Here is a 53,400-nt window from a genome sequence, read left to right as displayed (position 1 = left end):
CACCTTCGCCGGCGTCGCCATCATCCAGGTGCTGAACACGCTGCTGTTCATGATCTGGATCCCGGTCGCCGCCTTCCAGAACGTCGACCGCAGGCTGGAGGAGGCGGCCCGGGACGTCGGCGCCGGGCCGTTCCGCACCTTCTGGCACGTCACCCTGCCGCAGGCCGGCCCGGCCATCGCCGCCGCCCTGCTGCTGAGCTTCGTCGGCACCTTCTACGAGACCGAGGGCGCCTGGCTGATCGGCGCGCCGACGGTGCGGACCATGCCGATCCTGATGATCTCGCTGATCAACAACCAGCTGGTGATCCAGTACGGTGCGGTGCTGTCCGTGCTGCTGTGGGTCCCGTCCTTCGTCGCGCTGCTGTTCGCGCGCAACATCCTCAGCGCCCGCACCATTGCGCGCGGGCTCGGAGCCTAGGGAACGCATGGCCACGCTCGAGCTCGACCGTTTGACCAAGCGCTTCGGCGAGACCGCCGCGGTCGACCGCGTGTCGCTGGCGATCGGCGACGGCGAGCTGGTCTGCCTGCTCGGCCCGTCCGGCTGCGGCAAGTCGACCGTGCTGCGCATGATCGGCGGCTTCGAGACGCCGAGCGACGGCCGGGTCGCGATCGACGGCGCCGATATCGGCGCGCTGCCGCCGAACCGCCGCCCGACCGGCATGGTGTTCCAGAGCCACGCGCTGTGGCCGCACATGACCGTGTCGCGCAACATCGCCTTCGGCCTGCGGCTGCGGCCGCTGTCGCGCGGCGAGGTCGACCGCCGGGTCGACGGCGTGCTGGATCTGGTCGGCCTGTCCGGCTACGGCAACCGCTATCCCGGCCAGCTGTCCGGCGGCCAGCAGCAGCGCGTCGCCATCGCCCGTTGCGTCGTGCTGGAGCCGAAGATCCTCTTGATGGACGAGCCCTTCTCCGCCCTCGACGCCCATCTGCGGGTGCGGCTGCGCGAGGAGGTGCGGGCGATCCAGCGCCGCCTGGGCCTGACCACCGTCTTCGTCACCCACGACCAGGAGGAGGCGATGACGCTGGCCGACCGCATCGTGGTGATGAAGGACGGGCGGATCGAGCAGGTCGGCCGGCCCGGCGAGATCTATGCCCGGCCCGAGACCGAGTTCGTCGCCGGCTTCATCGGCACCATGACCCTGGCCGAGGCGCGGGTGGAGGCCGGGCGGCTGCGCTGGCACGGTCTGACGATCCCCTGCGACCTGCCGGACGGCCCCGCCACTTTGGCGCTGCGGCCGGAGGATCTGGTCTCCGTGCCCGCCGGCACGTCGGACGCCGTCTCCGGCCGGGTCGCCCGGCTGGTCGATCTCGGCGCCGTGCGGATAGCGGATGTCGACATCGGCAACGGCGCTGCGCTCAAGCTGCAGCTCGGCCGGGCCGGCATCGCCGAGGGCGCCGCGGTGACGCTGCGTCCGACCCGCTGCGCCGTGTTCCGCCCGGGCGAGCCGGCCCGCCACCTGACCCTGGCCGAGCCCGCCGCCCGCACGCAGGAGCAGGCGCATGCCTGACGGTATCGGGATCCTTTCCGGCGGCCACCGCACCCGGYTGAAATGGCACCGGCTGCAGCGCCGGCCCGAGGACATCCCGTTCACCCCGGCCCGGCTGCGCGAGGGCATGGCGCTGGGCGCGTCGATGGAGGTGGATCTGCGCCGCCGCGCCGATGGCGGCTTCGCCTGCCTGCACGACGAGACGCTGGACCGCGAGACCACCGGCCGCGGCCCGGTMGCGGCGGCCGGCTTCGCCGACCTCCGGGCCTTGCGGATGCGCGGCAAGGACGGGACGCCGACCGAGGAGCGGCTGCTGCTGCTCGAAGACCTGACCGAACTGGCCGCGGCCGGGGCCGATCCCGCGACCCTGGTTCAGCTCGACCTCAAGGAGGCCGATTCGGCGCTGGACGACCGCAGCGTCGACGCCTTCCGGACGGCGCTGGCGCCGGTGGCCGGCCGCTTCATCCTGAGCGGCGGCGACTGGGCGGCGGTGCGCCGCCTGGGCGCGGACGTGCTGCGTCTCGGTTTCGATCCCTGCGACAACGGCACGCTGGAAACGCTGGCCACCGCGGCGGACGCAGAGCGCTTCATCGCCGCGGCGTTGGGTCGCGCCCCGGAGGCGGCGATGATCTACCTGTCCTGGCCGATCGTGCTGCGCACCGACGCGCTGGGGGTCGACCTGATCGCCGCCTGTCATGCCGCCGGCAAAACAGTGGACGCCTGGACCCTGAACCCAGACCATCCCGGCGCCGCGGCCGCGCTGGCCCGGCTGGTGGCCCTGCGCGCCGACCAGATCACCACCGATGCGCCGGGCGCGCTGGAGGCGCTGTTCGCGGCGACACGGCGACACTAGGGCGGAACCCATCGCGCCCCCTCGCATTGCAGTGCACAGGGGACACCCGCACGGGACCGCCGAATGATCGATGCCATCGTCCGCTGGCTGGACTGGTTCCAGGCCCAGTTGCCCTGGATGCCGCCCTGGGCGATCAGCGCCGGCCTGCTGGCCCTGGCCGTGGTGGCCGCCAGGGCTGCCCACAAGATCCTGTTCCGGACTGCGACCCGGATCGTCGCCGGCAAGGACCTGTTCTGGCGCTCGCTGGTGTCCCGCACCCATGGGCCGACGCGGCTGGCCGCGATGATCGTGGCGATCTCCGCCGCGGCCACCGTGGCGCCGCTGACCGACGCCGAGACCGGCGTCGTGCGCCAAGTCCTGCTGCTGGGCTTCATCGCCCTGCTGGGCTGGGTGGCGCTGACCGCGCTGCACATCTGGATGACGGTCTATCTGCGCCGCTTCACGCTGGATGCCGAGGACAACCTGCTGGCGCGCAAGCACGTCACCCAGACCCGGATCCTGCGCCGGGTGGTGGCGACGCTGATCGTCATGGTCACCCTGTCCGCCGCGCTGATGACCTTCGAAGAGGTGCGGCAATACGGCATCAGCCTGCTGGCCTCGGCCGGCGCCGCCGGCCTGGTCATCGGCCTGGCGCTGCAGCCGATGCTGAAGAACATGATCGCCGGCATCCAGTTGGCCGTAACCCAGCCGATCCGGATCGACGACGCCGTGCTGGTCGAGAACGAATGGGGCAATATCGAAGAGATCACCGCGACCTATGTCGTGGTCCGGCTGTGGGACTGGCGCCGGCTGGTGCTGCCGCTGAGCTACTTCATCGAGCACCCGTTCCAGAACTGGACGCGCGAGGGCTCCGCTTTGATCGGCAGCGTCTTCCTCTATGTCGACCACACCGCGCCGGTGGAGGAGATGCGGCGCAAGCTGGACGAGATCGCCAAGGCGTCGCCGCTGTGGGACGGCCAGGTCACCGTGCTGCAGGTCACCGATTTCCACGAGCAGGTGATGGAGATCCGCATGCTGGTCAGCGCCCGCAACTCCGGCCGCGCCTTCGACCTGCGCTGCGAGGTGCGGGAGAAGATGATCGCCTGGCTGCAGCAGGCGCACCCGCGCGCCCTGCCCCGCTGGCGCGGCGAGGTGCAGCCGCCGGAGGTCGAGGCTCAGGAGATCGTCCGCCGCCGGGCCGTCGGCGGCCGCGGTTGAGTCAGTCTTCGCTGAGCAGGCCGACCAGCCAGGGATGCAGGCCGGGATTGGCGCCGAGCACCGCCCCGGTCGCCGGGATCGGGCTGCCGTCGAAGCCGGTGGCGACGCCGCCGGCCTCGCGCAGCACCAGCACCGCCGCGGCATAGTCGAGCGGCGACAGCCCGTCCTCGAAGAAGGCGTCGTGCCGGCCGGCCGCGACATAGCACAGGCTGAGCGCGGCGGAGCCGAGGCGCCGCACCCCGGCGGCGCGGTCGATCACCCGGCGCAGCGCCCGGTGATAGGCCTCGACCTCGATGCTGCGGACCTGGCCTGGAACGGGCAGGCTGGCGCCGACCAGCGCCTCCTCTGGCGCCACCGCACGGTCGATCCGCAGTCGGCGGCCGTTGAGGAAGGCGCCGAAGCCGCGCTCGGCGACGAAGGCCTCGCCCAGGCTGGGGTCCAGCACCACGCCGGCCACGGTCTCGCCGGCCTCGACCAGGGCGATGGCGATGCCGAAGAACGGCATGCCCCAGGCGAAGTTGGTGGTGCCGTCGATCGGGTCGACCAGGAAGGTGCCGGCCCCGTCGCGCCGGATCGCCGTGCCTTCCTCGCCGGTGATGGCGTGATCCGGGAAGGCGGCGGACAGTGCCGCAACCACGGCCGCCTCGGAGTCCCGGTCGGCGGCGGTGACGAAGTCCCGCGCGCCTTTGCGTTCCAGCGCCGCGCCCTCCCAGCGCCCGGCATGGGCCCGGAGGGCCCGGATCGCCTCGGCCCCGGCCAGCGCCGCCTCCAGCATGCGCCGGCTGCGGTCGGTCGGCGCCAGGGCGGCAAGGTCGATGGTCGGGGCGGGCGGTCGAAGCATGGTCGGCCTCAGTGCGGAACGGAGGTCCTTATCCCACGCGGCCTGCAGGTGGCCAAGGCACCGATTCCCACTTGATTTGTTCCACATCTGTTCCCATGATGAGTTATCGCCTCCCTCGAGGATCGAGCATGGCGGCCCGCGACAGCCTCATCGAGTTCCTGCGCGACCAGATCGCTCCGCTCGGCCCGATCGCGACCCGGCGAATGTTCGGCGTGACCGGCTTGTTCTGCGAGGGGGTGATGTTCGGCATGATTGCGGAGGACGCCCTCTATCTCCGGGTCGACGATCACAACCGCGCAGCCTTCCAGGAGGCCGAGGCCTTCCCACCCCTGAGCTACGAGAAGCAGGGCCGCACCATCGATCTCTCCTTCTGGCGCGTGCCGGACCGGCTGTTCGACGAGCCGGACGAGCTGATCGACTGGGCTCGAGCCGGGCTGGCGGCCGCGCATCGGGTTGCGGCCGCGGGATCTCGCGCCCGGTGACCGGCGATGCAGCTTTCCCTCGCCCTCGACGACCGCCCGCTGCTGCCCCGGGTGCGGGACCGGCTGCTGGCCCGGCTCGGACCGCGGCGCGACGGCCGGCGCCGCGACCCGGTCAGCCAGCTGGTCCGCAGCATGCTCGGCTCCAAGACCCGGGACGAGGTCACTCGGCGCGTCTTCAGGGAGCTGCGCCAGCGCTATCCATGCTGGGACGGGCTGGGCGAGGCATCGCCGCGCGCGATCCTGCGCGTCATCTGGCCGGTGAACCTGGCGGGACCGAAGGCTGAGCAACTGCCCCAGGCCCTGCGCATGATCGTCGCCTGCACCGGCCGCCTCTGCCTCGACCATCTGGCCGATCTGGACGAGGAGGCGGCCATGCAATGGCTCCGCCGCCTGCCCGGCGTCGGCTCGAAGATCGCGGCCGAGGTGCTGAACTTCAGCACGCTGCGCAAGCGTGCCTTGGTCGTCGACACGCAAACACTGCGGCTCGGCGGCCGGCTGGGGCTGCTGCCGCTCGAGACGGATTACGACGCCGGCCATGAGCAGTTGATGCGCCAGCTGCCGGATGCGTGGGACGCCGAGGATCTGGCCGAGCTCCACCGGCTGATGAAGCTGCTGGGCCAGACCATCTGCACCGCCCATGCCCCTTCCTGCAGCGCCTGCCCGCTGCGCGACCTCTGCCCACGCCGCGGGGTATGAACCGTCAGCCCGCCTTCACCGCCGGCTTCAGCAGGTCGCCATGCACCGCTTTCAGCYTTTCGACCTTCGGGGTCGAGACTGCGCGGATATAGGGCTGGTTCGGATTCCGGGCGGCGTAGTCGTGATGGTACTGCTCGGCTTCGTAGAAAGCCTCGAGCGGCATCACTTCGGTCACGACCGGCGTGTCGAACAGCCGGTCCCGCTGGATCTGGGCGATATAGGCCTCGGCCACCCGCTTCTGCTCGTCGTCGGCGTAAAAGATCGCCGAGCGGTACTGACGGCCGACATCGTTGCCCTGGCGGTCCTTCTGAGTCGGGTCGTGGGCGATCGAGAAGAACAGCTTGAGGATCTGGCCCAGGCTGATCTTGCCGGAATCATAAGCCACCTCGATCACCTCGGCATGGTCGGTGGTGCCGGTGCAGACGGTGCGGTAGTCGGCCGTCTCCCGGGTGCCGCCGGCATAGCCGGGCCGCACCGACAGCACTCCGTCGAGCTGGCTGTAGACCGCCTCGGTGCACCAGAAGCAGCCGCCGCCCAGCACGATCGAGCGACGGCCCTGCTCGGTTGCGTCCAGCTCGGGGGCGGGAAAGGTCCAGGGATCGATCTTCAGGGCCATGGGATGTCTCCGGCGGCCGGGCGCGGCCGCAAGCGCGATGCAGTCTCCAAAGTGAGATCGCCGCTCCGGCAGGACAAGTCCCCGAGGCCTTCAGCCGGCGAAGGGAAGGCCTGAGGCACGCCAGGCCCAGCGCCTGCCGTCATGGCTCAGCTCGACGACGCTCAGCGGGGCGATATCGATGCGCCAGAAGGAAGAGGCCGGCGCCGCCAGCACATGCAGGACCGCCGCCCGGATCATCGATGCATGGGTGACGGCGATGCCGTGACCGCCCTCGCCGGCCCTGGCGTCGAGCCAGGACGCGGCCCGGCACAGCACTGCCGACAGCGGCTCGCCGCCATGCGGGGCCGCATCCGGATCGGCCAGCCAAGCGATGACTCCCTCCGGCTCCTCGGCCTGGATCTCCTCCAGCCGCCGCCCGGCCCAGCGCCCGTGATCGACATCGCGCAGCGCCGGCTCCTCGACCGCATCGAGCCCGAGCGCAGCCACGGTCTGCCGCGCCCGCAGCGCCGGGCTGGTCCAGGCCCGGTCGGCCCGCCGGATCATCGGCTGCAGCGCCGTCGCCCGAGCCAAAGCACGCTCTTCCAGCGGCTCGTCGGCGGGAAACGCGCCCGACCGGGTGGCGGCGGTGGCGCCATGGCAGATCAGCGTCAGGCGGGTCGGCATCGGCGGGACCGTTCGGCGGCGGTGGTGCTGGCCGTCAGCAAAGCACAGCCCACCGCCCGCCGGCAGCGGCTTCGATTGACAGACGCCGGGCCGCGACCCATGCTGCAGCCGGTCGCCATGGATGCGGAAGCCGGTGGAAGTCCGGCACGGTCGCGCCACTGTGACCGGGACGGCGTCGCCGACGCGGTTCCGGAAGTCAGACCTCGCCATGGCCCGGTGCATATCAGCGGGACGCGTTTATCCCAGGGGAGCCCTATCATGTCCGTCACCACCGCCACGGCCCGTCCGATCTCCATTCCCGTCGGTCCGATCCCGGTCGGTGAGGTGCTGCCCTGGGCGGTGTTCGCCGGGCTGCTCCTGCTGCTGGCGGTGTATTTCGTCGGAGCCGAGCAGGGTGCGACCTCGCTCCTCTCCGGCAGCTATGTCCACGAATTCGTGCATGACGGCCGCCATCTGCTCGGCTTCCCCTGCCACTGAGGCCAACCGCCATGGTTGGAAGCCTGTTGCTGCGCGGCATGCTGGTGGGCGTGCTGGCGGGGCTGCTTGCCTTCGGCTTCGCCCGGATCTTCGGCGAACCGCAGGTGGACCGGGCCATTGCCCTGGAAGGGACGCTGGGCCATTCGCATGAGCACGGCGACCACGCCGCGGCCGCCCCGGCCGGCGGCGAGGCGGAGGAGCCGGAGCTGGTCAGCCGCGACACCCAGGCCGGGCTCGGCCTGCTGACCGGCGCGGTCGTCTACGGCGCCGCCATCGGCGGGCTGTTCGCACTGGTCTTCGCCTTCACCTATGGCCGGGTCGGCCGGCTCGACCCCCGCGCCACCGCGGCGCTGCTGGCGCTCGCCGCCTTCGTAGCACTGGTGGTGGTGCCCAGCCTGAAATACCCGGCCAATCCGCCTGCGGTCGGCAATCCGGACACGATCGGCGAGCGCACGACGCTGTTCTTCGTCATGCTGGCGATCTCGGTCGCGGCCCTGGTGCTGGCCGTGAACCTCGCCCTCGGTCTGGCCCGGCGCCGTGGCGGCTGGAGCGCTGGCCTGATCGCAGGCGCCGTCTACATCGCCATCATCGCGGTCGCGCAGGTCGCGTTGCCGGTGGTGAACGAGGTGCCGGACGGCTTCCCGGCCGACCTGCTGTGGCAGTTCCGGATCGCCTCGCTCGGCATGCACGCCGTGCTGTGGACCACCATCGGCCTGGGCTTCGGCGTCCTGGCCGAACGGTCCTTCGCCCGCCGCACCAGCGGGCGGTTCGCGCTGTCCCGCTGACCCTCTACGCCGGCAGCAGATCCGCGAAGCGTCCCAGCCGCGCCGAAGCCTCGACCGGCACGGCCGGGCCGGTGCCCCAGTCGACGATCCGGCAGGGCACCCCGGCCGCCCGGGCGCAGGCCAGGTCGATGCCGGTGTCGCCGACATAGACCGTCTGGCCCGGCGCCACGTCCAGCAGGTCCAGCGTGTGCAGCAGCGGCCGCGGGTCCGGCTTGACGAACGGCGTGGTGTCGGCCCCGACCACCGCAGACAGATGCTGCAGCAGCCCGAGCCGGTCGAGCACCAGCTCGGCCAGTGCCTGCGGCTTGTTGGTGCAGACCCCGAGCCGGATGCCCGCGGCCTTCAGCGCCGGCAGCGCCGTCGCCGCATCGGCGTAGAGCCGGGAGTCCGCCACCGGCCGGGCGGCGTAGTAATCGAGATAGATCCGGGTGTCGCGGTCGACATCCTCGGCCGGCAGGCCGAGCGCGCGATGCAGCTTGGCCACCAGCGCCCGCGCCCCCTCACCCACCAGGGTCTCGATGAAGGCGACCGGCTGCGCCGGCGCGCCGCGATCGGCCAGCATGCGGTTGACCGCATGGGCGATGTCCGGCGCGCTGTCCACCAGGGTGCCGTCGAGATCGAAGATGGCGGCCTTCATGCCGGGTCTGCCTGTTGTGGGTCCGGCCCTAGCCGGTGATGAACCGGTAGCGGCCGGTGACCGGAAAGTCGAGCAGCCGATCCTCCAGCCGCGCGCCGCCGCCGATGTTGTGGACCATCAGCGGCGCCCCGCCGACGCCGATCTGGCCGGTGACGATGGCGATGTGCGGCAGATTGCCCGGCAGCATCTGGGTCACCAGGTCGCCCTCGGCGAAGTCCCCTGGCGATTCGGCGGGCAGCGCCCGGCCGCGGCGGCGGAAGAAGGCCTGCAGGTTCGGCACCCGCCGGTGGTCGATGTTCGGGTCCGGCCGCGACAGCCTCCAGGCGCGGGGATAGCGCGTGAAGTTGCCTCGCATGTCCTCATGCACCAGGCGCTGCAGGTCGATGCCGAAGGCGTCGCGGTAGGCGCGGATCACCACATCGGTGCAGACGCCGCGATCGCGCGGAACGTCGCCGCCGGGATAGGCCAGCCGGGCATAGGCGGGATCGTAGGTCACCGTGACGCCGATCTGGGCCTCCGCGGCCGCCACCAGTTGCCGTGGCCAGTCCGGCGCTTCGGCCCCGGCGATGCGGCCGGCGACCGGCAGAAGACCGAGCGAGAGGAAGACGCGACGCCGAATCATCCCGCTATCGGACCAGGACCCGGTGGCCGGATTGCGGCAGACGGTTCAGCCGATACGGCGAAACGGATAGGCGTCGCGGATGCGGGAATTCACGAACCGGCCCTTCGACGGCGCCCGCAGCAGCTGCCGGAAGATTCGGTCCGGCACCCGGGCGTAGCGATAGACGATGCCGTCGGCATATTCGATGTCGAGTGCCTTGGTCCGCGGATCATAGCCGACGGAGTTCACGGCGCTGGAGTGGATCGGGATGCGCGGCATGGGACAGCCTCCTATTCTCCCGAATGGCGGCATATCTTGCTGGGTTCCGCCACGCGGTCGGTCCTGGCAAATCCGCCTCTATCCGAACCGCCTCCTGGTGCCCTAATATCGTCGTACAATTTGCCTTTGGTGTGGGGCGCCGACGCAAAGCGCGGCGTTTGGAGGAAAGAAGACGATGGCCGGCCAAGACCGATCGAGACCGCTGCGGTCCCAGCAGTGGTTCGACAACCCCGACGATCCGGGGATGACTGCCCTGTATATCGAGCGCTACCTGAATTTCGGGATCACGCGCGAGGAGCTCCAGTCCGGCAAGCCGATGATCGGCATCGCCCAGACCGGGTCGGACCTGTCGCCCTGCAACCGGCATCATATCGAGCTGGCGAAGCGGGTCAGCGCCGGCATCCGCGCGGCCGGCGGCGTGCCGTTCGAGTTTCCCTGCCATCCGATCCAGGAAACCGGCAAGCGCCCGTCGGCCACGCTGGACCGCAACCTGACCTATCTGTCGCTGGTCGAGGTGCTGTACGGCTATCCGCTGGACGGCGTCGTGCTGACCGTCGGCTGCGACAAGACCACCCCGGCGCTGCTGATGGCGGCCGCCACCGTCAACATCCCGGCCATCGCCCTGTCGGTTGGGCCGATGCTGAACGGCTGGCACAAGGGCGAGCGGGTCGGGTCCGGCACCATCGTCTGGCGGTCGCGCGAGCGCCTGGCGACCGGCGAGATCGGCTATGACGAGTTCATGGACATCGTCGCTGCCTCGGCCCCGTCGGTCGGCTACTGCAACACCATGGGCACGGCCTCGACGATGAACTCGCTGGCCGAGGCGCTGGGCATGCAGCTGCCGGGGGCGGCCGCGATCCCGGCGCCGTACCGCGAGCGTGGTCAGATCGCCTATGTGACCGGCCAACGCATCGTCGAGATGGTGAGGCAGGACATCAAGCCGTCCGACATCATGACCCGCGAGGCGTTCGAGAACGCGATCGTGATCAACTCCGCCATCGGCGGGTCGACCAACGCACCGATCCACCTGAACGCCATCGCCGGCCATCTCGGCGTGCCGCTCGACAATGACGATTGGGAGAAGATCGGCCACGACATCCCGCTGCTGGTCAACCTGCAGCCGGCCGGGGAGTATCTCGGCGAGGACTTCCACCAGGCGGGCGGCGTGCCGGCGGTGGTGGCGGAGTTGCTGAAGGCCGGCCTGCTGCCGCATCCGGGCGCGGTCACGGTCAATGGCCGCGCCATCGGCGACAACTGCCGGGACGTGGAGAACCTGAACCCCGAGGTGATCCGCCCGGCCGACCGGCCGCTGAAGGCCCATTCGGGCTTCCTGAACCTCAAGGGCAACCTGTTCGACAGCGCGATCATGAAGACCAGCGTGATCTCGCCGGAATTCCGCGACCGCTACTTGTCGAACCCGCAGGACCCGGAGGCCTTCGTCGGCAAGGCCGTGGTCTTCGACGGACCCGAGGACTACCACCACCGGATCGACGACCCGGCGCTCGAGATTGACGCGTTCTCGATCCTGGTGATCCGCGGCACCGGACCGATCGGCTATCCCGGCGCCGCCGAGGTGGTGAACATGCAGCCGCCGGCGCGCCTGATCCAGCAGGGCGTCCACGCCCTGCCCTGCATCGGCGACGGCCGCCAGTCCGGCACCTCGGGCTCGCCCTCGATCCTGAACGCCTCGCCCGAGGCAGCGGCCGGCGGCGGCCTGGCCCTGCTGAAGACCGGGGACAAGGTGCGGGTCGACCTGCGCCAGCGCACCGTGAACGTCCTGGTCTCCGATGAGGAGCTGGCGCGGCGGCGGACCGCGCTTGAGGCCCAGGGCGGCTACAAATACCCGGCCAGCCAGACCCCGTGGCAGGAGATCCAGCGTGGCATGACCGACCAGCTGGCCGGAGGCATGGCGCTCAAGCCGGCACTGAAGTACCAGCGCGTCGCCCAGACCATGGGCGTGCCGCGCAACAACCACTGAAGTACGAAGCCAATTCCTTCACTGTCATTGCCGGGCTTGACCCGGCAATCCAGAAGATGTCGACATCCTCTGGATGCCCGGGTCAAGCCCGGGCATGACAGTTTTTGGTTCCGTTACTGCTCCGAGTGACCTCGATGCGGGCGATCCTTCAGATCGTCCGCACCAGGTCGTGGAACAGCCCGCCCATCCGCTCGGCCGTGCCCTTTGCGACCTCGAGGATGTGCTCGTGGTCGAGGTCGGCGCCCGGCAGGCCGGCGGCGAGGTTGGTGACCAAAGACAGGCCCAGCACCTCGGCGCCGAGATGGCGGGCGGCGATCGCCTCCAGCACCGTCGACATGCCGACCATGTCGCCGCCCCAGCGGCCGACCATCTGGATCTCGGCCGGCGTCTCGAACATCGGGCCGGGGAAGCCGACATAGACGCCTTCGGTCAGCGTCGGGTCCAGCGCCTGCGCCGCCTGCCGCAGCCGCGGCGAATAGCAGCCGGTCAGGTCGACGAAGCGCGGTCCCAGCTTCTCCGGGTTCGGCCCGAACAGCGGCGACACGCCGGTGAAGTTGATGTGGTCGCGGAGCAGCACCGGCTCGCCGGGCTTCATGCCCGGCCGCAGCCCGCCGCAGGCATTGGTCAGGACGATGATCTTCGTCCCCGCCAGCACCATGCTGCGCACGCCATGCACCACCTTGGCCGGCGGGTGGCCCTCATAGAGATGCACCCGCCCGGCCATCACCAGGATGCGCCTGTCACCGGCCTTGACGCTGCGGAACACGCCCTTGTGGCCGAGCACGGTGGTCGGCGGGAAGCCCGGGATCTCGGTGAACGGCACCTCGGCCACGGTCTCGCCGATCTTGTCCACCGCGGGGCCCCAGCCTGAGCCGAGCACGATCGCGGCGTGATGGTCGGCGCCGAGCTTTTGCTTCAGCGCCGCGGCGGCGGCTTCCGCCAGGACATAGGGGTCTTCCATCGTTTCCTCGCTTTCAGGCCATGGCCCCGCGCCGGCGCCGCCCGCGGGCGACCACCAGCGCGACCAGGGTGATGACATAGGGTGCCATATCGGTGAGCTGGTTCGGCAGCCCCCTGCCCTGCAGCCGCAGGCCGGCGGCGTCGGCGAAGCCGAACAGCAGGCAGGCCAGGGCGACGCCGACTGGATGGCCGCGGCCGAGCATCACCGCCACGACCGCGATCCAGCCGCGCCCGGCGCTCATATCCTCGGCGAACAGGGTGACGCTGCCGAGCGACAGCTGCGCCCCGGCCAGGCCGCACAGGGCGCCGCCGGCCAGCACCGCGGCGATGCGGGTGCGAGCAACGTCGGCGCCCAGCGTCTCCGCCGCATCCGGCCGCTCACCGACGCCGCGCAGGCGCAGGCCCCAGACCGTGCGGAACAGGAACACGGCGATCACCGCCACCAGGATCCAGGCCGCCCAGGTCAGCACGCTGTGGCTGCCGAAGACGCGGGTGAACCAGGGCACCGCCGCGATCCGCGGCAGCGCCACGCGCGGCAGGTCCTGCATGGTCGGGTCGGTGAAGGTACCGGAGACGCCGAACAGAATGCGCAGCAGGAAGGCGGTCAGGCCGGAGGCCAGCAGGTTGAGACCGATGCCGATGACGATCGGGTCGCCGCGGAACCAGGTCGATCCCAGCGCGAGGATGGYCGAGAATGCCATGGTGCCGATGAGGGCGACGGCGACGCCGCCGGCGACGCTGCCGGTGTACCAAGTGCCGACGATGGCGGCGAAGGCGCCGATCAGCATCTGGCCTTCCAGCGCGATGTTGAACACGCCGGCGCGGTCGCACAGCACCCCGGCCAGGGCGGCCAGCAGGATCGGCGTCACCGCCTGGATGGTCTGGGCAAACAGCACCGCGTTGAACAGCGACAGCCAGTCCATGCCGGTCATCGCCTCCGCAGGCCGGGGCGGCCCAGGCCGTGTCGCATGGCCAGCAGCAGGATGATCACGGCCTGCAGCACCAGGGTCAGCACCCGCGGCACCTCGGTCGCCCGCTCCATGGCGAAGCCGCCGGTCTGCAGCGCGGCGAAGAACAGCCCGGCGCAGACGGCGCCGATCGGCTCGCCCATCGCCAGCAGCGCCGCCATCAGCCCGGACCAGGTGTAGGACGGCGACAGCAGCGCGTGGTCGGTGAAGCGGAACTGGTCGCCCAGCACCAGCATGGCGCCGACCAGCCCGGCCACGGCGCCGCTGGCGAACAGGGTCCGCACGGTCTGGCGGCCGAGATCGACCCCGCCATAGGCGACGAAGCGCGGGTTCAGGCCGCGCAGCCGCAGCTCGTAGCCGGCGGTGCCGCGCCGGTCGGTGAACACCACGGCAGCGATCACCAGCAGCAGCAGGACCAGGCCCCAGGTGATCGGCGTGCCCGGCACCAGCACCGGCAGCCGCGCCGCCTCCTCGACCCGGTAGGTCTCGGGCATGCCGGTCGATGGATCGCGCAGCGGGAAGCGTGCCAGATAGGAGCTGACGCCCTGGGCCGGGTAGCTGAGCAGCAGGGTCGAGATCAAGAGCGGCACGCCGAACCGCACCTCGCCCCAGGCGGCCAGCGCCGCATAGGCGCCGGAGACGGCCATCGCCGCCAGGATCGCGGCGACCAGCCGGACCTCGCCGGGGGCCGGCAGGTACAGCGCCACCACCGCCGCCACCAGCCCGCCCAGCACCAGCTGCCCGTCGCCGCCGAGATTGACCATGCCGCCGCGCAGCGGGATCGCCGCCACCAGGGTCATGCCGACCAGCGGCACCGCCCGGGCAATCGTCTCCGCCAGGTTCGGCCCGACCACGGCGCCGGCCAGGATCTCGCCGTAGACGGCAATGGGGTCGTGCCCGGCGGCCAGGGCGATCAGCGCCCCGATGACGAGCCCGCCGAGGATCGCCCACAGCACGGAAGAGGTGGCGGCGCCACGCAGGGCAGTGGCGGCGGTCATGGGATGCCCCGATGCGAGGGAGCCGATCCCAAGACCCTTTCGCGTTGCCTCTCCCGCCTGGCGGGAGAGGTCGGACGTCCGCCAGGACGTCCGGGTGAGGGTTGGCCCGAGCCTCGACAAAGAGCCCTCACCCGGAGCCGCTTCGCGTCTCCGACCTCTCCCGCAAGCGGGAGAGGCAACGCAAAAACCTGATGCCCATCGGAGAGGCCCCTCATGCCGCCTCCCCCACAACCCCGGCCATCAGCAGGCCGAGGCTGGTTTCGGTGGCGTCGGCGCCCGCCACCTCGGCGATCACCCGGCCTTCATACATCACCAGCACCCGGTCGGAGAGGGCGAGGATCTCGCCCAGCTCGGCCGAGACCAGCAGCACGGCGCGGCCGCGGTCGCGCTCCGCCACCAGCTGCCCGTGGATGAATTCGATAGCGCCGACATCGACGCCGCGGGTCGGCTGCTCGGCGATCAGCACCGGCGCCTGATGGTCCAGCTCGCGCGCCACCACCACCTTCTGGAGATTGCCGCCGGACAGGGTGCCCACCGCCGTTCCCTCACCCGGGATCTTGATGCCGAAGCGGGCGATCAGGCCGCGAGCCCGGTCGCGCATCGTCGCGCGATCCAGCACGCCGCGGCGGGACAGCGGCGGCCGGCGGTGGAAGCCCATGGATAGATTATCGGTGGCGCTGGCGCGCAACGCCGTGCCGGTGTGGGCGCGATCCTCGGGGACATAGGCGATGCCGGCGGCGCGGCGGCCGGCCACCCCGGCGGCAGTAACGTCGCGGCCGTCGACCCGGATCGTCCCGGCATCGGCGGCCCGGAGCCCGGCCACGATCTCGATCAGCTCGGTCTGGCCGTTGCCGGCGACGCCGGCGATGCCGACGATCTCGCCCGCCCGCACGGCGAAGGAGACGCCATCGACCGCGGGCTTGCCCGGCGCCGCCAGAACCAACCCCTCGACCTCGAGCAGCGGCCGGCCCGGTTCGGCCGGCGCCTTGTCGACCTTCAGCGTCACGTTGCGGCCGGTCATCGCCCGGATGATCGCCTGCGGGTCGGTCTCGGCCGTGACCATGCGGTCGGCCACGCGGCCGTCGCGCAGCACGGTGATGCGGTCGGTCACCGCCATCACCTCATGGATCTTGTGGGTGACGAACAGGATGGTGCGGCCGTCCGCCGCCAGGCCGCGCATCACCCGGAACAGCCCGTCGCGCTCGCCCGGGGTCAGCACCGCCGTCGGCTCGTCCAGGATCAGGATGCGGGCGTCGCGGTACAGCGCCTTCAGGATCTCGATGCGCTGCTTGACCCCGACCGGCAGGGCGCCGACCCGGGCGTCTGGGTCGATCGGCAGGCCGTGACGCCGCGCCAGCTCCGCCACCTTCCGGCGGGCGGCGGCGCGGTCGATGAACGGCCCGCGCCGCGGCTCGGCCCGGTAGGCGACGTTCTCCCAGACCGTCAGGCTGTCGAACAGCTTGAAGGCCTGGTGCACCATGCCGAGGCCGGCGGCGATGGCGTCGATCGGCGAGCGGAACGGCCGCTTCCGGCCGTCGATCACGATCTCGCCCTCGTCCGGCTGCACCAGCCCGTAGAGAATGCCCATCAGGGTCGACTTGCCGGCCCCGTTCTCACCCATCACCGCATGGATCTCGCCGGCCTCGACCGACAGGTCGACCCGGTCGTTCGCCAGCACGCCGGGGTAGCGCTTGACGATGCCGCGCATCTCCAGGAACGCCACGGCACCGTCCTCCCGGGACTTACTGGCCGGCCGTCAGCGGATCGGTCACCGTCACCGTGCCGGCGGCGATGGCGTCGCGCAGCTCTTTCACCTTGGTGATCACGTCGGGATGCTCGGCGATCAGGCATTTGGAGCCGGCGACGTCGTCACCGAGGCCGGTGAGGGTGATGCCGCCCTCCTTCACCCCATACGAAGTCAGTGGCGCCTGGGTCCCGGCCAGGATGCCCTTGACCGCCTCGACCAGGGCGACATCGACCTTCTTCTCGATGTTGTCCATCACCGCGCCCGGCGCCAGCGGGCACTGGTTGACGTCGACGCCGAAGACCAGGGTGCCTGGCGTCGCCTCGGCCGCCTTGAAGATGCCGCCATTGCCGCCGGAGGTGGCGGCCAGCACCCGGTCGGCGCCCTCGCTGATCAGCGACACCGCCTGCTGCTGCGCCCGCACCGGGTCGGAGAACGGGTGGTCGCCGCCGACCCAGACCGTCGGGCTGACCACGATCTCGTCATTCACCGCCTTGGCGCCGGCGGCGAAGCCGTCGGTGAAGCGGTGCAGGAACGGGATGTCGAGCGCGCCGACCGAACCGATGGTGCCGCTTTCCGAGGTGAGCGCCGCTTCGGCGCCGGCCAGGTATGCGCCCTCATGCTCGCGGAACACGGCACAGTAGACGTTCGGCATCGGCTTCTGGATGCACTGGTCGACGATCAGGAACTTGATGTCCGGGAACTTCGCCGCCGCATCCGGCACGATGTCGCCGAACTCGAAGCCGATCACGATCACCACTGCCGCGCCCTCGCGCGCCGCGGCCTCGACATTCTGGCGGCGGGTGGCCGGGTCGGTGCTCTCATAGACCTTGGCCTCGCCGCCGATCGCAGCCGCCGCCGCCTCGGCCCCCTTGCGGCCGAGCTTCAGGAAATCGTTCACTCCGAGCGGGTCGGGGGAGATGAAGACCAGCTTGCCGCCGGCCGCCTGGGCCGGCAGCGCGGCACCGAGGGCGAGGGCCACGGCAGCCGCCGCGATCGAACCGATGAGATGCCGCCCGAATTTGCGCATGATCGTCCCCATGTCCCTCGCCATCGCCGGTCTGCCCGGAACCGCCGGCGGCGGATTGCGGCCCGGATGCCGAGACATCCACCTTTGGCGGCTGACGTTCGATTCGTCAATGCGCGCTGCGGAGCCCCCGCAACTCGGTACTGACGTGCTGGACAATGGCAAGGAATTGCGATTTCCTAAAATTGTATTTACCTGATTTGCCCTTTCGCCTCCGGCTTGAATCCGGCTCTAATCGGCGGTGGATCGGCATCCCAGCTGGACCATTATCCGATCGGGAGACGCGGACGTCATGAGCGGCAGATCCTCGACCGCGCCGGCCCGATGACCGACCCCGCTTCTCCTTCCCTGGTCGCGCTCGAGCGCGACGCCCTGCAGGCCCTGATCGACGGCGATCCGATCGAGATCATCCTGCTGCACGTGGCCCAGGCAGCGGGCCATCTGCACGCGCCCTCGTCGGGTCCCGGGGCCGGACTCGCCTTTCTGCGGCTCGACGAAAGCGGTGCCAGCCTGTCGCTGCTGGCGCAGAGTGGGCTGCAGGGCCCGGCGCTGGCTGCGCTGGAAACGATCCGGGTCGGTCCCGCCGGCCCGCCGCCGGGGGTCGCGGTCTTCACCAACGCGCCGGCCGCCGGCCCGCTCGGCCCGCCCGAGCAACCGATGATGGCGATCGCCGAGCCGCTGACCGGCGATGACGGGCGGATTGCCGGCGCCCTGGTGCTCGCCGGCCCGTCCCCGCCGGAGGGGATTCCCGAGGCGCTGCGGCAAACCATCGKCCGGCTGTTCGCCCTGGCGCTACGGCGCGATCGGCGCGACCGCGAAGTGCAGGATCTGATCTACCGCGACCCGCTGACTGGGCTGCCCAACCGCCGCTGCTTCGAGGAGCGGCTGGCCGAAACCTTCGCCCGCGGGGTCGATGCCGCGTCTCCGGTCTCGATCCTGTTCATGGACCTGGACGAGTTCAAGAAGGTCAACGATACCCTCGGCCATGAATTCGGCGACCTGCTGCTGGCCATCGTCGGCAGCCGGCTGCGCCGGGCCCTGTCGACCGACGCCTTCGTCGCCCGGCTGGGCGGCGATGAATTCGCCGCCATCGTCACCGCGGATGCCGGCGCGGCGACAACCGCTGCCGGACGGATCACGAGCGCGCTCAAGGAGCCGGCGATGCTGCGCGGTTACCGGCTGCCGATCTATTGCAGCATCGGCATCGCCACCTGCCCCGACCATGAATCCGACCCGGCCTTGCTGAAGCGCCTGGCCGACATGGCGATGTACTACGCCAAGCAGTCCGCCACCGGCATCGCCTCGGCCGCCACGCCCGAGGTGCGCCGGGCGATGTCGATCTCGGCGCTGGAGTTCGACATCCCGGCGGCGCTGCGGTCGGACCAGATCGGGCTGGTGTTCCAGCCGCGGGTCAATCTGGTCAGCGGCCGGGTGACCGGGTTCGAGGCGCTGGCGCGCTGGAACCACCCGACCCTCGGCGTGCTGTCGCCGAGCCACTTCATTCCCTGGGTCGAGCGCCGCCCCGACCTGGCCCTGAAATACACCGAGTGGCTGCTGCGCACGCTGACAGACACGCTGATCCGGCTGCCGCGGGACGCGCTGGTGCCGATCTCGATCAACATCCCGATCGCGGTGATGCAGTCCGATGCGGTGTTCACCGCGATGCTCGACCGCATGGCCGAGGCGGGCCTGCCGCTGAGCCTGTTGCGGATCGAGATCGTCGAGCGCGCCTTGACCCGCATGCCGGCCGAGGTCGAGGCGGTGGTCGCGCGCATGGTCAAACTCGGCATTGCCTTCGAGCTCGACGATTTCGGCAGCGGCGAGGCCAACCTGGCTGTTCTGTCACGGCTGCCCTTCTCCGCCATCAAGATCGCCGGCGAGATCGTGCAGACCGTGGCCACCGAGCCTCGCTGCGAAAGGCTGATCGACGGTATCACCCGCTTCGCCGAAAGCTTCGGCGTGTCGCTCTGCGCCGAGTATGTCGAGAGCCAGGCGCAATGGGACATCCTGCGGCGGCTGGGCGTCGAACAGGGCCAGGGCTATCTGTTCGGCCAGGCCGTACCGGCCGGCGATCTGGTCGCCGCGGTGTGCACCGTCCATCGCGAGACATAGTTGGGGGAAGAGATCGATGGGATCGTTCACATCGGCCATCAGGAACCCGATTGCCAACAGGTTGATTGTCTGCAATTGGTCGCCAGCCGGGGATCTGCCGGTCTCGGAGAGCGGAGCAGTGACGGGAAATGCGCCATGTCGGAACCTGCCGTCGTCGCCCTCGGGGGAAGCGGTCCCCATGATCCGGCCGGCAGCATGGCAGTGAGCACGCGAACCATCCCGATGAAGATCCTCCTCGTCGACGACGACGAGTTGTTCCTGGAATTCGCCGCGGCCGTGCTCAGCGGCGGAGGCGCCGAGGTCGAGACCTGCGCCAGCGCCGCCGAGGCCATCGCCGCGCTCAATCTCGACGACGACGGCAAGCCGGCGCGGGACTTCGACGCCGTGCTGATCGACATCGTCATGCCGGAGGTCTCGGGCACCGAGCTGTGCTCACTGATCCGCGGGCACGGAGCCTACGGCGACCTGCCGGTGCTGATGATCAGCGCCACCCGCGACATGAGCCTGATCGACCAGGCGCTGACCGCCGGCGGCTCCTCCTACATCCAGAAGCCGATCCAGGCCGCGACCTTCGCCGACGAGATCCGGCAGAAGATCGCGGCGGCGCGGGGCTGAGAATGCCGGCGATCCAATGGATGGATCGTCATTGCGAGCGCAGCGAAGCAATCCAGGGCCGCACGGGCGAAGGCATGGATTGCTTCGTCGGCTTCGCCTCCTCGCAATGACGGCTTTTTTGGAGCGATGGGTCAGAACCCATCCTATTCGTCAAACCGGGCTGAATTCCGATACGCCCCCAGCAGGGCCTGCCACCATTCGCCATGGCGCTGCAGGAACACCGGGTCGGGGAAGTGGTGCCGGGCGACGTGCTGCTGGGGCACGCTGTCCCAGCCGCGATGCTCGACGGTGACGCGGGTCTCGTCGCCGACCGGCTCGAACCGGACCTCGACCTCGGTGGCTTGGTCGGGCGCAAAGCTGGCCTGCCGCCAGGAGAAGACCAGGCGGCTGCCCGGCTCCCACACCATGACCCGGCCGATCTCGAAGATCCGCCCGTCCAGATAGGTCTCGGTGAACCGGCCGCCGGGCCCCTGTTCGAAGCGCAGCATTCCGGGCGCCCCCGGGCTGAACTGGAACAGGGCGTTGGGCCGCCACCACAGGCCGATATCCCGGACGAAGGCGGTGAAGGCCCGCTCCGGCGCCGCCGCGACGCGCAGCGAGACGAGGATGCGCGACGTCATTCCGGTCGCTCCAGATGCACCTTGAACGCGGCGAGCTGATCGGCCCACAGCCGCTCGGTCTCACCCAGCCAGGCTTTCAGATCGGCCATCGGTTCCGGTCTCAGGCTGTAGATGCGGACACGGGCGTCGAACTCCGGATGCGCCTCCTCGACCAAGCCGCCGGCCTTCAGCGTGCGCAGGTGCCGGCTGAGCGCGGGCGGGTTGAGGCCCAGCGCCTCCGCCAGCTCCCCCGCCCGCCGCGGCCGCTCGCGCAGCAGCTCGACCACCCGCCGGCGATGCGGGTCGGCGAGGGCCGCCAGGGTCTGGTCGAGCGCGGCGGCTGGCTTCACATCCAGCCTTCGATCTTCAGCCCCGACGCGTGCTCCGCCTCCTCGCGAGAGACGCTTCGGACGGTCTGGCCGAAGACCCAGACATGACCTTCCGGGTCGGTCGCGCGGTAGGTGCGGTCGCCGTAGAACTGGTCGGACGGGCCCTGCAGGATCACCGCCCCGGCCGCCTTCGCCCGGGCGCAGTGGTCGTCGATGTCATGCTGGACGTGAACATGGATCGACTGGGTGTTCTTGCCGCCGACCGAGGCCGGGCTGGCGACGGTGTCCGTCCACTCCGACCCGACATAGATCAGGCCGTCGCCAACCCGCATCTCGGAATGGGCGAGGTTCCCGTCCTGGTCGGTGATGACCATGCTGCGCTCGAAGCCGAAGGCCTTTTCCAGCCAGTCGAGGGCAGCCTTGGGGTCCTTGTAGAAGACGCTCGGCGTCAGCGCCGGGCGCGGGGCAGATTCGGCCATGGCTCATCTCCTTCACTCAATAGGAAATATTTAACGATTAAGAGAACTATCGAGTCAAGTGGCGTTGGCTGCGCTGCCAGCAGCTCGCGTTCCGGTCGGAACGCGAGCTAGCGGCCGACGACCTTGGGCGACACCGTTTCCACGATCTTCTCGGCATTGCGTCGAGCGGTGTCCGCATCGTCGGCAACCGACCGAATCGTCAAGAGATCGCCATCGCGCAGAATGATGGCGGTAGAGCCAATGATCGGTCCCATGGACCATTTGGTGATCCAGCCGACCGCGGGGGAAACGCTCAACCCGGTCAGGCTGCAGGCCGGGTCCTTGACCTGGCAGAGCCGTTCCAGATCGGCCATCGACGTCTGGCCCGAGCGCACGCGCTGCTCCGTGCCGTCGGTCTGGCGGCCGATCTTGATGTCGATCATCGGCCCGCCCTTGCAGTCGGCACAGAACAGCGTGACGCGCCCGGGCTCGGCCTTGTGGGTGAAGCCGGCCCCGAGCGCGGCGCTCGCGTCGTCCGCCACGGTCGACAGGTCATGAACGGCGAAGCCCTCCGCATGGGCTCCCGTCGCGACCAGGACGGCAATGCTCATGATCAGGAAACGCATCGGTGGGCTCCAGACCTTACTTGATCGCCTGCGCCTTCTCGGCGAAGCGCGGGTCCCAGGTCTTGGTCAGGTCGATCTGCGCGTCCTTCAGCTCCGGGCTGAAGCGGTGCAGGATGTCCAGTGCGGTCTGCATGCCCTCCGGCTTGATCAGCCCGTCGCGGGAATACATCGGCAGCGAGGCCTTCACCGCCGCGACATAGAGGTCGCGGTCGCCCAGCAGGTATTCCTCCGGCACCACCGCGGCCACGTCCTCCGGCGTCGCCGTGGCCAGCCAGCGCAGCGACTTCATGAAGGCGTTGACCAGCGCCTGCGTGGTCTCCGGATTCTCCTCGATGAAGTCCGCCTTGGCGTAGAGCACGGCGGCCGGCACCGGGCCGCCGAACACCGCCTTCACCCCCTCCTCCGTCCGGGTGTCGACCAGGACCGTGGCGGCGCCGCTGGACTGCAGCTTCGAGATCACCGGGTCGAGATTGGCCATGGCGTCGATCTCGCCATGCTGCATCGCCGCCACCGCGCTGGGGCCGCCGCCGACCGAGACGAAGGACACGTCGTCCGGCGTCAGCCCCTCCTTGGCCAGGAGCGCGTTGACGAAGAAGTTGGTCGAGGAGCCGGGAGCGGTGACGCCGATCTTGCGGCCCTTGAGGTCGGCCACCGACTTGATCTCGCCGGCCAGCGACTGGCGCACCACCAGCACGATGCCCGGGAAGCGGCCGAGCTCGAGCAGCGCCCGGATGTCCTGGCCCTTGGCCTGCATCAGGATGGTGTGCTCATAGGCGCCGGTGGTGACGTCGGTCGACCCGCCCATCATCGCCTGCAGGCTCTTGGCGCCGCCGGCGAAGTCGCTGATCTCGACCTCCAGCCCCTCCTCCTGGAAGAAGCCCTTCTTCTCGGCGACGGTCAGCGGCAGGTAGTACAGCAGCGGCTTGCCGCCGACGCCGATGGCGATATGCGTCTTCTCCGGCGCCGCTATGGCCGGCACCGCCAGCGCCAGTCCAAGCACCAGCGCGATTCCGCGCAGCAGGGTTCTCATCCGTTTCCTCCTATCCTTGGGCCGAGGCTGCGGCCGCGCTTTCGGGCCGCCACACCAGGAGCCGTCGTTCGATCACCGAGACGAAAGCATCGATCGCCACCACGAAGGCCGACAGCACCAGCATGCCGGAGAACACGCCGACCACGTCGAACACGCCCTCGGCCTGGGCGATGCGGTAGCCGAGCCCGGCGGTGGCGCCGAGATATTCGCCGACCACGGCGCCGACCAGGGCGAAGCCGACCGAGGTGTGCAGGCTGGAGAACACCCAGGACAGCGCCGACGGCATGTAGACATGGCGCAGCAGCTGCCGGTCGTTCATCCCCAGCATGCGGGCATTGGCCAGCACGGTCGGGCTGACCTCGCGCACGCCCTGGTAGACATTGAAGAAGACAATGAAGAACACCAGCGTGACGCCGAGCGCCACCTTCGACCAGATGCCGAGGCCGAACCACAGCGCGAAGATCGGCGCCAGCACCACCCGCGGCAGCGCGTTGGCGGCCTTGATGTAGGGGTCGAACACCGCCGCCGCCGTGGCCCGCCGGGCGAACCAGAAGCCCAAGGCCACGCCGCCGAGCGAGCCGATGGCGAAGGCCAGCACGGTCTCCAGCAGGGTGACGCCGAGATGGCGCCAGATCACGCCGGAGGCGAAGTCCTTCCAGGTGCGCTCGATCACGCCGAGCGGCGTGGCGAAGAAGAACGGGTCGAGGATCCTGGTCGCCGTCAGCACGTGCCAGGCCAGCAGACAGATCACGGCGACCGCGATCTGCCAGAACAGGATGCGGGCGCGGTCAGACGACATCGCCATAGGCCTTCATCACCTCGTCCTTCAGCGCCGCCCAGATCGCCCGGTGCAGGGCCGTGAATTCGGGATCGTGGCGGGATTCGGCCAGCTCGCGCGGCCGGGCCAGCCCGACCCGGTGGTCGGCGATGATCCGCGCCTGCGGCCCGGCCGACAGCACCACCACCCGGTCGGCCAGGGCGATCGCCTCCTCCAGGTCATGGGTCACGAACAGCACCGCCTTGCGCTCCGCCGACCACAGCGACAGCAGCAGGTCGCCCATCACGATCCGGGTCTGGGCGTCGAGCGGGCCAAAGGGCTCGTCCATCAGCAGCAGCTTCGGCTCCAGGATCAGCATCTGGGCCAGGGCGACGCGCTTCTTCTGGCCGCCGGACAGCTGGTGCGGATAGCGGTCGCCCATCGATGCCAGCCCGACCCGCGTCAGCCAGGCCTGCGCCCGCTCCCGCGCTTCCGTCCCTGCCACGCCGCGCACCGAAAGGCCGACGGCGACATTGTCGCGCGCGGTCTTCCACGGCATCAGGGAGTCGGCCTGGAACAGGTAGCCGGCGTCGCGATTCAGCCCCTGCAGCGCCCGGCCGAACACGGTGCAGCCGCCGGAGGCCGCCGGCACCAGCCCGGCGGCGACGTTCAGCAGGGTCGACTTGCCACAGCCGGTCGGGCCAACGATGGCGGTGAACTCGCCGTCAGCCACCACCAGGTCGGTCTCGCCCAGCGCGACGTAGCGCCCGCCGCCCTTCAGCGGATAGGCGACGGAAATCCCGGAAAAGGCGATGGCCGGCGGGGCCTCTCCGCCGCGCGCCGCCTCGGCGACTCTCTGCACTCCTGGCTTCCCCCGGATGGCTGGCCCTGGGCGGGCCTCTTGGGACTCAGGCGGCAGTCTGTCCCAGATCCGGCCCGGCTTTCCAGTCAAACGCGCTCGACAATCGCGATATGTCCGATCAATTTGGGCGTCCCATCCCGACCCGACATGGACCGACGATGAAAGCGATCCTCTGCGAGAAGCCCGAGACCCTGCGCCTGATCGACCGGCCGGAGCCGCAGCGCCGCCCGGGCGAGGTGATGGTGCGGATCCGCCGGGTCGGCATCTGCGGCACCGACTATCACATCTACAAGGGCAACCAGCCCTATTTCGAGTATCCGCGCGTCATCGGCCATGAGCTGGGCGCCGAGGTAGTGGAAGCTGATGGCAATAGCGCCTTCCGCCCGGGCCAGGTGGTCGCCATCCAGCCCTATCTGCATTGCGGCAGCTGCGGCGCCTGCCGCCGCGGCCGCACCAATTGCTGCAAGACCCTGTCGGTGCTGGGCGTGCATCGCGACGGGGGCCTGTGCGAATTCCTGTCGGTGCCGGAGCAGAACGTCGTGCCGGCCGAGGGCCTGACCGTGGACCAGGCGGCGATGGTCGAGTTCCTGGCGATCGGCGCGCATGGCATCCGCCGCGGCGCGCCGGCGGCCGGCGACCGGGTGCTGGTGGTCGGCGCCGGGCCGATCGGCATCGCCGCGACCATCTTCGCGAAGCTGCGCGGCGCCCATGTCAGCGTGCTGGACCTCAATCCGGGCCGACTGGCCTTCAGCCACGACGTGCTGCAGGCCGATGCGGTGTTCGAGGGCGGCGGCGACATCGACGACCGGCTGAGCCGAGCGACCGACGGCGACTTCTTCGACCTGGTGGTCGACGCCACCGGCAGCCCGGCGGCGATGCGCAAGGGCTTCGCCTATGTCGCGCATGCCGGCACCTATGTGCTGCTCAGCGTCGTCCTCGGCGAGGTCGGCTTCTCCGACCCGGAGTTCCACAAGCGCGAGACCACTCTCTTGGCCAGCCGCAACGCCACGCGCGAGGATTTCGAGCATGTGCTGGCGTCGATGCGGGCCGGCCATGTGCCGACCGCGGCGCTGGCCAGCCACCGCGGCAACCTCGCCGAGGTGCCGGCCCTGGTGCCGGGCTGGAGCCGCCCCGAGGCCGGGGTGATCAAGGCGCTGGTCGAGGTTTAGCCGAACCGCGCCATCGGCATCCGGTCGGGCGCCGCGGCCGGCGGTGCCGAGACCACCACCTGCGTCTCCTCCATGGCGATGACGTGCACGAGCCCGCGGCGGATCTCCTCCGTCTCGCGGCCGGTCAGCGGCGTGACCGGCATCGGACCGGTGAACACGACCGCCCGACGCTCGTTCGGCAACTCGAGATAGTTCAGCGCGGAAATGGCGCCTTCCGGAATCCCGCGACGCAGAAAATCATACCCACGGCGCAGGAAGTGAACCTCCCAGTGGTCCAGGGCGACGTCGAGCTTCTGCAAATACCGCTCCGCCAGCAAAGCCGAAAACAGATCATAATAGCTGGATATTCCCTGGCACATGCGACCGCCTCCGCTGATCCGGCTCACCTCCGGCAGACGCCATCATTGGCGGCGACCGTGAATTGTTCGTGAACTCTGATACGAGCTTGCCCAGCGATGTGATCACGATCGATCGGCCTGGTTCCACGACGCGGCCGGGCGAAACGGTTGGGTTCGCAGGTCGAGCCGCCGCTTCAGCCGCCGGATCTCCTCCTGCAGCCGGGCGTTCTCGCTGCGCAGTTGCCGCATCCGCGAATCCGCGGCGGCGAGCCGGTCGGTGAGCGGATCCACCGATTGCGCCCGGACCGGCCGCGACACCCGGGCCGGCGCCAGCAGGTCCGACCAGCTCCAGCCGCTGCCGCGCACCAGCCGGTCCGCCGCCAGGGCCGCGGCCGCCCGCTCCCCGTCATGGTCGGAGCCGAGCATCCCCAGGATCCGGATCAGCCGCGTCAGATCGCCCCTGCGCATCCTTTCTGTCCCCTCGCCGCCGCACGCCCTCTGAGATGGCGGCCGAGCCGCCGGCGGCAAGCCTGCGCCCCGCCGGATCTGGCCTGCGGCTTCTCGGCTGGTCGGCCGTGGCCGGATTTGGTATGGTTCGATCGTCGCAAAGGCAGCGGGCCGCACCGGGACACCGGCGCGGCCCGTTCCGTTTCCGGATGGCTGCAGGACCGCTTGCAGCGGACCGGCCCTGCCCGCACCATGGCGGCAGGAAACGCCGGACGGGACACCGATGAGCGAGACGCGCCGCCGCCTGGAGACCGCGAAGACCCGTCCGCGGGCGCCGGATTCGGATTCGGCCGACCTTCCGGTCGACCCCGAGCAGCAGCAGCAGATCCGGATCGCCTGGGCATATTTCGTCGAGGGCCTGACCCAGGCCGAGATCGCCGAGCGGCTGGGGTTGACCCGCCTGCGGGTCAACCGCATCCTGCAGATCTGCCGCGAGGCCGGGCTGATCCAGATCCGCATCCAGTCCCCCCTCGCCTCCTGCGTCGCGCTGGAGCGGGCGCTGATCCGGCGCTATGGCCTGCGCGACGCGGTGGTGGTGCCGACGCCGCGCGACGAGGACAAGATCCGCGCCGCCATCGGCGTCGCCCTCGGCGGCTATGTCGAGAACACCGTGCATGACGGCATGCTGGTCGGCATCGGCTGGGGCCTGACGCTGCGCCTCGGCCTGCAGTCGATCCGACGGCGGCGGATGACCGACCTGTCCGTGGTCTCGCTGATCGGCAGCATGACCCGCGGCTCGGGCGAGAACACCTTCGAGATCGTCTCGCGCTTCGCCGACCTGCACGACGCCGAGCGCTTCTATCTCGCCGCCCCGGTCTATGCCGATGACGAGGCCCAGCGCGACGGCCTTCTCGCCCGCGGCGTGCTGCGCGAGATCTACGACAAGGCGAAATCGGCCGACATGGCGCTGATCAGCGTCGGCAACGTCTCCGACCAGAACCTGATGCTGGCTCTGGGCGTGGTCGACCGCGAGGCCGCAGCGCTGCGGGCGACCGGCGCCGTCGGCGACGTGCTGGGCAACTGGCTGGACGCCGAGGGCCGGCCGGTCGACCACCCGCTGAACCGGCGCATGGTGTCGCTGTCGCTGGACGACCTGTCCCGGATCCCGACCGTGGTGCTGGCGTCGGGCGGCAGCTACAAGTTCGGGATCATCCGTGCCGCGCTGCGCCGCCGCTGCGTCAACGTCCTGATCACCGACGAGAAGCTGGCGGAACGGCTTGCGGAAGACCGCGAAGGCTGAAGAGACCGTCTGGAAGTGCGCTGGTATGAGTCGGCTGGTGGTGGTTTTGAGAACCGGCGCGCAGCGGACGTTTGGGTCCGTGAGCACCGGAAGCGGAAAAACCGCCGTCAGACGGCCATGCCAGTAGCATTTGCGGACGGTCTCTGAGATGACTCGGCTCCGCATCGGCGCCCACCGCGCCGCCCCACTCCGGATCGCGGGCTGACACCATGGACTTCCAAGGCAGGCACTTCCTCTCGACGCGCGAGTTGACCCTCGACTCGCTCGCCGCGGTGTTCCGCGTCGCCGACCTCCTCACCCCCGTCGCTCAAGGGCGCGCCACCACGCGGGTGCTGGAGGGAGCGGTGCTGGGCAGCCTGTTCTTCGAGGCATCGACCCGCACCCGGCTCAGCTTCGAGGCCGCCTTCCAGCGCCTCGGCGGGGCCGTGGTCAACACCACCGGCTTCACCTTCTCCTCGATCGCCAAGGGCGAGTCGATCTACGACACCGCCCGGGTGGTTGCCGGCTATGTCGACGCGGTGGTGATGCGCCATCCGGAGGAGCGGGCGATCCACGAATTCGCCGCGGCAACGCACATCCCGGTGATCAATGGCGGCAACGGCGCCGGCGAGCACCCGACCCAGGCGCTGCTCGACATCTACACCATCGAGAAGGAGTTCGCGCGCATCGGCCGGCCGGTCGACGGCGCCCGCATCGCCCTGGTTGGCGACCTGAAATACGGCCGCACCGTGCATTCGCTGATCCACATCCTGTCGCTTTACCAGGGGCTGACCCTCAGCCTGGTGTCGCCCGAGCCGCTGCGCATGCCGGCCGAGCTGGTCGAGCACGCCCGCAGCCGCGGCCACACGGTGGAGGAGCGTAGCGAGGTGACGCGCGGCGTCGCCAAGGCCGACCTGATCTATGCCACCCGGGTGCAGAAGGAGCGCTTCGCCGAGGGCGAGCTGTCGGCCGACTTCGCGCCCGACTTCCAGATCAGCCTCGGTATCCTCAACGCCCATGGCCTGCCGCACACGGTGGTGATGCACCCGCTGCCGCGCGACAGCCGGCCGGGTGCCAACGACCTGGCGCAGGACCTGAACACCGATCCGCGGCTGGCGATCTTCCGCCAGACCGACAACGGCGTGCCGGTGCGCATGGCGCTGTTCGCCCTGACCCTCGGCGTCGCCGACGGCATCGAGAAGACCTTCCAGCCGGCCCGCTGGTGGCGCCCGGAGCGGATCGGCCCGGACGACGCCGAGTTCTACCGGTTGGGGAAGGCCGGGGCGTAGAAGCCTGCGGTCATTCCTCTTTTCTGTCATTACCGGGCTTGACCCGGGCATCCAGGGAATGTCGAGGCCGCTCCGGAGGCCCCTGGATTGCCGGGTCAAGCCCGGCAATGACAGATGAGAGTGCGGCTGTTGCCCCCTATTTCACCGCTCCCATGGTCAGGCCGCGGACCAGCTGGCGCGAGACGATCAGGGCGAAGACGATGACCGGCAGCACGATCAGCGTGCCGGTAGCCATGATCTGGCCCCAGGGCAGGTCGTAGCCGCTCATGAAGCTGGTCGCCGCCACCGGCGCGGTGCGGCTGGCGCTGCGCGTCAACACCAGGGCGTAGAGCAGCTCGTTCCAGGAGAAGATGAAGGAGAAGATCGCCGAGACGGCGACTCCCGGCGCCGCCAGCGGCAGGGCGATGCGCCAGAACACGGTGAAGCGCGAGGCACCGTCGATCCGCGCCGCGTCGTCCAGGTCGCGCGGGATGCCGCGGAACTGGTCGGCGCAGATCCACACCACGATCGGCAAGTTGAAGGTCAGGTACAAGAGGATCAGCACCAGATGGGTGTCGATCAGATTGAGGTTGCGGGCCAACATAAAGATCGGCAGCGCCAGCACGATCGGGCTGACCATGCGGTTGGTGATGAACCAGAACCACAGGTCGGATTTGCCGCGGAACTCGAAGCGCGCCAGGGCATAGGCCGCCGGGGTGCCGAGCAGGATCGCCAGCGCCGTGGTCGACACCGCGACGATGATCGAGTTCAGCAAGCTGGGGCCGACATCCTTCGGGCCCAGCACCATGCGGTAATGGTCCAGCGTCGGCTCGAACAGCCACACCGGCGGCGAGGCCAGCGCCACCGCCTGGTCCTTCAGGCTGGTCGTCACCATCCAGTAGAACGGGAAGACGCAGACCAGCGCGATGGCGATCAGCGCGATCGCATGCCAGGGCGAGATCCGGATCCGGGCACGCACCGGTCGCGCCTCGGCCCGTGCTGCTGCCGTCGAGGCGACCATCACTCGATCTCCTGATACACGAGGCGGATATACATCCGCGACAGCACGATGGTGAGCACCAGCAGCAGGATCGCCTGGGCCGAGGCGACGCCCTGGTCGAACACCCGGAAACCGATGCGCTGGATGGTGATCGAGATCAGCTCGGTCGCCGCACCCGGCCCGCCGCGGGTCATGGTGAAGATCATGTCGAACAGCTTCAGCGTGTCCGCCGTGCGCAGGATCAGGACGGCGGTGATGCCGGGCAGCAGGAACGGCAGCTGGACATGGCGCAGGATGTGCCGGAAGCGTTTCGTCTCCAGCCGCGCCGCCTCCTCGATCTCCGGCGGCACCATGGTCAGCCCGGCCAGCAGCACCAGGGCGCAGAACGGCGTCCACTGCCAGATGTCCATCAGCGCGATCGAGACGAAAGCCCAGCTCGGGTCGCCCAGCCATTCGACCGGGCCGATCCCGACCAGGCCGAGGAACCAGTTCACCACGCCGAAGTCGCGGTTGAAGATCAGCCGGCCGATCAGCCCGACCACGGCATAGGTGGTGGCCATCGGGATCACCAGGCTGAGCCGGGCGAGGGTCTTCAGCAGCGGCAGCCCCGGCTTGTGCAGCAGCAGGGCGACGCCGAGGCCCAGCAGCAGCTCCGCCGGCAGCACGATGGCCAGGAACACGATCGTGCGGCCCAGCGCGTCCCAGAAGGTCGGGTCGGTCAGCACCGCCAGATAGTTGCCGAGGCCGACGAAGGGCGTCCCTTCGCGCGGGATCTTCGGCAGGATCACCTGGTGCAGCGAGTTCCACAGCGCATAGAGCGTCGGGAAGATGCCGATCGCGAACAGCGCGATCACGGCCGGGGCGAGGAACCAGACCGGGGTCCAGCGGCTGTCGAGACGGTGCGACATAGGTCTACTCGAGATTGGTGTGCCGCGCCCGCATCGCCTCGGGCGCGATGCCGAGCCGGTCGCGCAGCCGGAGCACGACCAGCTCGAACAGCAGGAATTGCGCGCCCTCGTACAGGCTGCCCATCGGCAGCACCGAGGCAACGGCCGGGCCGGTGTCATTGGCCATGGTCTGGGCGGGCAGCACGAAGATCGTGTCGGCCAGGGAAGCGGCGCTGCCTTGCGGCTGGGCGGTGAAGAGGAACGTCCGCGCCCCGGCGTCGCGGGCGACGCGCATCAGCCCGTCGATGGTGGCGAAGCCGCCCGGCCCGGCGCTGACCGCCAGCAAGTCGCCCGGCCCGACCGGCGGYGCCGACATGTCGCCGACGACATGGACGTCGAGGCCGAGATGATACAGGCGCATGGCCAGCGCCCGCATCATCAGCCCCTCGCGCCCGACGCCGTGGCAGACGATGCGGCGGGCGCCGGCCAGGGCGTCGAGCACCGGATCGATCGCACCGGGGGCGAGCCGGCCGAAGACGCCGCGGATCTCGTCCAGCGCCCCATCCGCCAGGGCGCCCAGGCTGTCGGGCATCGGGTGGTCTCCGGTCACGATCGTCGGTCTGTTGTAGTGCCTCTCCCGCCTGGCGGGAGAGGTCGGGCGTCCGCAGGACGACCGGGTGAGGGCTTGCACGGGCGGAAGAAAAGGGCCCTCACCCGGAGCCGCTTCGCGTCTCCGACCTCTCCCGCAAGCGGGAGAGGCAACGCGAAACAACCACCCGGAGACGGCCCAACCCTCAGGCCAGCCTACTGCAGCTTCTCCTTCTTGCCGTCGTAGTAGCCGGCCTTCTGCAGCACCGCCTCCATGCGCTCGCCGATCTTCTGGGCACCGGATTCCGTCGTCTCCTCGCCCAGCATGATCTTGGTGCCGAACTCGGCGACGATCTCGGAGATCGCCGGCCATTCCGGGAAGCGCGGCCGGAACGACGGCACGCCGCCCTGCCACGACGCCACGGTCGGCTCGACGAAGGCATATTTCGCCTTGATGGCCGGGTCGTCATAGATCGCGGTGCGGCCTGAGACGCCGCCGGCCTCGACATAGGGCTTGGCCATCGCCTCGGAGGTCACCCACTGGATGAACAGCCAGGACGCCTTCTGCTCCGCCTCGCTGGCCTGCGCGGCGACGCCGAGCGAGAAGCCGCCCAGCGCCGGCTTCAGCCCGGCCTCGCCCTTCGGCTCGGTGGCGACGCCCAGGCAGTCGCCCAGCTTCGAGGTCGCCGGGTCGACCAGCGTCGAATAGAACGACGACCATTCGGTGATCATCGCCACCTGGCCCTGGGCCAGCGCGTTGACCGATTCCGCATGGTCGTAGTCGACGATGCCGGGCGGCATGATCTTCATCAGATCCTGCCGGAACTTCAGACCCTTCTGCGACTCCGCGGAGGTGAGATTGGACTTGAAGTCGGCGTTCAGCAGCGACCCGCCGAAGGGCCACAGCACGCGCATGAAGCTGTCGGCCGACTGGGTCTCGCCGCGGCGCGACTGCAGGGCGTAGGCGTACTTGCCGTCATGGGTGAGCTTCGGCCCGTAAGTGGTCAGCAACTCGTCCCAGGTCGCCGGCGGCTTGTCGAAGCCAGCGTCCTTGAGCATGCACTTGTTGTAGAACAGCAGGCCCGAATAATTGTCGAAGGGCAGGCCGTACAGCTCCTTGTTCCAGGTGCCGAAGCTCTCCAGCAAGATCGGGAAGAAGCCCTTCAGGTTCAGCGCCGGATCAGCCAGCGCCGGGTCGTCGGTGAACTTCTTCAACGGCACCAGCCAGCCGCTGTCGGCGTATTCGCCGATCCAGACGACGTCGGTCAGGACCACGTCGATCTCGCCGCCGGCCGTGAAATCAAGGACTTCACGCTCGCGGCTGTTCTCATACGGCAGGATCTCGTATTCGACCTTGATCCCGGTCTCCTGCTCGAACTGCGGCAGCAGCTGGATCGCGGCGCGATAGCCCGGCCGGTCGAGGAAGATCGCCTTGATCGTGGTGCCCTTGTACGGCTCCGCCGCCTCTTTGAGGCTCCAGGCCATGGCCTGTCCGGCGGTCAGCAGCGCAGCGATCGCGGCGCCGGAAAACAACAGCTTCTTCATTGGGTTCGCCTCCCTTTCTGGCATCTCATGCTCGGCCGTTATCGCCTGCGTGGCAAGATCCCGGCCGCGCCCTTGGCAAACATTTGTATCTCGCCAGATACAATCGTCCAGCCCTCGCTCGGGTGTCAAGCCGGGCCGCTATCGCCGCAGCACTTCGCGGCAGGCGCCGAGGCGGGACTGCCAGCCGTCGCGCTCCAGCTCCGGCACCGGTTCCTCCGACTCCGGAAAGCCGAGGCAGAGATAGCCGATCAGATGCCAGTCCGGCGGCACGTCGAGCAGCGCCACCACCGCCTGCGGCTCCAGGATCGAGACCCAGCCCAGCCCGACGCCCTCGATCCGGGCGGCCAGCCAGAGCGTGTGGATGGCGGTGACGGCGGAATGGTCCAGCGTCTCCGGCATGGTCTGCCGCCCCAGCCCGTGCCCCTGCCCGGTCGACCGGTCGCAGAACACCGCGAGCTGAACCGGTGCCTCCTCCAGCCCGGCCAGCTTCAGCCGGCGGTAATGCGCTGCGCGCTCGCCCTCATAGCCGGAGGCGGCATTGTCGTTGCAGCGGCCGAACACGGCCCGCACCGCCGCCCGCCGCAGCTCGTCCTCGACCAGGACGAAGCGCCAGGGCTGGCTGTTGCCGACCGAAGGAGCCAGGCAGGCGAGGCCGAGCAGCCGGTCGAGCAGCCCCGGCGGCAGCGGGTCGCGGCGGAAGCGGCGGACATCGCGGCGCCAGCGCAGCAGCTCAGTGAAACGGTCGCGGAACTCGGGCGGGAAGTCGGGACTGGCCATGGCGTCCTCTTGGCGGCGGCGCCTCAGCTATAGTCGCCCGGTCAGGGTCTGGGGAACAGCGTGTCGATGCGATCCGTCGCCCAATAGGCGAGCAGGCCGACCCATTCATGCAGCGCGATGTTCAGCACCGCCATCTGTTCGACCAGATTGGCCCTGGGCACCAGCTGCGGCGGCAGGCCGTAATAATCGACCGGCCAAGGCACCACCTTCCAGCCGGCCTTGGCGAACAGGCCCATCGACCGTGGCATGTGATAGGCGCTGGTGACCAGCACCCAGTGCTGCCCGGCTTGCGGCTGCAGCATCTGCTTCAGCAGCCAGACGGTCTCGTCGGTGTTGCGGGCCTGTCCTTCCAGAATCATCCGCTGTTCCGGCAGCCCCGCCATCATCATGGCGTCGCGGAAGATGTCCGATTGCGGCGGGATGCCGTTCCACGGGTCGCCGAGCCCGCCGGAGAACACCACCGGCGTGTCGGGGTAGCGGCGAGCCAGATCGAGGGCGGCGAACAGCCGCTCGGCAGTGTTGTTCAGCGACGGCTCGCCACGCGCGCCGGACATCCTGTTCTCCTCGGCCCCGCCGAGGACGATGATCCCGTCCAGCGTCGCCGGCAGCCGGTCCGGTTTCTGGAAGCGGTTCTCCAGCGGCAGCATGATGAGATCGCCGACCGGCAGCAGGCAGATCGCGGCGAAGCCGATGGTCGTGGCGATTGCCAGGCGCCGCGCCAGGCGCCGCGAGCGGAACAGGAATCCGGCCATCACCGCCAGCAGCGCCAGCAGCAAGACGCCGAGCGGCTGGATGAAGAACCAGATCAGTTTCGACAGGAAAAAGAACACGGCGCCCCCACCCAGTGCCCTTCCGAGCAATGGCTGATTGCGGCCGAGGATGCAACCCGTGGACTATGCGCGGGTTGACGCGGAGGCGCCTCGTCCGCACATGGGCCCTGGGGTTTCGGTCCTGACAACGTCAGGCCCGAAACCCCGTGCATTGAGTTGCGGATCGAATTACCCATACGCTTGAAGGCCAAGCGTATGGTTTGATCCGCGGCTGTCGATTCCAAGGCCATCGGAGCCCGCCGCCCGTTCATGGAGCTGTTCCCCACCGACTTCCTCGATCGGGCCGGCGAGCTGTTCGACCGTCGGATCCGACTCGGCGTCACCGGGCTGAGCCGTGCCGGTAAATCGGTGTTCATCGCCGCGCTGGTGCACGGGCTGACAGATCCGCGGCGCTTCGGGCTGCTCGACGCCGTGGCCGAGGACCGGCTGCGCGCCGCGGTGCTGCGGCCGCAGCCGCATCTCGAGCTGCCGCGCTTCGCCTATGAGGAGGCGGTGGCCCGGCTGACGGGATCAGGCGGGCATCCGGACTGGCCGGCCGGCACCCGCAACGTCGCCGAGCTGCGCCTGTCGCTGCGCTTCGCGCCCAAGAGCGGCCTGCGCAGCCTGCTCGGCGACCAGGTGCTGCATCTCGACATCTTCGACTATCCAGGCGAATGGCTGATCGACCTGCCGCTGCTGGAGCGCGACTATGCCGGCTGGGCCGAGGAGGCGCTGGCCCTGGCCACCACCGGCGTGCGGGCGCCGCTGTCGCAGGCCTGGCGCGACGCCATCACCAGGCTCGACCCCGCCGGGCCGGCCAAGGAGACGGACGCGATCGAGGCGGCGCGGCTGTACACCGATTATCTGCGCGCCTGCCGCACCCATGCGATCCCGCTGAGCCGGCTGCAGCCCGGCCGCTTCCTGCTGCCGGGCGACCTGGAAGGGTCCCCCGCCCTCACCTTCTGCCCGCTTCCGCGGCCGCGCGAGACCCCGCGCGGGTCGCTGTGGCGGCTGATGGAGGAACGGTTCGAGGCCTACAAGGCCAAGGTCATACGCCCCTTCTTCAACGACCATTTCAGCCGGCTGGACCGCCAGATCGTGCTGATCGACCTCTTGGCCCATCTCGCCGCCGGGCCGGAGAGCCTGGAGGATCTCGGCCGGGCCATGGACGACATCCTGACCTGCTTCAAGACCGGCGGCATCAACTGGCTGTGGCCGTTCGAGAGCCGGATCCGCCGCGTGCTGTTCGCCGCCACCAAGGCCGACCATTTGCCGCGGGAAGGGCACGAGCCGCTGGTCGGGCTGATGGACGAGGTGCTGCAGCAGAGCGTCCGCCGCACCGCTTTCCAGGGCGCCACCGCCCGGTCGATGGCGATCGCCTCGCTGCGCGCCACCCGCGAAGTCGATGTCAAGCATGAGGGCGAGACGCTGCGCTGCGTCGCCGGCGTGATCGAGCCGGGCGGCAAGCCGGTCGCGGCCTATCCCGGCGCGCTGCCGCGCAGCCTGCGCGAGGCCCGCGGCGGCGGCCGCTTCGGCGCCCAGCGTTTCCTGCCACCGGCCGATCTCGGCACCGATGGCCAGCCCTGGCCGCATATCCGGCTGGACGGGGCGCTGCAGTTCCTGATCGGGGAAGATCTGGCATGAGCCGCCCGCCGCTGATCCTGGACCAGCCGCCGGAGCGAGAGCGCGACCTGGGCCGCGCCCCGGCCGTCTTCGCGCTCGACCAGGCCGATTCCGTGCCGGTGGAGGATGCGCCGGTGCCGGCCGCGCCCGACATGGTCGACCCTGGTCTGCGTCGCCGCCGCAGCCCCGGCAGCGTCGCCCTGCGCATCGCCTTCGGCGCGCTGGTCGGGCTGGTCGGCCTCGGCATCGGCCTGTGGGTCGAGCGTCTGGTCACCGACCTGATGAGCCAGGGCGGGCCGTTGCAGGCCGCCACGCTGGCGCTGCTGGCCGTCGCCGGGGCCGGTATCCTGGTCTGGGCGGGGTGGGAGCTGCTGGCGCTGCGCCGGCTCGGCCGGGTCGAAGAGATCCGCAGCCAGGGCCGGGCGGCGGCGGGCGGCGATGCCGCCGCGGCCGATGCCGTTATCGCCCGTTTCCGCCGGCTGCACAGCGACGGTCCCGCGGCCGACGGGCTGGCCCGGCTGGAGCGCGAGCGCGACGAGCTGCGCGATCCGGCGGAGTTGATCGCCCTCTTGGAGCTGCACGCCCAGCGGCCGATCGATGCCGCCTGCCGCGCCGCCATCGCCGCCACCGCGCGGCGCACGGCGTTGATCACCACGGTGACGCCCTTCGCCATCGTCGACATGGTGGTTTCGGGCGCGCTGAACCTGCGGATGATCCGGCGCATCGCCGAGATCCAGGGCTTCCGCCCCGGCCTGTTCGCGACGCTGGCGCTGATCCGGCGGGTGGCGACGACGCTGCTGATCGCCGGCGGCATCGAGGCGGCGAACGACTATCTCGGCGACTTCCTCGGCGCCGGCCTCTTGCGCGCCTTCGGCCGCCGCGCCGGCGAGGGCGCGATCAACGGCATCCTCAGCGTCCGCATCGGCGTCGCCGCGATGAAGGTGTGCCGTCCCCTGCCTTATCTGCGCGACACCCCGCCCGGCACGATGAGCCTGGCCAAGGCGATCTTCGGGGCCGAGGCGGCGCCGAAGGCGAAGGATTGACACGAGGCTTCAGAAGTCGGTCGGGCCTGTCATCCGATCAACTGAATGCCGTTGTCCTGACACCAGGTCTGAAGGGCCTCCTCGGTGGCGCGTTCTTCATAGTCGTACCACCGCTGGAGCGCGCCTCGCGCTTCCAGCAGTCGCTTAAAGCCCGCATACGCGCCCTTTCGCCGGAACAGATCTTCGACGGTGTCCAGATCGCCGGGAAGCTCATGATCAGTAAAGCGCAGCACCAGCCTTCGGCCGAGATCGAGCTCGGTCTTATGGGGCACGGCGATGTAGCGATCGGTGTCGAGGTCGTCCGGAACCTCGTCTTCCTCCATCACATCGCCATCGACCGTTCGCAGGTATATTTTCCCGGTGTCGCGCGAGATATAGGCCTCAGCACCGAGGGGGCCGCCGATGCTGACGAATTCGAAGGCGTCTCGCATTTCGGCATGACCCACCGTGACCGCCGGTGTCTGTGCCATCGATTCCTCCTCGGCCCTCGTGTTCCTGGCCTGGCCCGGCCGCATCATGAATATGGAAGGCGGGTGGACTCCGGGAAAGCCCGCAGGCCGGGTTCGCGATACGGGCCCGACCTGCGGTCGTCAAATCCTCAGTTCTGCTTCATCCCCGCGACCAATAGCGAAATGTTATACCGGAACATCTTCGCGTAAGTCGAAGCCGGCCCGTCTTCGGTCGACAGCGCCTCGGCGTAGAGCTCGCCGCCCATCTCGGCACCGGAGGCCTTGGCCACCTGCTGCACCAGCCGTGGGTCGGTGGCGTTCTCGATGAACACCGCCTTGATGTGCTCCTGCTTGATCTGATCGATCAGCTTGGCGATGTCGCCGGCCGAGGCCTCGCTCTCGGTCGAGAAGCCGACCGGGGCGTGGAATTCGATGCCGTAGGCGGCGCCGAGATAGCCGAAGGCGTCGTGGCTGGTGATGACCTTGCGCTTGGCCTGCGGGATGGTCGCCACCTCGCTCCGGGCCCAGGCGTCCAGCGCCTTAAGCTCGGCCTCGTATTTGGCGCCGTTGGCCTGGTAGGCCGCGGCATGGGCCGGGTCCGCGGCCGCCAGCGCCTTGGCTATGTTGGCGGCGTAGATCGCGCCGTTTGCCGCGCTGTTCCAGGCGTGCGGGTCGGTGATCTCCTGCCCGTCCTCGTCCATCTTCCGCGTCGGCACGCCCTCGGTGGCGACGACGACCGTGGCCTTGGTGCCAGAGGCGGCGACCAGCCGGTCCATCCAGCCTTCGAGCTGCAGCCCGTTGACGACGACGAGGCCGGCCTTGGTCACCGCCTGGGCGTCCTGCGGCGTCGGCTCGTAGACATGGGCGTCGCCATTGGGGCCGACCAGGCTGCGGACCTCGACATCGTCGCCGCCGACCTGCTTCACGATGTCGGCAAGGACGGTGATGCTGGTGACGACCTGCAGCTTGTCCGCTGCCACGGCGGGCAGCGACAGGACGGCAAGCGACAGGCCGAGCAGGCCGGCGCGGAACGGTATCCTCATGGGATGACTCCGTGGGAGTTCAGTGCGCGAAATGCGCGGTCGGCAGGTATCGGGCCCGCAGGCTGTCATGCGTCCCGAAGATCAGCGACAGCAGGTAGAAGCCGCCGGCGGTCAGCACGATGCTGGGGCCGGAGGGCAGGCTGCCGTGATAGGAGACCAGGAGGCCGGAATAGCCGGACAGCAGCGCCAGCCCGGCGGCCCAGGCGAACAGCGACCACAGCGACCGGCTCCAGAACTTCGCCGCCGCCGCCGGCAGCATCATCAGGCCGACCACCATCAGCGTGCCCAACGCCTGGAAGCCGCCGACCAGATTCAAGACCACCAGCATCAGGAAGGCGAAGTGGACCAGGGCGCCGACGCCGCCGACCATGCGCAGATAGCCGGGGTCGAAGCATTCCACCACCAGCGGCCGGTACAAGAGGGCCAGCGCGATCAGGGTGATCGTGGCGATGCCGGCCATCAGCAGCAGCGCCGCGTCGTCGACCGCCAGGATGGTGCCGAACAGCACATGCATCAGATCGACATTGCTGCCGCGGGTCGAGACGATCAGCACGCCGGCGGCCAGGGCGATCAGGTAGAAGGCGGCGAAGGCGGCATCCTCGCGCAGCGCCGTGACCCGGGTGACCGCGCCGGCCAGCAGCGCGACGGCCAGGCCGGCGATCAGCCCGCCCAGCCCCATCGACCACAGCGACAGGCCGGACACCAGGAAGCCGACCGCGGCGCCCGGCAGCACCGCATGCGACATGGCATCGCCGACCAGGCTCATCCGCCGCAGCACCAGCAGCACGCCGACCGGGCCGCAGCCTAGCGACAGCGCCAGGCAGGCCACCAGCGCCCGCTGCATGAAGGCGTAGTCGACGAAGGGCGTGACCAGGAAATCCCACATCGCCGTCACGCCGCGCTCCGCCGGCAGGGTTCGCCGCGATCATGCCAGGCCTCGGCCATGGCCCGGGCGCGCAGCAGGTTCTCGGCGCACAGCACGTCGCCGGTCGGGCCCCAGCCGATCGGGTCGCGGGCCAGCAGCAGCGTGTCCGGGCAGACCTCGCGCACCTGGTCGAGATCGTGCAGCACGGTGATCACGGTGCGGCCCTCGCCATGCCAGCGCCGGACCACGTCGACCAAGTCGCGCGTGGTCTTGGCGTCGAGCGCGGTGAACGGCTCGTCCAGCATGATCACCCGCCCGTCCTGCAGCAGCAGCCGGGCGAACAGCACGCGCTGGAACTGGCCGGCGGAGAGGCTGCCGATCGGCCGCGCCTCGAAGCCGCCGAGGCCGACCGCCTCCAGCGCCTCCTCCGCCCGGTGGCGCAGATCCTTGGAGACGCCGCCGAACATCCCGGTCCGGGCCCAGCCGCCGAGCAGCACGGTGTCGGCGACCGAGATCGGGAAGCTGCGGTCGATCTCCGCCAACTGCGGCAGATAGGCGATGTCGCGCCGGCGCAGGCCGCCGCGGTCGACCTGGCCGGACAAGGGCGCCAGCAGCCCGGCGATGGTCTTCAGCAGGGTCGATTTGCCGGCGCCGTTCGGCCCGACGATGGCGGTCAGCGTGCCCGGCTCGAAGCTGCCGTTGACATGATGCACCGCCGGGTGGCGCTCATAGCCGGCGGTCAGGTTGGCGAGGCGGATGCGGCCGATGGCGGACGAACTGCTCATGCCGCCCCCCCGAACCAGCCCATGGCCCAGGCCACGGCCAGCCACAGCACCGCGATCAGCGCGAAGGCGACGACCAGGCGGCCCCCGACCGGCGCGGCCAGGGCCGACGGCCCGATCTCCCCGGCCCGGCGGGCGGCGTGGGCGGGGTGGTGATGCGTCTCGGTCATGAGTCAGCCGATGGCGTGAGAAGGTCAGGCACCATAGCGCCCGGCGGGCGCGGCACCATTGACGTTAATGTATAACATCTTTGCGCTATCGGAAAGCGCCGGACGAGCGATATCGACCAAGGGCGTAGCCGGGCGTCTCTCCAGCCTTCCCCGTCATGACGAGGAGCGAAGCGACGTGGCCATCCAGAGATCGAGCCGCTGGATGGCCACGCCCCTGCGGGGCTCGCCATGACGGGTCAATATTTCACGCCGTCGGCCTCAATCCTCCGGCTTGCCCGGCAGGTCCTCGAGGTGATGGATCCAGGGCAGGGCTGACCGGCACCACGCCTGCCGCTTCGGCACCAGTCGGTCGCGCTGGCGGATGCTGCCCCAGCGGATGCCCCAGGTCTCGGCATCGGCGCCCTCGCCGGTGACGAACAGCGGCGAGCCGCATTCCGGGCAGAAGGACTGCAGCCGCCGGCGGCCGCTGTCGCCGACCTTCACATAGACCTTCGGCTCATGCGCGGTCAGCCGGATGCGGTCGCGCGACGCGGTCACCGTGACCCGGAAGGCCGAACCGGTCAGCGCCTGGCAATCGGTGCAATGGCAGATCCCCACCTGCTCCGGGTCGATCTCCGCCTCATAGGCGACATGGCCGCAATGGCATTGACCGTCGATCTTCATCATGGCTCGCCCCGTCCGACACCTCGAACCGGGCAGCAGCCTAGCCTATCGCCGGCCGGGCTGCAGTCGGCGCAGCACCAGATGCTTCAGGGCCGGCGGGATATGCCCCGGCGACGGCCAGTCCACCGCCAAGCCCAGCACGGCGCATTCGGCCGCGATCTGCCGTCCGTTCTCGTAGCGGATCTGGCCGAGTCGCGGCAGGGCGTCGGCGCGGCGGTGGTCGAAGGGCCGGCCGGACTGGGCCTCGCGGAAGCCGTGATGGAAATCGGGATGGCTCAGCACCTCCCGCGCCTCCGGCCAGTGCCGAGCCCGGCGGGTGGCGACGTCGGACGAGGCCCTCACGGCTGCAGGTCGACCAGCACCGCCCGGCCGCCGGCATCGCCCGCGGCCAGCCAGCGCCCGTCGGGCGAGAAGGCCAGCGTCTCGACCGCGGCGCCGTTCGGGCGCAGCACCGGGACATAGCCGCTGCCGTCGAGCGGCATCAGCGCGACAAAGCCGTCCTTGGCGCCGGCGGCCGCGACCGGCAGGTGCGGATGCGCCGCGACCCGGGTGATCGGCACGCCGCGGGCCCAGCCGCTTTCGCTGGCGGTGCCGCCCATCGGGCCGTCGCGGCCGGTGAAGCGCCAGGACACCACGCCTTCGGAGCCGGAGGTCAGCAGCACCTTGCCACCATCGGCCCAGGCCAGCGACCGCGGCTTGGTCGGATAGCCCGGCATCTGCATGTGCACGCCGTCCGACAGGCGCCAGGCGTGCAGCGCCTTCTCCTGCATCGCCGAGACCACGAAACGCGACCGCGGATGCCAGAGCACCGCCAGATGCGCCCCTTGCCAGCCATACAGTCTCGCCGCCCAGGCGCGCTTCCGCGGCGACCAGACGGTGACGCCGCCGTAATGCGCCGCGGCGATGCGCCGGCCGCGCGGGTCGAAGGCGGCGCCGTCCAGCCCTGCCAGCCCCTGCAGCCGCGTCACCGGCGCCCCGTCCGCGTCGAACACCAGCACCTCGCTGCCGGCGACGGCCAGGCGCCGCCCGGTGGCGGGCGCGGCGTCGACGGCGCTGATCCACCGGCCCGGCACGGCGGCGATCTCGGCCAATGTCCTGTCCGGAGCGACGCGCAGCAGCCGACCGTCATCGCCGCCGGTGAGGAAGCCGTCGCCGACATCCGCGCCCAGCGCCAGGACGGCGCCGCGATGCGCCGGCACGATAACTGCCTCGCACACGTCGGGCGACGCCAGCCGGACGGTGCCATCGCCCAGGCCGAACGCCAGATGTCCGGCCGCGTCGAAGGCCGCGGCCACCACCGGCGCCGGCCAGGCCCAGACCGTGCCCCTCTCCTCCGCCAGGGCGCGCGGCGGCAGCAGCAGGCTCATGCGGCGGCGCAGCCTTCGAAGCCGGCGCGCAGCACCCCGGCGTCGAGGTTGCGGCCGATTAGCACCAGCCGGCTCTCGCGCGGCTGGCCGGGCCGCCACGCCGGGGCGAAATCGCCCTCCTGCAGCATGTGCACGCCCTGGAACACGAAGGGCCGGTCCTCACCGGCGAAGGCGAGGATGCCCTTGCTGCGCAGGATGTCGGCGCCGCGGATCGCCAGCAGCATGCCGATCCAGTCGACGAAGCGGCGGCCGTCGAGCGGCCGGTCGATCCGGAACGAGACGCTGCCGACGCCCTCGTCATGATGGTGGTGATGGTGCCCATGGCCGTCGAGCAGGTCTGGGTCGAGCCCCAGCAGCCGGTCGAGGTCGAAGGCGCCGTCCAGCACGGTGCCGAGATCGGCGTCGCAGCGCTTGGTGCGGATCAGCCGCGCCACCGGGTTGATGGCCCGCAGCCGCGCCTCCACCGTCGCCAGCCCGGCCTCGTCCGCCAGGTCGGTCTTGTTGACCAGGATGGTGTCGGCGAAGGCCACCTGCTCCTCCGCCTCGTCGCTGTCGGCCAGCCGCGCCTCGATGTTGCGGGCGTCGACCACGGTGACGATCGAGTCGAGGGCGGTGCGCTCGCGCACCTCGTCATCGACCAGGAAGGTCTGCGCCACCGGCGCCGGGTCAGCCAGGCCCGTGGTCTCGACCAGGATGCGGTCGAAGCTGCCGGCCCGCTTCATCAGCCCGCCGATGATCCGGATCAGGTCGCCGCGAACCGAGCAGCACAGGCAGCCATTGTTCAGCGCGAACACCTCCTCGTCGACGCCGACCACCAGGTCGCAGTCGATGCCGATCTCGCCGAACTCGTTGACGATCACGGCATAGCGCCGGCCATGCGCCTCGGAGAGGATGCGGTTCAGCAGCGTGGTCTTGCCGGCGCCGAGAGTGCCGGTCAGCAGGGTGACGGGGATGCGGGTCATGGGCGAGCCTCGGGCTTCGGAGATTTAATTGTTATTATATAACATAATAGAAAGATGCAAGCCTGTCGCCCGATCGCCGACGGGATGCTATGGACGGACTCGCATCCGATCGCCGCCCGGCATCGCGCCCCAGAATCGCCCAGATTCTCGGCGAGGGACGTTGCCGGGCGGCCGATCCGCCGTCCCGTCATCCGAGGACCGACATGCCCGTCCCTGCCCCGTCCCGCCGCGCCTTTCTCTATGGCTGCGCCGCCGGCCTGTCCTTGCCCCTGATCCGGCCGGCCTTGGCCCAGGATGCGGAGACGCCGCCGCCGCTGGGCTTCCGCGAGCTGGCCGACGGCATCTGGCTGCACACCAGCTGGCGGAAGACCGACCAGGGCTGGGTCGCGGCCAACGGCCTGGCCGTGATCGGGCCCGAGGACGTGCTGCTGRTCGACGCTGCCTGGGGTCCGGCGCAGACCGTGGCGCTGCTGGAGCGGGTGGCGGAGGCGGCGCCGAACCGGCCGGTCAACCTGGTGGTGACGCATGCGCATGACGACCGGCTGGCCGGGCTGGCGGCGGTGCATGCCCGCGGCGGTTGGTCGCTGGCCCGCGACGAGACGGCGAAGGAGGCTGCCGGCGCCGCCTCTGTCCAGCGCAGCTGGAGCGGCGAGTCGATCACCATCACCGGCGGCGGCCGCACGATCGAGCTGTTCTATCCCGGCCCGGCGGACACCCGCGACAACACCGTCGCCTTCCTGCCGGACAGCGCGGTGCTGTTCGGCGGCTGCATGATCCGGGGGGCCGAGCAGGCCAATCTCGCCGCCGTTCCCGACTCCGACATCTGCCGCTGGCCGCAATCGGTCGAGGCGGTGATCGCCCGCTACGGCAAGGCGGCGAAGGTGGTGGTGCCGGGCCAGGGCGAGCCTGGCGATGCCGGGCTGCTGTCCCACACCCATCAGCTGGCCAAGGCCGAGGCGGCGAAAAGCTGCAGCCCGGCCGGCTAGGTGTTCAGTCCCGGCTTCGGCCAGCGCCTCATAGACGCCGGCCTGGTAGAATCCGGGCGCACGGCCGCCTGCAGCAGGAGAGCAGTCGAAGGGCGGGCGAGGCGAGCGCCGAGGCGACGCGGCGGGTGGCCGATGCACGGCCGCCGGAGCTGGAGTCGAAGTTCCATCTGGCATCGTTATCTCCAAGAGGCGAATGCGGCAGGTGTTGGAGGTTGGGCCGCCCGTCAGTGCTGGGGGACTGGGCTGGGCACGGCGGCGGTCTTCGGCCTGGCGCTCGGGTCGCCCTTCTCGCGGATGCCGTTCACAGCGACATAAAGGGCCGGCAGGAAGACCAGCGTGAGGACGGTGGCGACGGCGAGGCCGCCGACGATGGCATAGGCCATCGGCCCCCAGAACACGTCGTGCATGATCGGCATCATGCCGAGGATGGCCGCGGCCGCTGTCAGCATGATCGGTCGGAACCTGTGCCTGGTCGCGTCGATCACCGCGTCCCAGGCATCGACGCCCCGCGCCCGCTCATGCTCGATCTGGTCGACCAGGATCACCGAGTTGCGGATGATCATGCCGGCCAGGGCGACGGTGCCGAGGATCGCGATGAAGCCCATGGGCGTCCCGGTGGGGAGCAGCGCCGCGACGACGCCGATGAGCCCGAGCGGCGCGACGCTGATCACGAGCGCCAGCCGGCGGAAGCTTCCGAGCTGCACCATGAGCACGGTGAGCATGAGCGCGATCATGAGCGGCGCCTGGGCGAGGAGGGCGGCGTTGCTCTGCTCGCTCTTCTCGACCGTGCCGCCGACCTCAAGCAGCGTGCCCGCCGGCATCGACGCGCGCAGAGTGTCGATCGCATCGGCGACGCGCTGGTTCACCAGCGACGGCTCCGTCCCGGGCAGCGGTTCCGCCTGCACGGTGATGGTGGGCAGGCGGCCGCGGCGCCAGACATAGCCCTCGTCGAGGGCATACTCGATCCGCGCCAGCTCGCGCAGAGGCACCGAGGCGCCCGTCGGCGTCGTGATCTGGAGGTTGCGCAGGGCTTCGATGCTCGACCGCTCGCCCGCTGCAGCCCGCGCCACGACGTCGACGAGATAGATCGAGTCGCGGACCTGCGTGACCGTCGCGCCGCTGATCACCCGGTTGAGCGCGAGAGAGAGCTGCGCCGAGCTGAGCCCCGCTTGGCGGACACGGTCCTGGTCGACGACGATGCGCAGGGTCTTGTTCTTCTCGGCCCAGTCGTAGTTGACGCTTCGGACGAGGCCGGACGCCCGCAGCACGTCCGCGACCTTTTCGGCGTAGTGCCTCGCCTCGTCGGCGGTCGGCGCGCCGACCCGGTACTGCACGGGCCAGCCGACCGGCGGCCCGAGCTCCAGGCGGGAGACGCGGGCGACGGTGTCGGGGAACTCTTCGGCGAAAAGTGTCTCGAGCCTGGCCTTGACCCGGTCGCGGGCCTCGAGGTCCTTGGCCACGACCACGGTCTCGGCCATGAAGTCGTTGTCGAGCTGGACGTCGAGCGGCAGATAAAAGCGGATCGCGCCGCCGCCGACATAGGAGGAGAAGCGGGCGATGTCGGGGTCGCTCGCAAGCGCCTTCTCCAGCCGCTCCGTCTGCGCCTCGGTGGCCGCGATCGAGGCGTTCTTCGGCAGGGTCATGGTCAAGAGGAGCTCCGGCCGGTTCGAGGCCGGGAAGAACTGCTGCGGCACGAAGCCCAGGCCATAGACGGAAACGCCGAAGGCGGCGAGCGAGGCGGCAATCGTCAGCCAGCGATGCCGCATGGCGAAGCCGAGCGCCCGGCCGAAAGCGCGCATGAAGCGGCCGGGCCCGGCCGTGCCGTGCGCCTTCATATGCGCAGGCAGCACGGACAGCCCGATCACGGGGGCAAAGATGACGGCCACGAACCACGAGGCGGCGAGAGCCAGGGCGATGACCGCGAACAGCGAGAAGGTGTATTGTCCGGTGTTGTTCTCGGCGAAGCCGATCGGCAGGAAGCCGAAGATGGTGACCAGGGTGCCGGTCAGCATGGGAAAGGCGGTGTGGGTAAAGGCGAAGGTCGCCGCCTTGATCTTCTCCATGCCCTCCTCGATCTTCGAGATCATCATCTCGACGGTGATCATGGCGTCGTCGACCAGGAGGCCGAGGGCGATGATCAGCGCGCCCAGGGAGATGCGCTGCAGGCTGATGGCCATCACCTCCATGCCGACGAAGACGATCGCGAGGACGAGGGGAATGGACAGCGAGACGACGAGCCCGGCCCTGACGCCGAGGCTCAGGAAGCTCACCGCGAGGACGATGACGATTGCCTCGACCAGCGCCTCGGTGAAGCCGCCGATGGCCTCGCGCACCACCTCGGGCTGGTCCGAGACGAGGTTCAGCTCGATGCCGACCGGGAAGCGCTGCGTCAGGCGCCCGGCCGCCTCGTGCAGGCCTTGGCCGAAGGTGAGATTGTTGCCGCCCGAGCGCATGTTGACGCCGATGCCGATCGCCGGCTTGCCGTTGACGCGGAACATCTTGGTCGGCGGGTCGCTGTAGCCGTGCTCGACCTCGGCGATGTCGGTCAACTTGTAGAAGTGCCCGCTGATCCAGAGATTGAGGCCGGCTAGGCCCTCCGGCGTGAGGAGGGCGCCGGTGACGTCGACGAGCACGTTTTCGCCCGGCGTGTTGATCACGCCGGAGGGCACCACGGCGTTCTGCCGGGCGACGGCCGCGAGCACGTCGTCGAGGCTGAGCTTGAGGTTGGCAAGCTTCTGCGGCGAGAAGTTCAGGTAGATCTTCTCGTCCTGGTCGCCGAAGATCTCGACCTTGCCGACATCCGGCGAGCGCAGGAACTCGGCCCGCGCGGTCTCGGCGAAGTCGCGCGCCTGCCGCGGCGTGAAGCCGTCATAGGTGACGCCGTAGATGATGCCGAAGACGTCGCCGAACTCGTCGTTGAAGAACGGCCCGACTACGCCCTGCGGGAGGGTGGCCTGGATGTCGCTGACCTTCTTGCGGACCTGGTACCAGAGGTCCGGGATCTCGCTCTTCGGCGTCGATTCCTTCAGATAGACGAAGACGGTCGCCTGGCCGGATTTGGTGTAGCTCTTGATGTAGTCGAGGTTCGGCGTCTCCTCGAGCTTCTTTTCGAGCCGGTCGGTCACCTGATTGAGCGTGTCGAGGGCGGTGGCGCCCGGCCAGGAGACCTGAACCACCATGGTCTGGATCGAGAAGTCGGGATCCTCCTGCCGGCCGAGCCGCTCATAGGCGCGGATGCCGGCAACGGCACAGAGCAGCATCAGGAAGACGACGATGGCCTTGTTGTGGACCGCCCATTCGGAAAGATTGAAGCGCGACATCACTCGACCTCCGTCTCGGGCTTCACCGGCTGGCCTTCGGCCAGCGCGTTGACGCCGGCGGTGACGACCTTCTCGCCGGCCGACAGGCCATGGCTGATGATGACGGCGTTGGCATCGAACTCGAGAAGCCCGACCGCCTGGCGGCGCACCTTGCCGTCCTCTCCCACCACCCAGACCTGCGGCCCGGCTCCCGACTGCAGCAGCGCGGTCGAGGGCAGGCTCACGACCTCCTGGCCCTCGGTCTCGGCGCGACCGACGACGACGGCGCCCAGGCGCATCTCCGGCGGCGGCGACGGCAGCGCCACCTTCACGGTGTAGGTCCCGGTCGCGCTGTCGGCCTCCGGCGAGATTTCCCGGATCGAGCCAGTGACCACGATGTCGGGCTGGCCCTGGAGCCAGACCTCGACCGCGATGCCGAGACTCGCATGGGCGATATCGGCGCCGGCGACGGCGAAGACGGCCTCGCGCTCGGCGCTTCCGGAGATTTCGACGACGGGTTGGCCCGAGGATACGACCTGGCCCGGATCGGCCTCGGTCGCGGTCACCACGCCGTCGTCGGGCGCCAGGAGCTCGGTGTAGCCCAGCTGGTTCTGCGCGATGCGCAGATTGGCTTCGGCCGACTGCACCTGGGCTTGCGCGCTCTGCAGGGCCTTGAGCGTGTTCTCGTAGGCCGCACGGGTCGCCCAGCCCTGTCCGAGCAGGGTGCGGTACCGCGCCTCCTGCGGCGCCGCTTGGTCGACCGCGGCCCTGGCCGCGGCGAGGTCGGCTTCCGCAGCGGTCACCTTGTTCTGATAGTCGACGGCGCTGATCTGGGCCAGCCTCTGGCCCTTCTTGACGACAGCGCCGACATCGACGTCGCGGGAGACGAGGCGGCCGTCCACCTGGAACCCCACCCGGCTCACATAGCGCGACTGGATGCGGCCGGCGCCTTGCGCCACCAGGCCAAGCCTGTGGGGCGTCACCTCGACGACCCGGACCGGCCGCACGGCCGCGGGCGCGGTGCTCTTCTCGTCCTTGCAGCCCGCGAGGATCACGCAGGCGAGGCAGGCGCAGAGGAATGGACCTGATGCGAGGCGCATGGAAGCCTTCCACCCGAATAGGGTCGAGTTGCAGGGAACTGGTGATGTTGGAGGGCAGGCGATCGCGCCGGCCGATCTCGGATTGACCATCTAGATCAATTTGACTATATCGTCAATTCGAAATTCGCGGACCGATTGGAGGCAATGGCTGATGGCGAAGATTGATCTGGCACGCAGGGCAGAGATCGGCCGGGAGAAGCGGGCCAGGACCCGGGCGCAGATCCTGGAAGCCGGCACCATGCTTCTGGCCGAACGGCCGCCGGAGGCGCTCACGGTGGACGCCGTGGTGGAGTCGGCAGGCGTCGCCAAGGGGACGTTCTACTATCACTTCCTGAGCGTCGAGGAGCTGGTCGCCGCGGTGGGCGCGCAGCTCGTCGAGAGCTTCGACGACCTCCTGGCGCCATCCCGGCTCGACCGCTCGGATCCGATCGAGCGCCTATCCTTCGCTTTCACGAAGCTCCTGGAGAAGGCGATAGAGGACCCCCTCTGGGCGCGGCTCGTGGTCCGGGGCGCACAGATCGTCACCGCGCCCGGCCGGGGAATCCGCGCGAATCTCAGGGCCGACCTGACCGAAGCGATCACCCAGGGGCGCCTGGCCGTGCAGGACGCGGAGCTGGCGACCGATATCGTCATCGGCATCTGGCTTCAGGTTGTCCACGGCAGCGTTGAGCGGCGGGCTGCGCCGGACCTCGCGCGCCAGGCGCTTGAGGCCGTGCTGAGGGCCCTCGGCGCGGCTGGTGTCGGCGAGGCGATGACGTGATCGTCATCCAAACAGGCGCCTTTGAACCAAGCGGCATCTGCAGGCCGGGCAGCCCAGCGCCGGCCTCTGCCGGCGCTCATCCAAGCCGGGATCGACGCGGTGACCCGCGTCAGCCGGTCAAGCGCTCTTTTTGCCTTCTCCCGCGTCCGGCGGGAGAGGCAGCGCAAAACAATCGGCGGCAGTGGGCTGCGAACCAGACCCTAGCCGGCGGCGACCACCGCGTTGGCGGCGCAGTCGCGGCAGCGGCCCAGGATCTCGATGGTCCGGCTGTCGGCGACGAAGCCGATGCGCCCGGTCCAGGCCTCGATCAGCCCGTCCACCGCGGCATCGGTGATCTCCTCCACCCGGCCGCAGTCGCGGCAGATGGCGAATTGCGCCGGATGGGTGTGGTGGTGGTCCGGCCCGCCGCAAACCACATAGGCGTTGAGCGATTCGATCCGGTGCACCAGGCCGCGGTCGAGCAGCCCCTTCAGCGCCCGATAGACCACGGGCGGAGCGGTGATGCCGTCACCCTTCATCTCGCGCAGGATGTCGTAGGCGCTGGCCGGCTCGGCGCTGGCCCGCACCAGGTCCAGCACCCGTTCCTGCCAGTGCGACAGCCCGGCGCGCGGGGGCCGGCCGCGCCGGGTCGTGCCCGTCGCCGTCTTCGGTGCCGTGGCGGCCTTGCCCTTCGGCGCCGCGCCTTCCAGCTTCTGACTCATGCGTCGAGTGATAGCATGCGGCCGCTCCCGAACGCCACGCCCCGGCCGATCTTGAAACCGACCGGTCACCCCCCAATTTGCTACTTAACGAGAGTGGGGATGCCGCGTGGTCCCTGCTCCGCAGGCGCCGGACAACCGGGCCGCCCGAGCCGGGGGTTCCGGCAAGCTCGCTCTCAGGAGGAGTGACCATGACGCGGGTGTCGCTGTTCAACAGCCCGCTCCTGCTCGGTTTCGAGCAGTTCGAGCGGACGCTCGACCGGATCGGCAGGACGCCGAGCGACGGCTATCCGCCCTATAACATCGAGCAGCTTGGCGAGGACCAGCTGCGCATCACCCTGGCGGTCGCCGGCTTCACCGATGCCGACCTGACGGTGCAGATCGAGGACAACCAGCTGGTGGTCCGCGGCAAGCAGGCCGACGACAAGGAGCGCCTGTTCCTGCATCGCGGCATCGCCGCCCGCCAGTTCCAGCGCGCCTTCGTGCTGGCCGAGGGCATCGAAGTGACCGGGGCCTCGCTCGACAACGGGCTCCTCAACATCGATCTCCGCCGACCGGTGCCCGAGGCCAAGGTCCGGACCATCGCCATCAATCGTTCTGCGGCGAAACCCAACGGCAAGACCGCGATCGACGTCTCGACTGACGTCGAAGGTTGAACCGAAACACCTGGTGACCATCATGAACACCGACACCATCCCCACCTTCACCCAGATGTCGCCGACCGATTTCGCGGCGATCGGGCTGAACCAGATCGCCTTCGTCAAGCCGGTGGTGGTCGAGGGTGAGCCCGCCTTCGCCGTGCACGGCGCCGACGGCACCCCGCTGGCCATGGTCAAGGACCGGGACCTCGCCTTCGCCGTGGTCCGCCAGAACGACATGGAGCCGGTCAGCGCCCACTGAGCGCCCGCGCTTCATCCTGATGAGCTGATGCGAAAGCCCCGCCGACGGCGGGGCTTTTTCTATTTCACGGCACCCGCGGTCAGCCCGGCGATGAACCAGCGGCCGACGATGCCGAACAGCAGCACCACCGGCACCGTCGCCAGCGTCGCCCCGGCCAGCAGCAGGCCCCAGTCGATCTGGTACTGGCCGATGATGCCGGCGAAGCCGACCGGCAGGGTGCGGTTGGCGTCGGACAGGATCAGCACCGACGCGAACAGATATTCGGTCCAGCTGGCGATGAAGGCGAAGATGGCGACGCTGGCGATGCCGGGCGCCGCCAGCGGCACCATGATCCGCAGCAGGATCGCCAGGCGCGAGGCGCCGTCGATCAGCGCCGCCTCCTCCAGCTCCACCGGGATCGAGGCGAAGAAGCTGCGCATCATCCAGATGGCGAAGGGTGAGGCGAAGGTGACGTTGACGATCACCAGCGCCGCCGGCGTGTCGACCAGCCCGGCCTGCGACATCATCCCATAGAGCGGGATCAGGATCAGGATGCCGGGGAAGGCATAGGCCACCAGCACCGCCCGGAACAGCAGGTCGCGCCCGGGAAAGCGCAGCCGGTAGAAGCCGTAGGCGGCCAGCACCGACAGCACCACGGTGATCGCGGTCGAACCCAGCCCGACCACCAGGCTGTTGCCGAGATAGCGCGGATAGTCCGAGGCGCCGAGCAGCTTGTCGAAATGCCGCAGGGTGAAGCTGTGCGGCACCAGCGTCGGCACCCGGGCGATGATCTCCTGCGGCGCCTTGATAGCGCCGGTGGCGATGAACCAGAACGGCAGCAGCACGATCGCGGCTAGGCCGAGCAGCCCGCCGCCGATCGCCAGGGATTGACCGAGCCCCCGCCTCATCCCACCCCCTTCGGCGCCAGCGCCCGGGTCAGCAGGACGGCGAGCGCCATCAGGAGCAGGCTGACCAGCACCGACATCGCCGCCGCCTGGCCCAGCCGGTACGACTTGAACGCGGTCTCGTAGATCAGCACCGGCAGCGTCTGGGTGGCGCCGGACGGCCCGCCCGCCGTGGTCAGCCAGATGATGTCGAAGACGTTGAAGGACAGCAGCGTGCCGACCACGGCGAGCACCAGCATGGTCGGCTGCAGCAGCGGCCAGGTGATGCGTCGGAAGCGCTGCCACGGGCCGGCGCCGTCGATCGCCGCGGCCTCGTACAGGTCGGCCGGGATACGCTGCAGCCCGGCCAGCAGCATCACCGCGACGAAAGGGAACCAGCGCCAGGAGTTGATCACCACCAGCGAGGCCATGGCGCTGCCCGGACCGGCAAAAAAGCCGACCGGCCGATCGGTCAATCCGAGCGACACCAGCAGATAGTTCATCACCCCGCCGGAGGTGCCGAGCAGCCAGCGCCAGATGATGACCACGACGATGGTCGGCACGATCCAGGACAGGATCACCCAGACCCGCACCAGCCGCACGCCGCGGAAGCGCTGGTTCAGCAGCAGCGCAGTGCCTAGGGCCAGCAGCGTCTGCAGCACCGCGTTGCCGGCGACCCAGACCAGGCTGCGCCCCAGCGCCGCCCACAGCCGGGCCATCTCCAGCACGTCGACATAGTTGCCGAGCCCGACGAAGCCGCCATCGGAGCCGATGACCCGGATATCGCGCAGGCTGATCGCCACCGCGGCGCCGAGCGGATACAGGATGGTCGCCGCCAGCCACACCAGCACCGGCGCCACCATCAGCATCCCGGCGATCGCCTCGGAGCGGTTGCGGGTTCGCGCAGACCTCATCGGCCGGTGCCCACCGGATCCACGCGTCTCCAGTTCGACGCCGGCGCTGGAGCTGTCCAGCGGATGGAGGGGTGACATTTTAGACCGGATGGATGGGTGACAGATTTGGCGAGTTGGGGGGCGGGGGCG

General features: G+C 69.8%; 61 protein-coding genes (1 of these 61 only partly in view). 21 read left to right on the top strand and 40 right to left on the bottom strand.

Going from position 1 to position 53,400, the window contains the following annotated elements; all coding sequences use genetic code 11:
* From AB4Z01_RS14565 to AB4Z01_RS14550, 4 genes are all read left to right on the top strand, one after another.
* On the top strand, positions 1 to 418 hold the 3' portion of the coding sequence (locus AB4Z01_RS14565) for an ABC transporter permease (RefSeq protein WP_441694727.1). 401 nt of this gene lie to the left of the window's left edge; the window shows 418 of its 819 coding nt (coding positions 402-819); the start codon falls outside the window, past its left edge; it ends in the stop codon at positions 416 to 418.
* A 7-nt stretch (positions 419 to 425) separates the two neighbouring features.
* Complete coding sequence (locus AB4Z01_RS14560) at positions 426 to 1,508, top strand: ABC transporter ATP-binding protein (RefSeq protein WP_441694725.1); 1,083 nt, start codon at positions 426 to 428, stop codon at positions 1,506 to 1,508.
* Entirely contained in the window at positions 1,501 to 2,340 is an 840-nt protein-coding gene (locus AB4Z01_RS14555) for a glycerophosphodiester phosphodiesterase (RefSeq protein ID WP_441694723.1), read from the top strand. The genes AB4Z01_RS14560 and AB4Z01_RS14555 overlap by 8 nt, the downstream gene beginning before the upstream one ends.
* A 63-nt stretch (positions 2,341 to 2,403) precedes the next feature.
* A complete protein-coding gene (locus AB4Z01_RS14550) occupies positions 2,404 to 3,537 on the top strand; it encodes a mechanosensitive ion channel family protein (protein WP_441694721.1) in 1,134 nt (377 codons plus the stop codon).
* A gap of 1 nt (position 3,538) precedes the next feature.
* On the opposite strand, the gene AB4Z01_RS14545 is transcribed toward AB4Z01_RS14550, so the two are convergent.
* Positions 3,539 to 4,378 (bottom strand): inositol monophosphatase family protein, encoded by an 840-nt coding sequence (locus AB4Z01_RS14545; RefSeq protein WP_441694719.1) that lies wholly within the window; start codon positions 4,376 to 4,378, stop codon positions 3,539 to 3,541.
* 128 nt (positions 4,379 to 4,506) lie between these two features.
* Between AB4Z01_RS14545 and AB4Z01_RS14540 the strand changes: the two genes are divergently transcribed.
* Positions 4,507 to 4,860 carry a TfoX/Sxy family protein gene (locus AB4Z01_RS14540; RefSeq protein ID WP_441694718.1) on the top strand — a complete coding sequence of 118 codons (354 nt, stop codon included), beginning with the start codon at positions 4,507 to 4,509 and terminating at the stop codon, positions 4,858 to 4,860.
* Between the two features lie 6 nt (positions 4,861 to 4,866).
* Positions 4,867 to 5,556 (top strand): endonuclease III domain-containing protein, encoded by a 690-nt coding sequence (locus AB4Z01_RS14535; RefSeq protein WP_441694716.1) that lies wholly within the window; start codon positions 4,867 to 4,869, stop codon positions 5,554 to 5,556.
* Positions 5,557 to 5,560: 4 nt separating this feature from the next.
* On the opposite strand, the gene msrA is transcribed toward AB4Z01_RS14535, so the two are convergent.
* Positions 5,561 to 6,172 carry a peptide-methionine (S)-S-oxide reductase MsrA gene (gene msrA, locus AB4Z01_RS14530; protein ID WP_441694714.1) on the bottom strand — a complete coding sequence of 204 codons (612 nt, stop codon included), beginning with the start codon at positions 6,170 to 6,172 and terminating at the stop codon, positions 5,561 to 5,563.
* A gap of 90 nt (positions 6,173 to 6,262) precedes the next feature.
* On the bottom strand, positions 6,263 to 6,835 hold the full coding sequence (locus AB4Z01_RS14525) for a histidine phosphatase family protein (protein ID WP_441694712.1): 573 nt from the start codon (positions 6,833 to 6,835) through the stop codon (positions 6,263 to 6,265).
* Between the two features lie 258 nt (positions 6,836 to 7,093).
* On the opposite strand from AB4Z01_RS14525, the gene AB4Z01_RS14520 reads away from it, so the two are divergent.
* Positions 7,094 to 7,312: a CbtB domain-containing protein gene (locus AB4Z01_RS14520; RefSeq protein WP_441694710.1), complete on the top strand. Its 219-nt coding sequence runs from the start codon at positions 7,094 to 7,096 to the stop codon at positions 7,310 to 7,312.
* An 11-nt stretch (positions 7,313 to 7,323) separates the two neighbouring features.
* Positions 7,324 to 8,097: a CbtA family protein gene (locus tag AB4Z01_RS14515; RefSeq protein ID WP_441694708.1), complete on the top strand. Its 774-nt coding sequence runs from the start codon at positions 7,324 to 7,326 to the stop codon at positions 8,095 to 8,097.
* A 4-nt stretch (positions 8,098 to 8,101) separates the two neighbouring features.
* Here AB4Z01_RS14515 and gph read toward each other — a convergent pair whose 3' ends face one another.
* The 3 genes from gph to AB4Z01_RS14500 are packed head-to-tail and all read right to left on the bottom strand — an operon-like array spanning position 8,102 to position 9,614.
* Entirely contained in the window at positions 8,102 to 8,734 is a 633-nt protein-coding gene (gene gph, locus AB4Z01_RS14510; protein WP_441694707.1) for a phosphoglycolate phosphatase, read from the bottom strand.
* Positions 8,735 to 8,762: 28 nt separating this feature from the next.
* Positions 8,763 to 9,356: a DUF1287 domain-containing protein gene (locus tag AB4Z01_RS14505; protein ID WP_441694706.1), complete on the bottom strand. Its 594-nt coding sequence runs from the start codon at positions 9,354 to 9,356 to the stop codon at positions 8,763 to 8,765.
* 45 nt (positions 9,357 to 9,401) lie between these two features.
* Entirely contained in the window at positions 9,402 to 9,614 is a 213-nt protein-coding gene (locus tag AB4Z01_RS14500; RefSeq protein WP_441694705.1) for a KTSC domain-containing protein, read from the bottom strand.
* Positions 9,615 to 9,789: 175 nt separating this feature from the next.
* Here AB4Z01_RS14500 and AB4Z01_RS14495 point away from each other — a divergent pair, with 175 nt between their 5' ends.
* Positions 9,790 to 11,592 (top strand): IlvD/Edd family dehydratase, encoded by a 1,803-nt coding sequence (locus AB4Z01_RS14495; RefSeq protein ID WP_441694703.1) that lies wholly within the window; start codon positions 9,790 to 9,792, stop codon positions 11,590 to 11,592.
* Between the two features lie 148 nt (positions 11,593 to 11,740).
* Here the strand turns inward: AB4Z01_RS14495 and AB4Z01_RS14490 are convergent, their stop codons facing one another.
* The 5 genes from AB4Z01_RS14490 to AB4Z01_RS14470 form a co-directional block, all read right to left on the bottom strand.
* Positions 11,741 to 12,553 carry a purine-nucleoside phosphorylase gene (locus tag AB4Z01_RS14490; RefSeq protein ID WP_441694701.1) on the bottom strand — a complete coding sequence of 271 codons (813 nt, stop codon included), beginning with the start codon at positions 12,551 to 12,553 and terminating at the stop codon, positions 11,741 to 11,743.
* 13 nt (positions 12,554 to 12,566) lie between these two features.
* Complete coding sequence (locus AB4Z01_RS14485; RefSeq protein WP_441694700.1) at positions 12,567 to 13,484, bottom strand: ABC transporter permease; 918 nt, start codon at positions 13,482 to 13,484, stop codon at positions 12,567 to 12,569.
* Positions 13,481 to 14,518, bottom strand: a complete 1,038-nt coding sequence (locus AB4Z01_RS14480) for an ABC transporter permease (RefSeq protein ID WP_441694699.1) — start codon at positions 14,516 to 14,518, stop codon at positions 13,481 to 13,483. The genes AB4Z01_RS14485 and AB4Z01_RS14480 overlap by 4 nt, the downstream gene beginning before the upstream one ends.
* 211 nt (positions 14,519 to 14,729) lie before the next feature.
* Positions 14,730 to 16,241, bottom strand: a complete 1,512-nt coding sequence (locus AB4Z01_RS14475) for an ABC transporter ATP-binding protein (RefSeq protein ID WP_441694697.1) — start codon at positions 16,239 to 16,241, stop codon at positions 14,730 to 14,732.
* Between the two features lie 19 nt (positions 16,242 to 16,260).
* On the bottom strand, positions 16,261 to 17,304 hold the full coding sequence (locus tag AB4Z01_RS14470; RefSeq protein WP_441694695.1) for a BMP family ABC transporter substrate-binding protein: 1,044 nt from the start codon (positions 17,302 to 17,304) through the stop codon (positions 16,261 to 16,263).
* Between AB4Z01_RS14470 and AB4Z01_RS14465 the strand changes: the two genes are divergently transcribed.
* The 3 genes from AB4Z01_RS14465 (at position 17,303) to AB4Z01_RS14455 (ending at position 20,016) form a co-directional block, all read left to right on the top strand.
* Positions 17,303 to 17,488 carry a hypothetical protein gene (locus tag AB4Z01_RS14465; protein WP_441694694.1) on the top strand — a complete coding sequence of 62 codons (186 nt, stop codon included), beginning with the start codon at positions 17,303 to 17,305 and terminating at the stop codon, positions 17,486 to 17,488. The genes AB4Z01_RS14470 and AB4Z01_RS14465 overlap by 2 nt on opposite strands.
* Positions 17,489 to 17,613: 125 nt before the next feature.
* Positions 17,614 to 19,401, top strand: a complete 1,788-nt coding sequence (locus tag AB4Z01_RS14460; protein ID WP_441694692.1) for a putative bifunctional diguanylate cyclase/phosphodiesterase — start codon at positions 17,614 to 17,616, stop codon at positions 19,399 to 19,401.
* A 222-nt stretch (positions 19,402 to 19,623) separates the two neighbouring features.
* Positions 19,624 to 20,016: a response regulator gene (locus AB4Z01_RS14455; protein ID WP_441694690.1), complete on the top strand. Its 393-nt coding sequence runs from the start codon at positions 19,624 to 19,626 to the stop codon at positions 20,014 to 20,016.
* A gap of 143 nt (positions 20,017 to 20,159) precedes the next feature.
* Here the strand turns inward: AB4Z01_RS14455 and AB4Z01_RS14450 are convergent, their stop codons facing one another.
* The 7 genes from AB4Z01_RS14450 to AB4Z01_RS14420 form a co-directional block, all read right to left on the bottom strand.
* Positions 20,160 to 20,636 carry an SRPBCC family protein gene (locus tag AB4Z01_RS14450; RefSeq protein WP_441694689.1) on the bottom strand — a complete coding sequence of 159 codons (477 nt, stop codon included), beginning with the start codon at positions 20,634 to 20,636 and terminating at the stop codon, positions 20,160 to 20,162.
* On the bottom strand, positions 20,633 to 20,965 hold the full coding sequence (locus AB4Z01_RS14445) for an ArsR/SmtB family transcription factor (RefSeq protein WP_441694688.1): 333 nt from the start codon (positions 20,963 to 20,965) through the stop codon (positions 20,633 to 20,635). Before AB4Z01_RS14445 ends, AB4Z01_RS14450 begins: the two co-directional genes overlap by 4 nt.
* The gene (locus AB4Z01_RS14440) at positions 20,962 to 21,423 is read right to left on the bottom strand and encodes a VOC family protein (RefSeq protein WP_441694687.1); all 462 of its coding nucleotides are present in this window, start codon (positions 21,421 to 21,423) and stop codon (positions 20,962 to 20,964) included. Before AB4Z01_RS14440 ends, AB4Z01_RS14445 begins: the two co-directional genes overlap by 4 nt.
* Positions 21,424 to 21,530: 107 nt before the next feature.
* Positions 21,531 to 22,028: a hypothetical protein gene (locus AB4Z01_RS14435; protein ID WP_441694685.1), complete on the bottom strand. Its 498-nt coding sequence runs from the start codon at positions 22,026 to 22,028 to the stop codon at positions 21,531 to 21,533.
* Positions 22,029 to 22,044: 16 nt separating this feature from the next.
* Entirely contained in the window at positions 22,045 to 23,058 is a 1,014-nt protein-coding gene (locus AB4Z01_RS14430) for an ABC transporter substrate-binding protein (RefSeq protein WP_441694683.1), read from the bottom strand.
* Positions 23,059 to 23,068: 10 nt separating this feature from the next.
* Positions 23,069 to 23,857, bottom strand: coding sequence for an ABC transporter permease (locus AB4Z01_RS14425; RefSeq protein WP_441694682.1), 789 nt, complete (start codon positions 23,855 to 23,857; stop codon positions 23,069 to 23,071).
* The gene (locus AB4Z01_RS14420) at positions 23,847 to 24,677 is read right to left on the bottom strand and encodes an ABC transporter ATP-binding protein (RefSeq protein WP_441694681.1); all 831 of its coding nucleotides are present in this window, start codon (positions 24,675 to 24,677) and stop codon (positions 23,847 to 23,849) included. Before AB4Z01_RS14420 ends, AB4Z01_RS14425 begins: the two co-directional genes overlap by 11 nt.
* 158 nt (positions 24,678 to 24,835) lie before the next feature.
* On the opposite strand from AB4Z01_RS14420, the gene AB4Z01_RS14415 reads away from it, so the two are divergent.
* Positions 24,836 to 25,846, top strand: a complete 1,011-nt coding sequence (locus AB4Z01_RS14415) for a zinc-binding alcohol dehydrogenase family protein (RefSeq protein WP_441694680.1) — start codon at positions 24,836 to 24,838, stop codon at positions 25,844 to 25,846.
* Here the strand turns inward: AB4Z01_RS14415 and AB4Z01_RS14410 are convergent.
* Complete coding sequence (locus AB4Z01_RS14410) at positions 25,843 to 26,145, bottom strand: hypothetical protein (RefSeq protein ID WP_441694678.1); 303 nt, start codon at positions 26,143 to 26,145, stop codon at positions 25,843 to 25,845. The two genes, AB4Z01_RS14415 and AB4Z01_RS14410, sit on opposite strands and share 4 nt — an antisense overlap.
* Positions 26,146 to 26,307: 162 nt before the next feature.
* Positions 26,308 to 26,652, bottom strand: coding sequence for a hypothetical protein (locus AB4Z01_RS14405; RefSeq protein WP_441694676.1), 345 nt, complete (start codon positions 26,650 to 26,652; stop codon positions 26,308 to 26,310).
* Between the two features lie 262 nt (positions 26,653 to 26,914).
* Between AB4Z01_RS14405 and AB4Z01_RS14400 the strand changes: the two genes are divergently transcribed.
* Both AB4Z01_RS14400 and pyrB read left to right on the top strand, forming a co-directional pair.
* The gene (locus AB4Z01_RS14400; RefSeq protein WP_441694675.1) at positions 26,915 to 27,931 is read left to right on the top strand and encodes a sugar-binding transcriptional regulator; all 1,017 of its coding nucleotides are present in this window, start codon (positions 26,915 to 26,917) and stop codon (positions 27,929 to 27,931) included.
* Positions 27,932 to 28,140: 209 nt separating this feature from the next.
* A complete protein-coding gene (gene pyrB, locus AB4Z01_RS14395; protein WP_441694674.1) occupies positions 28,141 to 29,199 on the top strand; it encodes an aspartate carbamoyltransferase in 1,059 nt (352 codons plus the stop codon).
* Between the two features lie 136 nt (positions 29,200 to 29,335).
* Here pyrB and AB4Z01_RS14390 read toward each other — a convergent pair whose 3' ends face one another.
* The 6 genes from AB4Z01_RS14390 to AB4Z01_RS14365 form a co-directional block, all read right to left on the bottom strand.
* A complete protein-coding gene (locus AB4Z01_RS14390) occupies positions 29,336 to 30,199 on the bottom strand; it encodes a carbohydrate ABC transporter permease (RefSeq protein WP_441694672.1) in 864 nt (287 codons plus the stop codon).
* Entirely contained in the window at positions 30,199 to 31,086 is an 888-nt protein-coding gene (locus AB4Z01_RS14385) for a carbohydrate ABC transporter permease (protein WP_441694670.1), read from the bottom strand. The genes AB4Z01_RS14390 and AB4Z01_RS14385 overlap by 1 nt, the downstream gene beginning before the upstream one ends.
* 4 nt (positions 31,087 to 31,090) lie before the next feature.
* Positions 31,091 to 31,657 carry an SIS domain-containing protein gene (locus AB4Z01_RS14380; RefSeq protein ID WP_441694669.1) on the bottom strand — a complete coding sequence of 189 codons (567 nt, stop codon included), beginning with the start codon at positions 31,655 to 31,657 and terminating at the stop codon, positions 31,091 to 31,093.
* 212 nt (positions 31,658 to 31,869) lie between these two features.
* On the bottom strand, positions 31,870 to 33,198 hold the full coding sequence (locus AB4Z01_RS14375; protein ID WP_441694667.1) for an ABC transporter substrate-binding protein: 1,329 nt from the start codon (positions 33,196 to 33,198) through the stop codon (positions 31,870 to 31,872).
* 138 nt (positions 33,199 to 33,336) lie between these two features.
* Positions 33,337 to 33,975 carry a 5,6-dimethylbenzimidazole synthase gene (bluB, locus tag AB4Z01_RS14370; protein WP_441694665.1) on the bottom strand — a complete coding sequence of 213 codons (639 nt, stop codon included), beginning with the start codon at positions 33,973 to 33,975 and terminating at the stop codon, positions 33,337 to 33,339.
* A gap of 41 nt (positions 33,976 to 34,016) precedes the next feature.
* Positions 34,017 to 34,805 carry a YdcF family protein gene (locus tag AB4Z01_RS14365; RefSeq protein ID WP_441694663.1) on the bottom strand — a complete coding sequence of 263 codons (789 nt, stop codon included), beginning with the start codon at positions 34,803 to 34,805 and terminating at the stop codon, positions 34,017 to 34,019.
* A gap of 249 nt (positions 34,806 to 35,054) precedes the next feature.
* On the opposite strand from AB4Z01_RS14365, the gene AB4Z01_RS14360 reads away from it, so the two are divergent.
* Both AB4Z01_RS14360 and AB4Z01_RS14355 read left to right on the top strand, forming a co-directional pair.
* Positions 35,055 to 36,428, top strand: coding sequence for a YcjX family protein (locus tag AB4Z01_RS14360; RefSeq protein WP_441694662.1), 1,374 nt, complete (start codon positions 35,055 to 35,057; stop codon positions 36,426 to 36,428).
* Positions 36,425 to 37,450 carry a TIGR01620 family protein gene (locus AB4Z01_RS14355; RefSeq protein WP_441694660.1) on the top strand — a complete coding sequence of 342 codons (1,026 nt, stop codon included), beginning with the start codon at positions 36,425 to 36,427 and terminating at the stop codon, positions 37,448 to 37,450. Before AB4Z01_RS14360 ends, AB4Z01_RS14355 begins: the two co-directional genes overlap by 4 nt.
* 29 nt (positions 37,451 to 37,479) lie before the next feature.
* Here AB4Z01_RS14355 and AB4Z01_RS14350 read toward each other — a convergent pair whose 3' ends face one another.
* From AB4Z01_RS14350 to AB4Z01_RS14310, 9 genes are all read right to left on the bottom strand, one after another.
* The gene (locus AB4Z01_RS14350) at positions 37,480 to 37,920 is read right to left on the bottom strand and encodes a hypothetical protein (protein WP_441694659.1); all 441 of its coding nucleotides are present in this window, start codon (positions 37,918 to 37,920) and stop codon (positions 37,480 to 37,482) included.
* Between the two features lie 128 nt (positions 37,921 to 38,048).
* Positions 38,049 to 38,942 carry a metal ABC transporter solute-binding protein, Zn/Mn family gene (locus AB4Z01_RS14345; protein WP_441694658.1) on the bottom strand — a complete coding sequence of 298 codons (894 nt, stop codon included), beginning with the start codon at positions 38,940 to 38,942 and terminating at the stop codon, positions 38,049 to 38,051.
* Between the two features lie 19 nt (positions 38,943 to 38,961).
* A complete protein-coding gene (locus AB4Z01_RS14340; protein WP_441694770.1) occupies positions 38,962 to 39,828 on the bottom strand; it encodes a metal ABC transporter permease in 867 nt (288 codons plus the stop codon).
* A 5-nt stretch (positions 39,829 to 39,833) separates the two neighbouring features.
* Entirely contained in the window at positions 39,834 to 40,592 is a 759-nt protein-coding gene (locus AB4Z01_RS14335; protein WP_441694657.1) for a metal ABC transporter ATP-binding protein, read from the bottom strand.
* Positions 40,589 to 40,759 (bottom strand): hypothetical protein, encoded by a 171-nt coding sequence (locus AB4Z01_RS14330; protein ID WP_441694656.1) that lies wholly within the window; start codon positions 40,757 to 40,759, stop codon positions 40,589 to 40,591. The genes AB4Z01_RS14335 and AB4Z01_RS14330 overlap by 4 nt, the downstream gene beginning before the upstream one ends.
* Positions 40,760 to 41,017: 258 nt before the next feature.
* The gene (locus AB4Z01_RS14325) at positions 41,018 to 41,425 is read right to left on the bottom strand and encodes a GFA family protein (RefSeq protein ID WP_441694655.1); all 408 of its coding nucleotides are present in this window, start codon (positions 41,423 to 41,425) and stop codon (positions 41,018 to 41,020) included.
* A gap of 42 nt (positions 41,426 to 41,467) precedes the next feature.
* Positions 41,468 to 41,764, bottom strand: a complete 297-nt coding sequence (locus AB4Z01_RS14320; RefSeq protein WP_441694653.1) for a hypothetical protein — start codon at positions 41,762 to 41,764, stop codon at positions 41,468 to 41,470.
* Positions 41,761 to 42,789 (bottom strand): WD40 repeat domain-containing protein, encoded by a 1,029-nt coding sequence (locus tag AB4Z01_RS14315; protein ID WP_441694651.1) that lies wholly within the window; start codon positions 42,787 to 42,789, stop codon positions 41,761 to 41,763. The genes AB4Z01_RS14320 and AB4Z01_RS14315 overlap by 4 nt, the downstream gene beginning before the upstream one ends.
* Entirely contained in the window at positions 42,786 to 43,751 is a 966-nt protein-coding gene (locus AB4Z01_RS14310) for a CobW family GTP-binding protein (protein WP_441694649.1), read from the bottom strand. The genes AB4Z01_RS14315 and AB4Z01_RS14310 overlap by 4 nt, the downstream gene beginning before the upstream one ends.
* Positions 43,752 to 43,954: 203 nt before the next feature.
* Here AB4Z01_RS14310 and AB4Z01_RS14305 point away from each other — a divergent pair, with 203 nt between their 5' ends.
* Positions 43,955 to 44,737 (top strand): MBL fold metallo-hydrolase, encoded by a 783-nt coding sequence (locus tag AB4Z01_RS14305; RefSeq protein WP_441694647.1) that lies wholly within the window; start codon positions 43,955 to 43,957, stop codon positions 44,735 to 44,737.
* Positions 44,738 to 44,961: 224 nt separating this feature from the next.
* Here the strand turns inward: AB4Z01_RS14305 and AB4Z01_RS14300 are convergent, their stop codons facing one another.
* Together AB4Z01_RS14300 and AB4Z01_RS14295 are read right to left on the bottom strand one after the other, a co-directional pair.
* Complete coding sequence (locus AB4Z01_RS14300; protein ID WP_441694646.1) at positions 44,962 to 48,057, bottom strand: efflux RND transporter permease subunit; 3,096 nt, start codon at positions 48,055 to 48,057, stop codon at positions 44,962 to 44,964.
* Positions 48,057 to 49,136, bottom strand: coding sequence for an efflux RND transporter periplasmic adaptor subunit (locus tag AB4Z01_RS14295; RefSeq protein ID WP_441694644.1), 1,080 nt, complete (start codon positions 49,134 to 49,136; stop codon positions 48,057 to 48,059). Before AB4Z01_RS14295 ends, AB4Z01_RS14300 begins: the two co-directional genes overlap by 1 nt.
* 151 nt (positions 49,137 to 49,287) lie before the next feature.
* Between AB4Z01_RS14295 and AB4Z01_RS14290 the strand changes: the two genes are divergently transcribed.
* The gene (locus tag AB4Z01_RS14290; protein WP_441694643.1) at positions 49,288 to 49,896 is read left to right on the top strand and encodes a TetR/AcrR family transcriptional regulator; all 609 of its coding nucleotides are present in this window, start codon (positions 49,288 to 49,290) and stop codon (positions 49,894 to 49,896) included.
* 200 nt (positions 49,897 to 50,096) lie between these two features.
* On the opposite strand, the gene AB4Z01_RS14285 is transcribed toward AB4Z01_RS14290, so the two are convergent.
* The gene (locus AB4Z01_RS14285) at positions 50,097 to 50,597 is read right to left on the bottom strand and encodes a Fur family transcriptional regulator (protein ID WP_441694641.1); all 501 of its coding nucleotides are present in this window, start codon (positions 50,595 to 50,597) and stop codon (positions 50,097 to 50,099) included.
* Between the two features lie 188 nt (positions 50,598 to 50,785).
* On the opposite strand from AB4Z01_RS14285, the gene AB4Z01_RS14280 reads away from it, so the two are divergent.
* On the top strand, positions 50,786 to 51,250 hold the full coding sequence (locus AB4Z01_RS14280; protein ID WP_441694639.1) for an Hsp20 family protein: 465 nt from the start codon (positions 50,786 to 50,788) through the stop codon (positions 51,248 to 51,250).
* A gap of 22 nt (positions 51,251 to 51,272) precedes the next feature.
* Positions 51,273 to 51,494: a DUF1150 family protein gene (locus tag AB4Z01_RS14275; RefSeq protein ID WP_429232473.1), complete on the top strand. Its 222-nt coding sequence runs from the start codon at positions 51,273 to 51,275 to the stop codon at positions 51,492 to 51,494.
* Positions 51,495 to 51,553: 59 nt separating this feature from the next.
* Here the strand turns inward: AB4Z01_RS14275 and AB4Z01_RS14270 are convergent, their stop codons facing one another.
* The gene (locus tag AB4Z01_RS14270) at positions 51,554 to 52,381 is read right to left on the bottom strand and encodes a carbohydrate ABC transporter permease (RefSeq protein ID WP_441694637.1); all 828 of its coding nucleotides are present in this window, start codon (positions 52,379 to 52,381) and stop codon (positions 51,554 to 51,556) included.
* Complete coding sequence (locus AB4Z01_RS14265) at positions 52,378 to 53,271, bottom strand: carbohydrate ABC transporter permease (protein WP_441694635.1); 894 nt, start codon at positions 53,269 to 53,271, stop codon at positions 52,378 to 52,380. The genes AB4Z01_RS14270 and AB4Z01_RS14265 overlap by 4 nt, the downstream gene beginning before the upstream one ends.
* Between the last annotated feature and the right edge of the window lie 129 nt (positions 53,272 to 53,400).

Source organism: Inquilinus sp. YAF38, assembly GCF_052113205.1.
Classification (GTDB): domain Bacteria; phylum Pseudomonadota; class Alphaproteobacteria; order DSM-16000; family Inquilinaceae; genus Inquilinus.
The sequence above is the reverse complement of the archived record's forward strand: the minus strand, read 5'-3'. Positions and strand labels throughout refer to the sequence as shown.

Bases quoted from the DNA above. Each gene is read 5' to 3' on its own strand.
- AB4Z01_RS14560 (WP_441694725.1), top strand. From the start codon at position 426: ATGGCCACGCTCGAGCTCGACCGTTTGACCAAGCGCTTCGGCGAGACC.
- AB4Z01_RS14550 (WP_441694721.1), top strand. From the start codon at position 2,404: ATGATCGATGCCATCGTCCGCTGGCTGGACTGGTTCCAGGCCCAGTTG.
- AB4Z01_RS14545 (WP_441694719.1), bottom strand. From the start codon at position 4,378: ATGCTTCGACCGCCCGCCCCGACCATCGACCTTGCCGCCCTGGCGCCG.
- AB4Z01_RS14540 (WP_441694718.1), top strand. From the start codon at position 4,507: ATGGCGGCCCGCGACAGCCTCATCGAGTTCCTGCGCGACCAGATCGCT.
- AB4Z01_RS14535 (WP_441694716.1), top strand. From the start codon at position 4,867: ATGCAGCTTTCCCTCGCCCTCGACGACCGCCCGCTGCTGCCCCGGGTG.
- AB4Z01_RS14525 (WP_441694712.1), bottom strand. From the start codon at position 6,835: ATGCCGACCCGCCTGACGCTGATCTGCCATGGCGCCACCGCCGCCACC.
- AB4Z01_RS14520 (WP_441694710.1), top strand. From the start codon at position 7,094: ATGTCCGTCACCACCGCCACGGCCCGTCCGATCTCCATTCCCGTCGGT.
- AB4Z01_RS14515 (WP_441694708.1), top strand. From the start codon at position 7,324: ATGGTTGGAAGCCTGTTGCTGCGCGGCATGCTGGTGGGCGTGCTGGCG.
- gph (WP_441694707.1), bottom strand. From the start codon at position 8,734: ATGAAGGCCGCCATCTTCGATCTCGACGGCACCCTGGTGGACAGCGCG.
- AB4Z01_RS14505 (WP_441694706.1), bottom strand. From the start codon at position 9,356: ATGATTCGGCGTCGCGTCTTCCTCTCGCTCGGTCTTCTGCCGGTCGCC.
- AB4Z01_RS14500 (WP_441694705.1), bottom strand. From the start codon at position 9,614: ATGCCGCGCATCCCGATCCACTCCAGCGCCGTGAACTCCGTCGGCTAT.
- AB4Z01_RS14495 (WP_441694703.1), top strand. From the start codon at position 9,790: ATGGCCGGCCAAGACCGATCGAGACCGCTGCGGTCCCAGCAGTGGTTC.
- AB4Z01_RS14490 (WP_441694701.1), bottom strand. From the start codon at position 12,553: ATGGAAGACCCCTATGTCCTGGCGGAAGCCGCCGCCGCGGCGCTGAAG.
- AB4Z01_RS14480 (WP_441694699.1), bottom strand. From the start codon at position 14,518: ATGACCGCCGCCACTGCCCTGCGTGGCGCCGCCACCTCTTCCGTGCTG.
- AB4Z01_RS14465 (WP_441694694.1), top strand. From the start codon at position 17,303: ATGTCCCTCGCCATCGCCGGTCTGCCCGGAACCGCCGGCGGCGGATTG.
- AB4Z01_RS14470 (WP_441694695.1), bottom strand. From the start codon at position 17,304: ATGGGGACGATCATGCGCAAATTCGGGCGGCATCTCATCGGTTCGATC.
- AB4Z01_RS14455 (WP_441694690.1), top strand. From the start codon at position 19,624: ATGAAGATCCTCCTCGTCGACGACGACGAGTTGTTCCTGGAATTCGCC.
- AB4Z01_RS14450 (WP_441694689.1), bottom strand. From the start codon at position 20,636: ATGACGTCGCGCATCCTCGTCTCGCTGCGCGTCGCGGCGGCGCCGGAG.
- AB4Z01_RS14440 (WP_441694687.1), bottom strand. From the start codon at position 21,423: ATGGCCGAATCTGCCCCGCGCCCGGCGCTGACGCCGAGCGTCTTCTAC.
- AB4Z01_RS14435 (WP_441694685.1), bottom strand. From the start codon at position 22,028: ATGCGTTTCCTGATCATGAGCATTGCCGTCCTGGTCGCGACGGGAGCC.
- AB4Z01_RS14430 (WP_441694683.1), bottom strand. From the start codon at position 23,058: ATGAGAACCCTGCTGCGCGGAATCGCGCTGGTGCTTGGACTGGCGCTG.
- AB4Z01_RS14425 (WP_441694682.1), bottom strand. From the start codon at position 23,857: ATGTCGTCTGACCGCGCCCGCATCCTGTTCTGGCAGATCGCGGTCGCC.
- AB4Z01_RS14415 (WP_441694680.1), top strand. From the start codon at position 24,836: ATGAAAGCGATCCTCTGCGAGAAGCCCGAGACCCTGCGCCTGATCGAC.
- AB4Z01_RS14405 (WP_441694676.1), bottom strand. From the start codon at position 26,652: ATGCGCAGGGGCGATCTGACGCGGCTGATCCGGATCCTGGGGATGCTC.
- AB4Z01_RS14400 (WP_441694675.1), top strand. From the start codon at position 26,915: ATGAGCGAGACGCGCCGCCGCCTGGAGACCGCGAAGACCCGTCCGCGG.
- pyrB (WP_441694674.1), top strand. From the start codon at position 28,141: ATGGACTTCCAAGGCAGGCACTTCCTCTCGACGCGCGAGTTGACCCTC.
- AB4Z01_RS14390 (WP_441694672.1), bottom strand. From the start codon at position 30,199: ATGGTCGCCTCGACGGCAGCAGCACGGGCCGAGGCGCGACCGGTGCGT.
- AB4Z01_RS14385 (WP_441694670.1), bottom strand. From the start codon at position 31,086: ATGTCGCACCGTCTCGACAGCCGCTGGACCCCGGTCTGGTTCCTCGCC.
- AB4Z01_RS14375 (WP_441694667.1), bottom strand. From the start codon at position 33,198: ATGAAGAAGCTGTTGTTTTCCGGCGCCGCGATCGCTGCGCTGCTGACC.
- bluB (WP_441694665.1), bottom strand. From the start codon at position 33,975: ATGGCCAGTCCCGACTTCCCGCCCGAGTTCCGCGACCGTTTCACTGAG.
- AB4Z01_RS14360 (WP_441694662.1), top strand. From the start codon at position 35,055: ATGGAGCTGTTCCCCACCGACTTCCTCGATCGGGCCGGCGAGCTGTTC.
- AB4Z01_RS14355 (WP_441694660.1), top strand. From the start codon at position 36,425: ATGAGCCGCCCGCCGCTGATCCTGGACCAGCCGCCGGAGCGAGAGCGC.
- AB4Z01_RS14350 (WP_441694659.1), bottom strand. From the start codon at position 37,920: ATGGCACAGACACCGGCGGTCACGGTGGGTCATGCCGAAATGCGAGAC.
- AB4Z01_RS14345 (WP_441694658.1), bottom strand. From the start codon at position 38,942: ATGAGGATACCGTTCCGCGCCGGCCTGCTCGGCCTGTCGCTTGCCGTC.
- AB4Z01_RS14340 (WP_441694770.1), bottom strand. From the start codon at position 39,828: ATGTGGGATTTCCTGGTCACGCCCTTCGTCGACTACGCCTTCATGCAG.
- AB4Z01_RS14335 (WP_441694657.1), bottom strand. From the start codon at position 40,592: ATGAGCAGTTCGTCCGCCATCGGCCGCATCCGCCTCGCCAACCTGACC.
- AB4Z01_RS14330 (WP_441694656.1), bottom strand. From the start codon at position 40,759: ATGACCGAGACGCATCACCACCCCGCCCACGCCGCCCGCCGGGCCGGG.
- AB4Z01_RS14325 (WP_441694655.1), bottom strand. From the start codon at position 41,425: ATGATGAAGATCGACGGTCAATGCCATTGCGGCCATGTCGCCTATGAG.
- AB4Z01_RS14315 (WP_441694651.1), bottom strand. From the start codon at position 42,789: ATGAGCCTGCTGCTGCCGCCGCGCGCCCTGGCGGAGGAGAGGGGCACG.
- AB4Z01_RS14310 (WP_441694649.1), bottom strand. From the start codon at position 43,751: ATGACCCGCATCCCCGTCACCCTGCTGACCGGCACTCTCGGCGCCGGC.
- AB4Z01_RS14300 (WP_441694646.1), bottom strand. From the start codon at position 48,057: ATGTCGCGCTTCAATCTTTCCGAATGGGCGGTCCACAACAAGGCCATC.
- AB4Z01_RS14295 (WP_441694644.1), bottom strand. From the start codon at position 49,136: ATGCGCCTCGCATCAGGTCCATTCCTCTGCGCCTGCCTCGCCTGCGTG.
- AB4Z01_RS14290 (WP_441694643.1), top strand. From the start codon at position 49,288: ATGGCGAAGATTGATCTGGCACGCAGGGCAGAGATCGGCCGGGAGAAG.
- AB4Z01_RS14285 (WP_441694641.1), bottom strand. From the start codon at position 50,597: ATGAGTCAGAAGCTGGAAGGCGCGGCGCCGAAGGGCAAGGCCGCCACG.
- AB4Z01_RS14280 (WP_441694639.1), top strand. From the start codon at position 50,786: ATGACGCGGGTGTCGCTGTTCAACAGCCCGCTCCTGCTCGGTTTCGAG.
- AB4Z01_RS14275 (WP_429232473.1), top strand. From the start codon at position 51,273: ATGAACACCGACACCATCCCCACCTTCACCCAGATGTCGCCGACCGAT.
- AB4Z01_RS14270 (WP_441694637.1), bottom strand. From the start codon at position 52,381: ATGAGGCGGGGGCTCGGTCAATCCCTGGCGATCGGCGGCGGGCTGCTC.
- AB4Z01_RS14265 (WP_441694635.1), bottom strand. From the start codon at position 53,271: ATGAGGTCTGCGCGAACCCGCAACCGCTCCGAGGCGATCGCCGGGATG.